This is a genomic window from Flagellimonas crocea (genome assembly GCF_033441595.1).
In the GTDB taxonomy this organism is placed as follows: domain Bacteria; phylum Bacteroidota; class Bacteroidia; order Flavobacteriales; family Flavobacteriaceae; genus Flagellimonas; species Flagellimonas crocea.
Map to the genome: position 1 here is coordinate 778,685 of NZ_JAUZVX010000002.1, position 57,671 is coordinate 836,355.

General features: G+C 42.5%; 51 protein-coding genes (2 of these 51 running past the window's edge). 27 read left to right on the top strand and 24 right to left on the bottom strand.

Features of this window, described 5'->3' with window-relative positions; genetic code table 11:
• From SD449_RS08775 to SD449_RS08795, 5 genes are all read left to right on the top strand, one after another.
• On the top strand, positions 1–385 hold the 3' end of the coding sequence (locus SD449_RS08775; protein WP_318310027.1) for a SusC/RagA family TonB-linked outer membrane protein. 2,804 nt of this gene lie to the left of the window's left edge; only the last 385 of its 3,189 coding nucleotides appear in the window; its start codon lies off the left edge, out of view; it ends in the stop codon at positions 383–385.
• A 21-nt stretch (positions 386–406) separates the two neighbouring features.
• Positions 407–2,152 (top strand): RagB/SusD family nutrient uptake outer membrane protein, encoded by a 1,746-nt coding sequence (locus SD449_RS08780; protein WP_318310028.1) that lies wholly within the window; start codon positions 407–409, stop codon positions 2,150–2,152.
• 77 nt (positions 2,153–2,229) lie between these two features.
• On the top strand, positions 2,230–3,357 hold the full coding sequence (locus tag SD449_RS08785; protein ID WP_318310029.1) for an alkaline phosphatase: 1,128 nt from the start codon (positions 2,230–2,232) through the stop codon (positions 3,355–3,357).
• Positions 3,354–5,123: an alkaline phosphatase gene (locus tag SD449_RS08790; RefSeq protein WP_318310031.1), complete on the top strand. Its 1,770-nt coding sequence runs from the start codon at positions 3,354–3,356 to the stop codon at positions 5,121–5,123. The genes SD449_RS08785 and SD449_RS08790 overlap by 4 nt, the downstream gene beginning before the upstream one ends.
• Before the next feature lie 89 nt (positions 5,124–5,212).
• Positions 5,213–6,484 (top strand): mechanosensitive ion channel family protein, encoded by a 1,272-nt coding sequence (locus SD449_RS08795; protein WP_318310033.1) that lies wholly within the window; start codon positions 5,213–5,215, stop codon positions 6,482–6,484.
• 2 nt (positions 6,485–6,486) lie between these two features.
• Here SD449_RS08795 and deoD read toward each other — a convergent pair whose 3' ends face one another.
• Positions 6,487–7,191, bottom strand: a complete 705-nt coding sequence (deoD, locus tag SD449_RS08800; RefSeq protein WP_318310034.1) for a purine-nucleoside phosphorylase — start codon at positions 7,189–7,191, stop codon at positions 6,487–6,489.
• A 9-nt stretch (positions 7,192–7,200) separates the two neighbouring features.
• Positions 7,201–7,839 carry a deoxyribose-phosphate aldolase gene (deoC, locus tag SD449_RS08805; RefSeq protein ID WP_318310035.1) on the bottom strand — a complete coding sequence of 213 codons (639 nt, stop codon included), beginning with the start codon at positions 7,837–7,839 and terminating at the stop codon, positions 7,201–7,203.
• Positions 7,840–8,504: 665 nt separating this feature from the next.
• Between deoC and SD449_RS08810 the strand changes: the two genes are divergently transcribed.
• The gene (locus SD449_RS08810; protein ID WP_318310037.1) at positions 8,505–9,749 is read left to right on the top strand and encodes a site-specific integrase; all 1,245 of its coding nucleotides are present in this window, start codon (positions 8,505–8,507) and stop codon (positions 9,747–9,749) included.
• A gap of 96 nt (positions 9,750–9,845) precedes the next feature.
• Here SD449_RS08810 and SD449_RS08815 read toward each other — a convergent pair whose 3' ends face one another.
• From SD449_RS08815 to SD449_RS08825, 3 genes are read right to left on the bottom strand one after another with little or no spacing between them, the layout of a single operon-like run.
• Positions 9,846–10,364, bottom strand: a complete 519-nt coding sequence (locus tag SD449_RS08815; protein WP_318310039.1) for a hypothetical protein — start codon at positions 10,362–10,364, stop codon at positions 9,846–9,848.
• A 42-nt stretch (positions 10,365–10,406) separates the two neighbouring features.
• On the bottom strand, positions 10,407–11,651 hold the full coding sequence (locus SD449_RS08820) for a hypothetical protein (protein ID WP_318310041.1): 1,245 nt from the start codon (positions 11,649–11,651) through the stop codon (positions 10,407–10,409).
• Positions 11,652–11,657: 6 nt separating this feature from the next.
• Positions 11,658–11,834: a hypothetical protein gene (locus SD449_RS08825; RefSeq protein ID WP_318310042.1), complete on the bottom strand. Its 177-nt coding sequence runs from the start codon at positions 11,832–11,834 to the stop codon at positions 11,658–11,660.
• Positions 11,835–11,950: 116 nt separating this feature from the next.
• On the opposite strand from SD449_RS08825, the gene SD449_RS08830 reads away from it, so the two are divergent.
• Genes SD449_RS08830 through SD449_RS08840 form a run of 3 tightly spaced genes read left to right on the top strand, consistent with a single transcriptional unit; the run spans position 11,951 to position 13,690 of the window.
• Positions 11,951–12,589 (top strand): hypothetical protein, encoded by a 639-nt coding sequence (locus SD449_RS08830; protein WP_318310043.1) that lies wholly within the window; start codon positions 11,951–11,953, stop codon positions 12,587–12,589.
• A 2-nt stretch (positions 12,590–12,591) separates the two neighbouring features.
• Positions 12,592–12,894 carry a hypothetical protein gene (locus SD449_RS08835; protein ID WP_318310045.1) on the top strand — a complete coding sequence of 101 codons (303 nt, stop codon included), beginning with the start codon at positions 12,592–12,594 and terminating at the stop codon, positions 12,892–12,894.
• A complete protein-coding gene (locus SD449_RS08840) occupies positions 12,875–13,690 on the top strand; it encodes an ImmA/IrrE family metallo-endopeptidase (protein WP_318310046.1) in 816 nt (271 codons plus the stop codon). Before SD449_RS08835 ends, SD449_RS08840 begins: the two co-directional genes overlap by 20 nt.
• Before the next feature lie 186 nt (positions 13,691–13,876).
• Here the strand turns inward: SD449_RS08840 and SD449_RS08845 are convergent, their stop codons facing one another.
• The 4 genes from SD449_RS08845 to SD449_RS08860 form a co-directional block, all read right to left on the bottom strand.
• Positions 13,877–15,610 carry an AAA family ATPase gene (locus SD449_RS08845; protein WP_318310047.1) on the bottom strand — a complete coding sequence of 578 codons (1,734 nt, stop codon included), beginning with the start codon at positions 15,608–15,610 and terminating at the stop codon, positions 13,877–13,879.
• Positions 15,610–19,365 (bottom strand): Eco57I restriction-modification methylase domain-containing protein, encoded by a 3,756-nt coding sequence (locus SD449_RS08850; RefSeq protein WP_318310048.1) that lies wholly within the window; start codon positions 19,363–19,365, stop codon positions 15,610–15,612. Before SD449_RS08850 ends, SD449_RS08845 begins: the two co-directional genes overlap by 1 nt.
• A 1-nt stretch (position 19,366) precedes the next feature.
• Positions 19,367–22,756, bottom strand: coding sequence for a helicase-related protein (locus SD449_RS08855; protein WP_318310049.1), 3,390 nt, complete (start codon positions 22,754–22,756; stop codon positions 19,367–19,369).
• A 547-nt stretch (positions 22,757–23,303) separates the two neighbouring features.
• Positions 23,304–23,564 carry a helix-turn-helix domain-containing protein gene (locus SD449_RS08860; protein ID WP_318310050.1) on the bottom strand — a complete coding sequence of 87 codons (261 nt, stop codon included), beginning with the start codon at positions 23,562–23,564 and terminating at the stop codon, positions 23,304–23,306.
• 780 nt (positions 23,565–24,344) lie between these two features.
• On the opposite strand from SD449_RS08860, the gene SD449_RS08865 reads away from it, so the two are divergent.
• From SD449_RS08865 to SD449_RS08875, 3 genes are all read left to right on the top strand, one after another.
• Positions 24,345–27,374: a SusC/RagA family TonB-linked outer membrane protein gene (locus tag SD449_RS08865; protein WP_318310052.1), complete on the top strand. Its 3,030-nt coding sequence runs from the start codon at positions 24,345–24,347 to the stop codon at positions 27,372–27,374.
• Between the two features lie 17 nt (positions 27,375–27,391).
• Positions 27,392–28,822 (top strand): RagB/SusD family nutrient uptake outer membrane protein, encoded by a 1,431-nt coding sequence (locus SD449_RS08870; RefSeq protein ID WP_318310054.1) that lies wholly within the window; start codon positions 27,392–27,394, stop codon positions 28,820–28,822.
• Positions 28,823–28,893: 71 nt separating this feature from the next.
• Positions 28,894–31,194, top strand: coding sequence for a zinc-dependent metalloprotease (locus SD449_RS08875; RefSeq protein ID WP_318310056.1), 2,301 nt, complete (start codon positions 28,894–28,896; stop codon positions 31,192–31,194).
• Between the two features lie 166 nt (positions 31,195–31,360).
• Here the strand turns inward: SD449_RS08875 and SD449_RS08880 are convergent, their stop codons facing one another.
• The 4 genes from SD449_RS08880 to SD449_RS08895 all read right to left on the bottom strand — a co-directional run bounded on the left by SD449_RS08880 (position 31,361) and on the right by SD449_RS08895 (position 33,584).
• Positions 31,361–31,603 carry a DUF6520 family protein gene (locus SD449_RS08880; RefSeq protein ID WP_318310058.1) on the bottom strand — a complete coding sequence of 81 codons (243 nt, stop codon included), beginning with the start codon at positions 31,601–31,603 and terminating at the stop codon, positions 31,361–31,363.
• A 58-nt stretch (positions 31,604–31,661) separates the two neighbouring features.
• Complete coding sequence (locus SD449_RS08885) at positions 31,662–32,120, bottom strand: DoxX family protein (protein ID WP_318310059.1); 459 nt, start codon at positions 32,118–32,120, stop codon at positions 31,662–31,664.
• Positions 32,121–32,197: 77 nt separating this feature from the next.
• Positions 32,198–33,160, bottom strand: coding sequence for an AraC family transcriptional regulator (locus tag SD449_RS08890; RefSeq protein ID WP_318310060.1), 963 nt, complete (start codon positions 33,158–33,160; stop codon positions 32,198–32,200).
• Between the two features lie 52 nt (positions 33,161–33,212).
• Entirely contained in the window at positions 33,213–33,584 is a 372-nt protein-coding gene (locus SD449_RS08895; protein ID WP_318310061.1) for a DUF7793 family protein, read from the bottom strand.
• Positions 33,585–33,958: 374 nt separating this feature from the next.
• Here SD449_RS08895 and SD449_RS08900 point away from each other — a divergent pair, with 374 nt between their 5' ends.
• The 5 genes from SD449_RS08900 (at position 33,959) to SD449_RS08920 (ending at position 37,824) form a co-directional block, all read left to right on the top strand.
• On the top strand, positions 33,959–34,798 hold the full coding sequence (locus SD449_RS08900; RefSeq protein ID WP_318310062.1) for an RteC domain-containing protein: 840 nt from the start codon (positions 33,959–33,961) through the stop codon (positions 34,796–34,798).
• A gap of 269 nt (positions 34,799–35,067) precedes the next feature.
• The gene (locus SD449_RS08905; protein ID WP_318310063.1) at positions 35,068–35,355 is read left to right on the top strand and encodes a DNA-binding protein; all 288 of its coding nucleotides are present in this window, start codon (positions 35,068–35,070) and stop codon (positions 35,353–35,355) included.
• The gene (locus SD449_RS08910) at positions 35,352–36,026 is read left to right on the top strand and encodes a hypothetical protein (protein WP_318310064.1); all 675 of its coding nucleotides are present in this window, start codon (positions 35,352–35,354) and stop codon (positions 36,024–36,026) included. The genes SD449_RS08905 and SD449_RS08910 overlap by 4 nt, the downstream gene beginning before the upstream one ends.
• Positions 36,010–36,687 carry a P-loop NTPase family protein gene (locus SD449_RS08915; RefSeq protein ID WP_318310065.1) on the top strand — a complete coding sequence of 226 codons (678 nt, stop codon included), beginning with the start codon at positions 36,010–36,012 and terminating at the stop codon, positions 36,685–36,687. The genes SD449_RS08910 and SD449_RS08915 overlap by 17 nt, the downstream gene beginning before the upstream one ends.
• An 18-nt stretch (positions 36,688–36,705) precedes the next feature.
• Complete coding sequence (locus SD449_RS08920) at positions 36,706–37,824, top strand: hypothetical protein (protein WP_318310066.1); 1,119 nt, start codon at positions 36,706–36,708, stop codon at positions 37,822–37,824.
• Positions 37,825–38,510: 686 nt separating this feature from the next.
• Here the strand turns inward: SD449_RS08920 and SD449_RS08925 are convergent.
• Positions 38,511–39,041: a hypothetical protein gene (locus tag SD449_RS08925; protein ID WP_318310068.1), complete on the bottom strand. Its 531-nt coding sequence runs from the start codon at positions 39,039–39,041 to the stop codon at positions 38,511–38,513.
• A gap of 194 nt (positions 39,042–39,235) precedes the next feature.
• Between SD449_RS08925 and SD449_RS08930 the strand changes: the two genes are divergently transcribed.
• Together SD449_RS08930 and SD449_RS08935 are read left to right on the top strand one after the other, a co-directional pair.
• The gene (locus SD449_RS08930; RefSeq protein ID WP_318310070.1) at positions 39,236–40,366 is read left to right on the top strand and encodes an AbiH family protein; all 1,131 of its coding nucleotides are present in this window, start codon (positions 39,236–39,238) and stop codon (positions 40,364–40,366) included.
• Positions 40,367–40,389: 23 nt separating this feature from the next.
• Positions 40,390–41,013: a hypothetical protein gene (locus SD449_RS08935; protein ID WP_318310072.1), complete on the top strand. Its 624-nt coding sequence runs from the start codon at positions 40,390–40,392 to the stop codon at positions 41,011–41,013.
• Here the strand turns inward: SD449_RS08935 and SD449_RS08940 are convergent.
• The 4 genes from SD449_RS08940 to SD449_RS08955 form a co-directional block, all read right to left on the bottom strand.
• On the bottom strand, positions 40,983–41,486 hold the full coding sequence (locus tag SD449_RS08940) for a hypothetical protein (protein ID WP_318310074.1): 504 nt from the start codon (positions 41,484–41,486) through the stop codon (positions 40,983–40,985). The genes SD449_RS08935 and SD449_RS08940 overlap by 31 nt on opposite strands.
• Before the next feature lie 105 nt (positions 41,487–41,591).
• Positions 41,592–41,855: a hypothetical protein gene (locus tag SD449_RS08945; protein WP_318310075.1), complete on the bottom strand. Its 264-nt coding sequence runs from the start codon at positions 41,853–41,855 to the stop codon at positions 41,592–41,594.
• A 57-nt stretch (positions 41,856–41,912) separates the two neighbouring features.
• Entirely contained in the window at positions 41,913–42,635 is a 723-nt protein-coding gene (locus SD449_RS08950) for an SOS response-associated peptidase (protein ID WP_318310077.1), read from the bottom strand.
• Between the two features lie 215 nt (positions 42,636–42,850).
• Positions 42,851–43,471, bottom strand: a complete 621-nt coding sequence (locus SD449_RS08955; protein ID WP_318310078.1) for an N-acetylmuramoyl-L-alanine amidase family protein — start codon at positions 43,469–43,471, stop codon at positions 42,851–42,853.
• 244 nt (positions 43,472–43,715) lie between these two features.
• Here SD449_RS08955 and SD449_RS08960 point away from each other — a divergent pair, with 244 nt between their 5' ends.
• From SD449_RS08960 to SD449_RS08995, 8 genes are read left to right on the top strand one after another with little or no spacing between them, the layout of a single operon-like run.
• Positions 43,716–44,009 carry a hypothetical protein gene (locus SD449_RS08960; RefSeq protein WP_318310079.1) on the top strand — a complete coding sequence of 98 codons (294 nt, stop codon included), beginning with the start codon at positions 43,716–43,718 and terminating at the stop codon, positions 44,007–44,009.
• 35 nt (positions 44,010–44,044) lie between these two features.
• Positions 44,045–44,314, top strand: a complete 270-nt coding sequence (locus SD449_RS08965) for a hypothetical protein (protein ID WP_318310081.1) — start codon at positions 44,045–44,047, stop codon at positions 44,312–44,314.
• Entirely contained in the window at positions 44,311–46,737 is a 2,427-nt protein-coding gene (locus SD449_RS08970) for a TraG family conjugative transposon ATPase (protein WP_318310082.1), read from the top strand. Before SD449_RS08965 ends, SD449_RS08970 begins: the two co-directional genes overlap by 4 nt.
• Positions 46,724–47,329, top strand: a complete 606-nt coding sequence (locus tag SD449_RS08975; RefSeq protein ID WP_318310083.1) for a coiled-coil domain-containing protein — start codon at positions 46,724–46,726, stop codon at positions 47,327–47,329. The genes SD449_RS08970 and SD449_RS08975 overlap by 14 nt, the downstream gene beginning before the upstream one ends.
• Positions 47,330–47,341: 12 nt before the next feature.
• Positions 47,342–48,166, top strand: coding sequence for a hypothetical protein (locus SD449_RS08980; protein WP_318310084.1), 825 nt, complete (start codon positions 47,342–47,344; stop codon positions 48,164–48,166).
• A 29-nt stretch (positions 48,167–48,195) separates the two neighbouring features.
• On the top strand, positions 48,196–48,813 hold the full coding sequence (locus SD449_RS08985) for a conjugal transfer protein TraK (RefSeq protein ID WP_318310086.1): 618 nt from the start codon (positions 48,196–48,198) through the stop codon (positions 48,811–48,813).
• A 4-nt stretch (positions 48,814–48,817) separates the two neighbouring features.
• Complete coding sequence (traM, locus tag SD449_RS08990) at positions 48,818–49,735, top strand: conjugative transposon protein TraM (protein ID WP_318310087.1); 918 nt, start codon at positions 48,818–48,820, stop codon at positions 49,733–49,735.
• A complete protein-coding gene (locus SD449_RS08995) occupies positions 49,732–50,538 on the top strand; it encodes a DUF4138 domain-containing protein (RefSeq protein ID WP_318310088.1) in 807 nt (268 codons plus the stop codon). The genes traM and SD449_RS08995 overlap by 4 nt, the downstream gene beginning before the upstream one ends.
• Before the next feature lie 91 nt (positions 50,539–50,629).
• Here the strand turns inward: SD449_RS08995 and SD449_RS09000 are convergent, their stop codons facing one another.
• The 6 genes from SD449_RS09000 to SD449_RS09025 all read right to left on the bottom strand — a co-directional run.
• The gene (locus tag SD449_RS09000; protein WP_318310089.1) at positions 50,630–52,336 is read right to left on the bottom strand and encodes a zinc-dependent metalloprotease; all 1,707 of its coding nucleotides are present in this window, start codon (positions 52,334–52,336) and stop codon (positions 50,630–50,632) included.
• Positions 52,337–52,768: 432 nt separating this feature from the next.
• The gene (locus SD449_RS09005) at positions 52,769–53,107 is read right to left on the bottom strand and encodes a hypothetical protein (protein WP_318310090.1); all 339 of its coding nucleotides are present in this window, start codon (positions 53,105–53,107) and stop codon (positions 52,769–52,771) included.
• Positions 53,108–53,786: 679 nt separating this feature from the next.
• A complete protein-coding gene (locus tag SD449_RS09010; protein ID WP_318310091.1) occupies positions 53,787–55,409 on the bottom strand; it encodes a type IV secretory system conjugative DNA transfer family protein in 1,623 nt (540 codons plus the stop codon).
• 5 nt (positions 55,410–55,414) lie between these two features.
• A complete protein-coding gene (mobB, locus tag SD449_RS09015) occupies positions 55,415–56,440 on the bottom strand; it encodes a MobB family relaxase (protein ID WP_318310092.1) in 1,026 nt (341 codons plus the stop codon).
• Positions 56,441–56,442: 2 nt separating this feature from the next.
• Positions 56,443–57,030, bottom strand: a complete 588-nt coding sequence (locus SD449_RS09020; protein ID WP_318310093.1) for a BfmA/BtgA family mobilization protein — start codon at positions 57,028–57,030, stop codon at positions 56,443–56,445.
• Positions 57,031–57,565: 535 nt separating this feature from the next.
• Positions 57,566–57,671: the end of a JAB domain-containing protein gene (locus SD449_RS09025; RefSeq protein WP_318310094.1), read on the bottom strand. It continues 344 nt past the right edge of the window; 106 of the gene's 450 nt are visible here — the last part of the coding sequence; its start codon lies off the right edge, out of view; it ends in the stop codon at positions 57,566–57,568.

Sequence of the window (57,671 nt, forward strand, 5' to 3'; positions counted from 1 at the left end):
CCACACCGCCATGTCGTTGTTCAGTAAGGGATTGTTGAGTTCCAATTTTAACACCACATCCATTGCCACACAATTTCCCAACGAGGACATTACCAACTCCAATGCCGTGTCCACCAGATATTTGGAAGATGGCGATTTCCTAAGGTTGAACAATGCCACTCTGGGATATAACCTAAACCCCGCGTTGGTAGGACTTGATGGATTGGTCAACACGATTCGATTTTCCGTAACCGGTCAAAACTTGTTTGTGATTACGGATTACAGTGGTTTTGATCCCGAGATTAATTCAAATCTGACTATTGATGGTATTCAGACTTTTGGTATCGACTACTTCAATTATCCCAAATCAAGAACAGTTGTATTTGGCTTAAACGTATCATTCTAATCAAAAAAAATCACTTCAAAGATGAAGCATAAAATAATTATAGCACTATTTGGAATTAGCTTGCTTTCCAACGTAAGCTGTACCGATCTGGAAGAAGAAGTTATTGATGAGTCCTTGGAAGGCAGCGGACAGGCAGAGGCCATTAGCGGAGCCATTGCTCCTGCCTACGGACAAATTTCTTGGACTTGGAGACACACCAATTATTATGGATTGCAATTGATTCCCGCCGATGAGGCCATATTGCCGTATCGTGGGGGGGTCGATTGGTACGACAACGGAAAGTTTATTGAAGTGCACCAGCACGAAATTGCACCTAGCAACGACTTGGTAGGTAGCTCTTGGAACGAGGTGACCCGAAATATCTCAAGGACGCTTACCGCGATAGAAGTATTAAAGCCTCTTGCCGATGCAGGCGATGCCGAGGCCGAAGGCGCCCTGTACGAAATGATCGCGTTAAGGGCCTACCTGAACATGTTGACGCTGGATAGTTGGGGACTGGCTTTCAGAAAAGAAGCTTCTGGTGAACTTTCGGAAATTTTGAGAGGTCAGGAAGCAATCGATTATATCGAAAGCGAACTTCTGTCCGTAGTTGATGTGATCAATACAAATCGTGGACCTGGTAGAATTACCCAAGCAGCCGTTTGGGGCTTTTTGGCCAGATTGAACCTGAACGCTGCGGTATATCGGGATCCATACGGCACGCCAGATTTTACTACAGCAGATATGGAGAAAGTAATCGAATACACCGATAACATCATCGATTCGGGCATGTTCTCCCTGTCCCCAGAGTATTTTGAGCTATTTAATGATGAAAACCATGATAACCCTGAATTGATCTTTGCTCTGGACCAGCGTGGCGTAATGAACCGTGAACACAGTCGCTGGGCCTATTGGTCTTTGGCAGGTTCTTGGTATCCTAGACCGGAGCACCCTAGCGCCGATGGTACGGATGGCCCTTCCATTACCTCGGATTTTTACCAAACTTGGGTAGATGCTTATGGCGATGTCGATCCTGCCGAGGCCGATGCCAGGTTCTATCAAGAAAATCAAATGATTCCTGAGGAGCTTCAAGACCTAACCGGTGTTTCTCCTGAAAATGATGAAGATCATTATTATTGTATGTCGGCAGAAGATTTTGAAATAAATAGAGGGATCATTAGGGGTGTGATCTGGGGACCGCGTAAAGATGAAAATGGATCTTTCTACACGTGTGATGAAGGGTACCGTATCTATCCTGTTATCCAAAGAAAAGGAAATGGTCCAGATAGGGATGTTGATTATGTGAACCATACCTTAGAAGTTGACTTTACCAATGAGGGAAGATTGCACAAAAACGGTTATCGTGTATCCAAATATCAGTTCAGTCGTACGTCACCAAACGGAAACAATTATAGTAGTGTTGACTTGGTGTTAATGCGCTTGGCAGAAATCTATTTGATGCGCGCAGAAGCCAAATTGCGAACTGGTGACAATGTAGGAGCCTTGGCCGATGTAAATACCGTTAGAACCTCCAGAACGGCACGTCCGGAACAAACGCCAGAAGCATTGTCGGCCATCGATTTGGACATTTTGTTCCGAGAAAGAGGTTTTGAGCTGTACTGGGAAGGGTTCCGTAGGGGAGATCAAATACGATTCGGTCATTACGAGGACACTTGGACCGAAAAAACTGATGACAACGTATACCACAGATTGTTCCCTATTCCACAAAATGCCATAGATGGTGCATCCAATGTAGCAGGATATTTGGAACAGAACGAAGGATATTGATCCAGTGTATTATTTAGCATGGCGGCAAGTTGGTTTTTCCACTTGCCGCTTATTTTATAAAAATTAAATTAAGAAGTATGAAGATTTTGATAAGGATGGCCACATGTATGGCCACTTTGGGTTTTCTGGGATGTTCCACATCAAACAAAGAGGAAAAATCCAATACCGTTGAATCGGGGGAACCTTTGAGCATCATTTTTATGATAGGGGACGGTATGGGAGTCCCACAGGTATCCACGGCATATTACTTTGGGGACAGTGTGCCCAATTTTTCAAGGTTCAATCACCTTGGATTGCACAAAACATCCGACAAAGTTTATAGAATCACGGATTCGGCCGCAGGGGCCACAGCTTTTTCCACTGGGCAAAAAACCTATAAAAGAGCCATCGGGGTTTCGGTAGATTCCCTACCACAAGAAACTATATTGGAGCGTTTGCAAGGTCAGGGTTATCAAACTGGGCTCGTAAGTCTAACTACCATAACCCATGCAACACCGGCAAGCTTTTATGGCCATGTGACCGATCGGGACATGCATGAGGAAATTGCATCGCAGTTGATCGAAGCGGATATTGATTTTTTTGCGGGTGGCGGAAAAAAGTTTTTCAATCAGCGGGAAGACGGAAGAAATCTTTTTGAAGAATTACAGAACAAAAATTACCATCTGGATACTTTGGAGCTATCGGCACCCGAAAGGGAAAAACGCAATGCCTATATATTGGCGGATGATGGGATTCCATCAAAAATTGATGGAAGGGGAGACTATTTATCGGAAGCCACCTCCATGGCCTTGGATTATTTCGACCAGAAAAACCAACCCTTCTTTATTATGGTGGAAGGCTCCTATATTGATTGGGGCGGACATGCAGAGAATGCGGAAATGATGATTACCGAAGTTTTGGATTTTGATAAAACCTTGGGGGTTGCCCTCGATTATGTGGAGGAGCATCCGAACACATTGCTGGTGGTCACTGCCGATCACGAAACTGGAGGGGTCAGTATTGGAAAACACTATGTGGTCGATGAAGCTACAGGAGAAAAAAAGGAAATTCCCGAAAAAGTGACGGTCTATTTCAATACCGATCAGCACAGCGGCGAATTGATTCCCGTGTTTGCAGCTGGAAAAGGAGCAGAAAATTTTCAGGGTATTTATGAGAACAATGAAATCTATCACCGAATGATCAAAGCCATAAATTCAGAAAAATGAAAAAAAGAGCTATCATCTTACTTGTGCTGGGTTTCATTTTCTTTGCTGTGGGAAGAATGTTTTCCCAAACCAAATACAAGGTCCATTCCCATAACGATTATGCCCAAGATTTGCCATTTTGGTATGCATACAGCAATGGCGCTTCTTCCATAGAGGTAGATGTGTTTTTAAAGAACGGTCTACTATACGTAACCCATGCTGAAGATGAAATCAAGGAGGGACGCACGTTGGGGAACATCTATTTGGATAAGTTCCAAATGTTGGAAAAATCTGGTCAACTCAGGGAAATCCAGTTGCTGATCGATATTAAATCAGAGGCATATGCCACGCTTGAAAAGTTGAAAGAAATACTTCAGAATTATCCAGGGCTCATTGATGGTGACAAAATCAAATTTGTAATTTCTGGGAATCGTCCCAAACCCGAAGAATATCAAAATTACCCTGACTTTATTTGGTTCGACCATCAAAATTTGGACGACCTTGGCCGTATTGATCTAAGCAAAGTGGCATTGGTCAGTTCAAGCTATAAAAACTATTCTATTTGGAATGGCTACGGAAGAATGACGGCCCCAGATTTGGATAATGTAAAAGGAGCCATAAGCAAAGCCAAGGCATCTGGAAAACCATTTCGCTTTTGGGCCACACCGGATACCAAGACAGCTTGGGCACGATTGTCCCAATTAGGGGTCGACTACATCAATACAGACAAACCCGCATTAGCCAAACAGTATCTGGACAAACTTGATGGGAACATCTTTACTTTGGAAAAGCCCGTTGAGGTGTATCAACCCAAATATGAATATGATCCCGTTGCCCAACCGACCAATATTATTTTAATGATAGGGGACGGGAACGGCTTGGCACAGATTACTTCGGCCATGATTGCCAATCGCGGTCATTTGACCGTAACACAATTAAAAAATATCGGACTGGTAAAAACAGCTTCGTACGATGATCTGATTACCGATTCAGCCGCAGGAGCCACGGCCATGGCCACAGGAAACAAAACAAATAATCGGGCCATTGGTACAGGTCCAAATGGGGAGCCGCTGCCCAATTTGATGGACGCCCTTAGCAAAAGGAACTTCAATACGGCCATTGTTTCCACCGATGCCATTTATGGGGCCACACCATCATCTTTCTATGCGCATCGCGTGGAGCGCGACGATACCCCTGGATTGGTGAAAGATTTAAAGGAAAGCCCCTTGGATTTTTTTATGGCCGGTGGTGAAATGGAAAAAATGTCGATTGAGACGGTATTTAATGAAGAACAAATAGAGACCTTCTCGCATTTTGAAAAGCCAACCGCAGTTTATCTTGGTGACAATAAGGCACCATCAATGGCGATGGAAAGGGGGAGTACGTTGCCCAAAAGCGTCGCCAAGGCCCTTCAAGTTCTAGGAGACAAGGACGAACCGTTTTTTTTAATGGTCGAGGGAGCTCAAATTGATAATGGCGGACATTCCAACAGCACAAGCGATATAGTCAAGGAAATGCTGGACTTTGACCAAGCGATTGCGGAAGCCTTAAAATTTGCAGACGCCTACAAAAACACCTTGGTGATCATTACGGCCGATCATGAAACTTCAGGGTTTGGAATTGTCGGTGGTAGTTTACAGGATGGAACTGTACATGGGGATTTTTTGACCGTTGACCATTCGGGTATCATGGTTCCTTTGTTTGCCTACGGTCCAAGCGCCCAAAACTTTAATGGGGTCTATGAAAACACGGCAATTTTCCATAAAATCTTGAATGCATTGGACTAACTGTCAGGGCTTATGAAATTGATGATTCAGATATGCTGAAAGGTAGATGAAATCCTGTAATTTTGAATAAGATTTCTGAATCACAAACTATGGATACGGACCTTGGACGTTTACTTTACGACTACCTGATCAAGGTTGGGATGAACGAGTCCTTGGCAACCTATATCAATCTTTTTGTGCTGGTTGTTGTGGTCCTTTTGCTTGTTCTCTTGTTGGACATCCTTATTTGGAAGGTCTTGAGGGCCGTGTCCATACGATTGGCCAGAAAGACCAAGAACAATTTTGACAATTTTTTGGTGGCCCATCGAGTTCCCCGCTATGTGGCCCATATAGTGCCCTTGACCATTTTGTTGGAATTTGTGCCCGTTGCCTTCGAGGATTTTGATTATGCAGGAGGAATTGCTTTGAAAACCATTAAAATACTCTTCGTCCTTTTGGTGTTGATCATCTTCCGAAAGTTTTTTCAAAGTGTAAATGGATACCTGAAAACCCGCCCAAAATTCAAGGACAAACCCATAGATAGCTATGTCCAGGTATTTATGATTATTGCCTGGATAATTGGTCTGCTTACCATTTTTGCCATTGTTACCAACACCACCGTTTGGAAGTTTTTTACGGCACTTGGTGCCGCATCCGCGGTGATACTGCTCATTTTCAGGGATTCCATTTTGGGACTTGTGGCAAGTATTCAGGTCACTATCAACGATATGGTGCGTATAGGGGATTGGATAACTTTTGAAAAGTACGGGGCCGATGGGGATGTTGTCGAAATTAGCTTGGCCACGGTAAAAGTCCAGAATTTTGATATGACTATCACCACGATTCCTACCTACGCATTGATTTCGGATTCATTCAAAAACTGGCGGGGCATGCAGGTTTCTGGTGGACGAAGAATCAAAAGGTCATTGATCATAAGACAAAAGAGTATCCGATTTTTAACGGAAGCGGAAGTGGAGAAGCTCAAGAACATTCAACTTATTGAATCTTATATCGGACTACGAAGTGAGCAGATCAAATCGTACAACCAAGAGAACAAGATCAATAAAGATATATTGGTCAACGGTAGAAACCTGACCAATTTCGGGGTCTTCCGTAAATATGTGACCAATTATTTGGAAAATCATTCCGCGGTAAACAAAAAAATGACCTTGATGGTCAGGCAATTGCAACCCACCCCACAGGGTATTCCTTTGGAAATTTATGCGTTTAGTTCAGATAAAAGGTGGGAAAACTATGAATATGTAATTGCAGATATCTTTGATCATTTGCTTGCGGCACTCCCATATTTCTCGTTGGAATTATTTGAACTGCCTGTTTCCAAGGATTACGTTACCACAGAGAATCCGGAAAACAAGGCGTAGCGTTATGGCAATGCTGCCGCCAAGGCAATTTTCACCATTTCCTTGAACGTTGTCTCGCGCGCATGCGCAGAAAGTGTTTCTTGGGTCACCAAAGAGTCTGAAATGGTAAGTATGGAAAGTGCTTTTATATTATACTTTGCGGCAATGGTGTACAGGCCCGCGGTTTCCATTTCCACACAGAGCACACCGTATTGTGCCCAAAGCTTATATTCTTCCGGGTCATCCTCATAAAATTCATCGGAAGAAAGCACGTTCCCGGCCTTAATGGGTATTTTATTATCCTGCGCATAGTTGACAGCTTTGAGAAAAAGTTCAAAATTGGCGGTAGGGGAGTAATCGGAGTTGATAAATCTGGAATTATTGATGCCGGAAGTAGTGGAAGCGGCCATGGCCAGGACCACATCGTTCAACTTTACATCTTCTTGATACGAACCTGCGGAGCCTACCCGAATGATGTTTTTTACCCCATAATCCTGAATTAGTTCGTGAAAATAGATCATAGCGGAAGGCATGCCCATGCCACTGCCCTGGACGGATATTCGCTGACCTTTGTAAGTGCCCGTATAACCAAGCATTCCACGTATTTTATTGTAACAAAAGGGGTTCTCCAAAAACGTTTCAGCGATCCATTTGGCACGTAAAGGGTCTCCGGGCATTAGCACCGTTTCGGCGATTTCTCCTTGTTTGGCTTCTATGTGAGTGCTCATTTCTTGATTTTATTGGATTAATGATGGACCCGATGAGGTTCCGATGCGCGATACTCCCAGCTCTATATATTTTAGGGCATCCTCTTTGGTTTTGATGCCACCTGATGCTTTGATCTTTGCTTTGTCGCCCACCACTTTTTTCATGAGCATTACATCTGCCAAGGTAGCACCTCCTGTTCCAAATCCTGTTGATGTTTTTACAAAATCGGCCTTGGCATCAACGGCCAATCTACAAGCGTTCTCTTTTTCTTCATCGGTGAGGTAACACGTTTCAATGATCACTTTTAGCACATGGTCGCCAATGGCTTGCTTTATGGTTTGGATTTCTTCATGGACTTCTTTAAGCTCCCCAGATTTCAACCAACCGATATTAATGACCATATCAATTTCATCCGCGCCGTTCTTTATGCAATCCTGTGCTTCGGCTACCTTGGCCGCGGTGGACATGGCCCCTAGTGGAAATCCCACTACCGCTGCCGTTTTTACCCTGCTTCCCTTTAATATTTCCTGCGCTGTGGACACGTAACATCCATTTACGCAGACGGCAAAAAAATCGTGTTCAATGGCTTCCTTGCACAAAGTTGTTATGTCTTTTGCCGTTGCGGTAGGTTTTAAATTGGTATGATCTATATATTGGTTCAGGTGCATGTTAGTGTAAAAAAGTATTGGAATCTAAAGGTACCTATCCTCACGCATATATCCGGGATAAGGAAATAATATTTATGCTGGACTTTTTGGCTTCGTTCGAATCCAAGTTTTTTGGTAATTCGAGATTGAATAACGAATAAAAACAAAAAAACCCTGACTATGAATGTCAAGGTTTTGTGTTTTTTGTGACCTGACTGGGGCTTAAACCCAAATATTAATCATTTGATATTCAAAAAGTTAAAATCATTTTTCTTGACCTGTGCACCGAATCGTTCACCAGTACACAAATGCGATATAAAATGAACCTAAACGCTGTTAATTGGCACCTAACCTTATTTAAGTTTTAAAGATACAGATTCTATGGTTTTAGTTGAACTAGAATTGTTAAAAATACTCTTTCAAGCCAAGACGTTAGGGGGCATTGGGATTAGTAGGGCAGTCATCCCGACCAACCGCCATTTAGGTTAAAATAAAGCACTGTTAATTGTATGATTATCAGTGCTTTTTGTTTTTTATGTATCCATTTGATATCATCTGAATCCAAATTTTCGGTGTGCAATAAGGTGAGCACACCAATGCACAGATTGTTGTAGTTTTAAGTATGGGCAATTGAGGTTTAAGGGCAGTCCGACCACTAACATTTGTTCAACTTAAACTATTACAACATGCGGACAGACAGTACTTTAGGAATCAATTTCTTCGTAAGAAAAAAACGCAATGACCCGAACATCTATGATATTTACCTTCGCGTTACGGTAAAAAAAGCGCGTGCAGAGGTCAGTTTAAAAAGGTGCATAAAGGTGTGTAATTGGGACAAAAAGCGCGGAAAAGCCTTTCCGAGGAACAAAACCATGGAAGACTTGAACGCCTACCTTTACACCGTATATGGTGAAATCCTAAATGTTCATAGGGACTTGCACATGGAAAGGAAATTGATAACGGCTAAATCTATCAAGGCAAGGTACGTCGGGGAGGATGAAATGAACCATACCCTTTTGGAACTTTTTGAGTACCACAACAAGAATATGGTCAATGCTCTAAAACCCGGTACCATGAAGAATTATTATTCCACTGAGAAATACTTAAAGAGCTACATCACCACAAAACTCAAAACCAATGATGTGTTGCTCGGTGAATTGAAACACAAGTTCATTTTGGACTTTGAGAACTACATCAGGACCTTCAAGCCCAAGAAGAATAGAAAGACCTGTTCCAACAATGGCACGATGAAACATCTGGAGCGTTTGATGAAGGTCACGAAACTTGGTGTTCGCTTGGAATGGATGGAAAAGGACCCCTTTCGAAACTTCAAATTGCGCTTCGATAAATTCGACAGAAAATATCTGACCCAAAGGGAAATCGATTTGATTGAGGGTACAACATTCACAAGTCTGGGCAAGGAAAGGGTAAAGGATGTATTTCTTTTCAGTTGTTACACCAGGCTAACCTTTATGGACATCAAGCTACTGACCAAGGACAATGTAAGTAGGGGGATTGATGGTAATTATTGGATATATACTAAAAGGATAAAGACCGATGAGCCCTTGAAGATTCCTATGTTGCCAAGAGCTGTGGAAATCATGAGGAAATATCAAGAAAGCCCAAAGAACGGTATTGGCTTGTTGCCTGTTTATAGCAACCAAAAGACCAATGCATATTTAAAGGAAATTATCAAGGCTTGTGGCATACACAAGAATATTTCCTTCCATACGGCCAGACATACTTTTGCAACTACGGTGACCTTATCCAATGGTGTTCCGATAGAGACAGTTTCCAAGATGCTGGGCCATACAAAGCTTTCCACTACGCAAATTTATGCAAGGGTATTGGAAAACAAAATAGGGCAGGACATGCAACATCTAATGAATAAAATGGGACACCTGAACACACAACAAGCAGCTGCAGAATGATAGATGTGTTATTAGGCAATAATTCGGTAAAAGAGAATAAACCAGAAACATATGGATATTCCCTTAATACTACAAAACTGCCGAGCTCAGTTTAAATTAAAGTTGTCTAGAAGCCAAGAAATCCTCCGCAAATTGCTGGAACTTTTCACTGTCCATGAACGCTTCCAACCATTTGGCAAAATCCGCCAGTTCCTTATCGCTCTTGGAGTAGGGCATATCGGCCTTCAGTTCCTTGGATGCCCAATTGGACCATTCACGAATGCTCCGTCCATGGGGAGGTCTTTGGAGGAAGACATCGAATAGATAGGTGTTGCCCCGGAAGGTGTCTAGTGCCTTTTGTTCCGCTAGTGACTTTTTCTTGGTCTTAAACAGCGTTATGGTCCATTCAAAGAGGAAAATGGGATAGCCGATGTCATCCGGGAAGTTCTTGGCGAACCAATTGAAATACCGATTGGCCCCTGAGTAATCCCCCAGTTTAATATAAAGGGTAGGGGGAAGGTAGCGGAGGCCCCTGCTGTCGTCATAAAAACCACCCCAGCATCTTTTGTCGGCGGCCAGCTCCTTTTTGACTTGGGTGATTTTGGCCTGTATGCGTTCGGCTTGTTTGGGGGTCATGGGTTTGTCATTTTCATATTGAAATTATCAAATGTTTTTTTATTAATCCCTAGCTCTACCATATAAAATAATATCTGAAATGATGTATCGAAGCTTTTCTTTCAAATCATATTCCATATTGAGTTCTTCAGCTTTATTGCACATTTCAAGGAGTTTTGAAAAGTTGCTAATTTCATTATCAATCCTACGTCTAAAAATATCGGATAGTGTTTTGATGTCTTTAAAAGAACTTCGGCTGTTGTTCAATTTAAAAAGAATTTTTATCCTCAGCTCATCAGGATTTTTAATTGTTTTAATGCTTTTAAGCTCTTGGACAAAGTCCTTTGAAGTATTCAAAATGAATCCCATGTCGTTGAGCATAGGGAAAACATTTTCAGGTTTTTTACTATGTGGGATTATTAATGGGTCATTCTCGAAAATGGTATCACGCCTTGGTATGAGATAAACACCCCTCTGGTTTTTTTGTAAAACCCGTACAACATTGGTGAAATTCAAAGATCCATTACCGAGATCATTAGTGGAGACTTTAATTGCAGTAGACACATGTCCAAAAGAGCCGGCATCATGGGTATGTTTTTCTACAATAATCATATCCAATTTGGATTCATTCAGCGCTGCACTTCTAATCTCATACTCAACTCCTTTATTTTGTTTCATGTTTTCATGCAATACTAACATTGCCACTACGAATGCAAAATCAACACCGTATTCATGATAACGTTGAGTTGAAACTATTCCACGGACAAAGACATTTTCACCATCTGAAAGTAACCTGTAATTTCTCTCTTTATTATATTCATCGGAAACGGAAGCCAAGCTTTTGAAATATTGTACATTATAATGAGCTAATTCCGACTGTCCAATTTTATAAAGGTTATTTGCATATTTGGTCATCGCATACTCATCAAGGAAAGAGTTTTTGGCACCGTAGATTGAAATGGCTTCGAGTTTGTTGCCAACTACTCCGTCTTCGGCATATTCTTCAAAAAAGAAGACTATGTCATCATCGCCATCTATGCTTTTTTCAAAAACATCAATGTGTTTTGTTTGTGCAAGAATGTTAAACCTTCTATATTTAGTAAGTATTTTCTTGACCTTGCTGTAAATGGTATCAACATAATCAATGGTAATGTAATCATCCATGATAGGCTCAACATTCAAACTCTTCATTAAGTCGTCCTTGTATGGGTGTTCATACAATAGTCCTAAAAGCTTTTCAACCTTGATTCTTCCCGAAGAGTTTTCTGGATCAAGAAAGGTGGTTTCCTGTATAAAGTTTTTTTTCATAGCTATTTATTTTTCTTTTCGTACTCCTTTAAAAGGTTTGTTGCTGGATGTTTTACCATCCAAGAATCTCCCTGTTTCTGAATCTCGTTTTACCCAAATACCTGTTTTTGGGTTTTGCACTTGGGAACGCTTTTTAACCGCCCCGTGCCTTCTGCCGTCTCCGGACTTTCCATTTGTTGCCATAGCATCAATTTTTATGTTAAACAATAATTGCCGTGGATATTTTGAGTCCACACTGTTATATGATTGAAGCGTGACAATGTTTTTTTATAACACTTTTGACATATACTAATAGTAGGATGGATATAGAATACTTGCTTCTTCAGATAGCTGAAAAGGAAACAGACATGAACCAAGCCCTTAAGGCATTGGATACAATTAGTAAAAAGTTCAGGGGGTTCATTTACAACGCCGTTTTTAAGAACATCAGCTTTATTCTTCATAGAGAGGAATTAGCATGTAATATTTTAACAGGTGTATTAAATGTGGTTTGGGAAAAACCTTTAGAATGGACTTTCGATTCTTCATTACATGAAACTCAGGTTGATGGTTTCAAAGCGTATATGGCAACGATTATAAAACTTAAGTTATATGAGGAATTCAGAGCGATTAAAGACACTCTTGATAATGAAGTACAGCTTATAGATGAGGAAGGGATAGATTGGGTTTGGCCTATTGTAGAGGAGGAATACGAAATTTTGGAAAAAAAACTCCCTGAAAAGGACAACCCAATTGAAAAGTGCCTTTTATCGTTTAGTCAACGAGATCGCGATATTTTAAGAATGTATTTCTTATTTTACGAGGAAGGAAAGAAAATGCCCAGTGATATTGTCAAAATGATGGAATCTCAATTTGACACGACTTGGCTCAATATTAGACAGATAATCAGTAGGTCTAAAAAGAAAATCAAAAAGTTAATAGAAGAAAATAAATTGTGATTATGCCGTCAAAAAAGAAGGATATAGGAAAATTATTGAATAAATACGGTTATTCCATACCCCAGACTTCTGATGAAATAAAGGCATTTGAGGAGAAGTTTGAAAAGGAATACGAGTCGCCAACAAAATGGCCAGATATAAAGGATATTATTGATGGTAAATCTATCAAGGTATTTGAACTAAAACAAGATTCACCTATTGATGCATCTGGTAATCTTGCTATGGCTGCAAGGGATGGTAAGAAAATTACAAAGGAAGTCCGGGAAAGGATGAATAAAGACCGTAATGCAGCAGAAAACGAATGAATTTTTAACAAGAGATGACGTAATAAATCTCAATGAGCTGGCAAGTAGTATATCTGATTATTATTTCCCTGAGAGCCAAATTGACCCTAGTTTAATCGCCACAAAAAATCAAATAACTTATAGTTATGGCAATTATGCCGACTCCTATCACGGCTTACTAGAACATCTTAATGGGAAATTTCACATTTACATTAACCTTGATAAACTGGGCCACGCCTATTCGGAAAGATCAAGATTTACTTTTGGGCATGAGCTTGGACATTACTTTATAGATAGCCATAGAGTAGCACTTTCAAAAGGCAAGTCCCCAAGCCATGGTTCATTTACAGGTTTCGTAAGTAAGAATAGGGCAGAAAGGCAAGCTGATTACTTTGCTTCTTGTTTATTGATGCCTGAAAATCGATTTAGGGCCTATTGCCACAGGAAAAAGTTTCAGTTCAGAATCATAGAAGAACTTGCAGGTAAATTTGGAACAAGTTTATCCGCAGCCGCATTGAGGTTCTGTGCAATTGGAAACCATCCAATTTTAGTGGCTTGCGGTTTCAAAGGAAAAATTAAGTGGTACTGGAGTTCTGATGACTTTAGGTACAAACGGTTGAAACATGGTAAAGATAGAATCCCAGAAGATACTGTGGCAGGAGAATACTTTGATTTAGGCAAGTCGCCGAAAACAACAGAGGAGGTTTTTGCTATGGATTGGTTTAATATCAGGTATGAAGAGCAAGCTAGAGAAAAGTTTTATGAACATACTCGATGCTATGGAGATTTCTCACTCAGTATTATTTGGGAAAGTTAAGATGTACAAGCGACTACTCAACCTTACAGTTGTTGTTAATTGACATTTGAAAAAAAACTCGCATGGACATGCCCCCGCTAATTTTCTATTTACACACTTTATGAGATAGTCCTTTCTGGGGTGAATTTACCTACTTTTTAGCCCAACTAAACGGTTGAGTTGAGTATAGTTTCCTTTTCTTAAGGACTATTTATCAAACTCATTTTTTAAGTCCTTCATCTTTTCAATTGCTTCTTTTAGCTCTGCCCTGTATAATGGGTTCTCCCCATGATGAGAGGCTGAATTCATAACCCTATTCAAGATTTCTTTCACATCTTTAACAAGAAGTTCCTTTTGATTTTTCTTTTCATTAAGCTCAATGAGAAAATCAAATAGTCTTGTTTTTAAACCTTCCAATTGGGCCTTATCCTCTTCTGACAGTGTTCCATCAGCTTGAAAGTCGGTTTTTATTTTCTTTAGTTTCTCAAGTTCAATTTCAGGGTTGAAGGATTTCTTGAACTTCTGAAGCCTCTCATTTGTCAAAGTATTGAAAGCTTTATCAAGCTTTGAATTCAGTCCTTCAAATTCCCTGTTTAGCTTCTTCATTTCTGGGTCGAGATACGATGTAAGAATTGCCTCTGCTTCTTTTCGAAGTTCATTCCCGCAGTTTTCAAATTCATCCTCTTCAAAGTATCGTACCGCTTTTTGTAATGATGTATAGTCAGGTTTGATTTTAGGTGGTGAATTATCGCTTTCGTCTTTATTGAAATTGTAATAAACCCATTTTTCTTCATCTGTATTTCTACGTATGAGATTGAAAAAGCCCTTGTCATGAGTCAGGATGAACTTTTGAAAACCATCAAAGAATTTAAGACTTGCCTTTCCTTCCTTATTTAGAATGATTCGAACCACATCCATTCTGTTGGATAGATCAAGGCTAATAAGCATATCATCCAAAACCAGGACTTTGAATTTGGCTGCTTCTAACGGTCTAGTCCTTAAGGCTCCGATTCTAATACCAATTGCTATTCTAGTTAGCTGAGCTTCATTTAAGAATGATTGAACTCGTTCGATGGATTTCCAACGTGGTTCTGGTTTTTCCTCATATATCTCTACCGAGAGTTTAATTCGCAACTGATCGTGCCTGTGACCATCACGATCCTTTTCCCAAATTTTGTGTCGAACATTCTCAAACTTGAATTTCTGAGTGAAGGTCAACGCTATTCTAATAACGTCTTCACCATTGAAGAACTCCTCCTTGATAAATTCATTCGCATTGTTTTGTATTTCAGTGAGCAGGTCTTGAATCTTTTGATTTAATGCTTCAAGTTCATCAACGTACCGCTGTTTTCTTTTTTGACTGACAACAGCACCTTTTGGTGTTCTGGGAACATCCTTGGTTTTATCTTTTATGATGTCTTCTAACCAGTTCTGTGTCCCTTCAGTTAGGAAGGGGAAGATATCCCGTTCAAAAACAGGCCAAAGGTTTACTTCCTGCTTATGAGAGCCACGATAAAAGTTATGAAGCAGCTTATAATTGATGAAGTCACTGGCTAAATTCAATTCTTGAATAATAGTGTCTTCATCTTTGTTTGTGTTGATGACAGCATGAGAAATGGTATAGGTCTCCTCTTTGCCAATTTCAGTGTCTATTGAAGTGAGCTTTATGAATGATTCTTCCTCTTCATCCATGAACACGTTTTTCAGAGTTTGATGTGTATCGGTATTTGATGCAACATACTTTTCAAAATACTTTTTTATACCAGTATCTTCTTTGGTGCTGCTTTGAAGCAATGTGTAAAGTGCCCAGAAAAAACTTGATTTCCCTGAGCCATTATTTCCGTACACCAATACATTTTTACCTTTTTTTCCAAAGTCAAAAACTTCTTCTTTTTGGAAAGCTTTGAAGTTCTGTATGCGCAGTTCCTTAATCCTCTTCATCAGCTTTCTAGGATTGGTTTCAAAATCTCAGGACTTCTCACCACAAAAAGTTTCATGCGGTTGCGTACCGCATTATCCGGATTGCTCCAGGTGGCGTGGAGTTGCTCAATGACTTTTTCTTTTTCTCTATCGCTTAATCTATTAAAATCTCGATCATGAATGGCTTGGTTGATATCCCGTACAACGAACTCTAAAATGTCAATTTCTAGTTCTTTCATATGATTCGCAAAGTATAGGTTGAAAACAAGTGAATTAGCTATATCTTCGAATAAACTAAATTGGCTATCCGATTTCAATTTTAAAAAATTGATTACACCATACATTACGTTTAAAGGTTCTAATGATTCATCCAATTGTTTTGGGATTGGAAACTGGGCGATTTCATAGCCCATAACATGATTGTTTGTTGATGTTTTCCTAAATAACCAGTCTAAAAACTTTGAATTTAAGATGACTGCTAAAGGCTTCAACATTTCAGGCTTCTTCACTGTCAGCTTATTAGCAGTATGTCCAAAAAGAAATCTTACTCCTAATGGTGTTAAACAAAAATGTAATCGGTATCTATCAGTTGTCCCGGTGATTTCCTGGCAAACAAGATATTGGTTATTGGAATTCTGAGTTGCCTGATTAGACTTGAAACTATCTAGGACATACTCTTCAACATCGTTAATCAGATAATAACGTTGAACATTCTTTCCTCTATATAGCTTTACACCAGTATCATGTGATGTGAAGTAGTTTTTAGAGCTGGTTAGGTTTAAATCACCTTGCGAAATACCCACTAAGTAAGTAGCAAGTGGAAGTGTATGATCTTTTACCAGATTTATTGGTTTGAAGTCACCATTATTGACAAGAGGTATATAGTAGGTGTCAGGATATAAATCAAAAAGAGAATTTTGAACGATGTATTCGAACTCTAAGCTTGGAAGCGTAGTAACATCATTGTTAACTGAAATTCTGAATTCATACCCTTTTTTAGGTTTAGAATTTATAATCCTATAAATACATGTTCCTTGTAGAACATTTTCAAATACTTGCCCTTCTCTAGTTGGAGCAATTTTTGGAAATTCAAGGATTTCTTCAATAGTTGTGAATTTCAACAAAAGCTCTCTTGTATATGTGGACGACAGGTCACAAAGGAGACTACTTTGTACTATCATTGTGGCTATGCCAGATTCTTTACACACAAGATTTTTAGATGCTTCAACAAACACTTTGTAGAGATTCTGTTTTCCTTTGTCTTTTCCTTCAGAGAAAGGAAAATACTTAGTGGAGAAAACACCTTTTGGTACTTGTTTGTATGGAGGATTGCCAATCACGATATCAAATCCTTCCGAAACATCGAACATCCATTCGGGGTCAAAGAATGGAGAGGAGGCATTCTGGTCATATGGGTCCCAGTCGGATAGTTTTTCAGCCTCTTTCAGTGGAAGACCTTGATTTTTTAATACTTCTGCCATATTTCTCCGTAACAATTCATCTTTTTTACGCCACTTCATTTTGGCATCCTTGCTCTTCAAATTAAAAATTTTGTGACGAACTTTCTTCAGTTCCGCTTCAAGTGCTTTTATTTCTTCTGTGTAGAATAATGAATCTTCTTTTTCAATCCCTATCAAAGTATTAGCCGCAACAAACTTGGTTTCCAAGTTAGGCAGCGGTCGGATATTGAAATTGTCATTGGGTTCGTCTGTCGCTTTTTGGTCAACCACCAATGAGATAAAGAAACGAAGCTTAGCGATTTGGGTAGCGATTGGCTGAATGTCCACCCCATAAATACAGTTTTCAATCAGATACAGCTTACGGGCATAATCAGGGTCGTTTATGTTTTCATCAAAGGCATTATTGATTTCGATCAGCTTTTCTTCCCGTTCTTTTCCGTCTTCAATGCCATAGACTTCTTCAGTAGCTGAAATGGCCTTATTGAGTTGTAATTCTTTCCAGTATTCGTTTTGCGGGTCAAGCTTTTGTAGCATGTGTACCATCTTCTGTAGAATACCCATCGGGAAAGCACCCGAACCACAAGCTGGGTCAAGAATGGTACATTTATCCAAAGCTTTAACAATCCGTTTGCTCAAATCGACATTGTTGTTAAATGGATTGACAGGGTCAAACGAAGTGAGTTGATGTAGCTTTTCATCCAGTTCCTTTTCATCCATACCCCAATCAGAAACTATATTTTTTAGAAAGGCAATCAAGCTTTCATCCACCATGTAGTTCACAATCTCTCGCGGTGTATAAAAGGAACCTGTTTGTTTACGTGCTGTGGTTTTAGTTTCAGGATTGTAACTAGCGAGCAGGTTCTCAAATACTTTACCTAAAAGCTCTGGGTCAAGCGCCACATCTTCTTCAATTGGCGTATTCTCAGTAATCGTGAATTTATACGATTTTAAAATGTTGATGAGTCCTTTTACAGCTGCTTGTTTGGTGCCTTTATTTTTTACCCCATATTCAGTACTCAAATCCACTTCTTCCGCTGTGCCAAAAAAGAGATAGTCAGGAACAACCAGTTGCTCTCCTTTGGTCATTTGGTCTGAGAAGCCATCGATGTACAAGTTTTGGTATTTATCATCCAAACATTCAAACAACCCTCCGTTCATGAATGGAACGGTTTGGTTCATCATCTTCAAAAATGCATCCGGGTCTTTGAAGTACTTTTTATACCGCATTAGATAATCGATACCTCTATGCGTGCCGTACCCATCTCCTCTAAATCCTCTAGTTCGATTATCTACTCCATCTGCTTCAATAGGGCAGTTTAGTGAAGCAAAAAACAAGTTTTGAAGGATCGCTTTGTAGTAGATGCTGTCCTTGTTCGATTGAACAAACATTGTTCCTTCTTCGTGGTATGGTGAAATTTCATTCAGAATGTCTTTTTGTAGGGCATCCAAATCGAACAAGGCTTCTGGGATGAGTTTCTTCTCTTTAATGAACCATGTAAAAAGAAGTCGCGTCAATAAACGAATTACGTTGGTCGCATTGTGCTCTTGAATAAGCTCATCTAGCTTCTGCTGCTCGAACTTTCCGAATTTTTCAACGACAGTTTCGGTGGTTGGCCTGTTTGGGAAAGTAACGTGTTTAACAGCCCAGAAATACCAGTGAGAAAGCTCCTGATAGAACTTCTTATTGAGAACACTTACGCTAAAAACTTCTTGCCAATAGATATAGAGTTTAGCGAAAGAACCTACGGCTTTTGTTCCTGAGGTAGGAATGCGCAATTGGTTGATGATGTCCTCATGTCCACGGTGAGGCTTTTCAATATTGATGTCACGTAAGAGGGATACTTTGCCCGCCTTTTCACCTTCACGCCAAGCTTGTTTGTATTTAAGACGCTCAGTGTTTGCAAAAGCAATGAAATTGGCCTCATCATTTTGATACTTAAAAACCAAGACCACAGGTGTGTAATAGAATTCGCGGTTAAAGGCCCGTGAGATTTCTGCAAGCTGCGATCGGGTAGGTAAGAGATTTTTATCTCGTTGATTTAAGGTTATACCGAACACGAGAATCCCGTCGTAGTCTGATTTGATTTGCTGGGTATCTAAACTTTGATTGCCTTCAAATGCGGCATCATCAATCATCCCCACGAAATAGACATCATTCACCAATTGAAATGTCTCATTCTTCTTGTACGTATCTTTTAGAATTTCTTCGGCCGTAGTGGGTTCGTCTGCCACATAATTCATGGGCACTTTCAACTCATTAAAAAGTGCTTTAATGGCAGGTAGAAATTGTATGTCTTTAAAGTGATTCAGTTTCATGTTATTCAGCTGTTACTAAAAACCACGTGATGAGATCGAAATTTTCAAGTCGATACTTTTCGTCCACCTTCACATTTTGTTTTACTCGATTTAAAGCTCCTTTGTCACCTCTCCTTAATTTGGATAGCACGTCCTTTGCTTCTTTCCCCATAGTTTTTTTAGCACTCCCATCTTCTTGTTCTTTAATTTCGGCTGCTTGACTGTCTAAAAAGGACTTCAAAGAGTTAACCAATCCTTTGATGGAAGCTTCGTCTCCTTTATCAATGGCATCAGGGACAAAACGTTCTAGGTCTTTGTGGAAGGTAATAGCATCTAATACTTCTTTTTGGTTGAGTAGCACTGGCTTGCCATCATTATTAATGTAAATCAGGTCGAAGACTTTGTATTCGTGAGTCTTTGCTTTTTCAGGACGATTGGGATAGCCAAGCAAAGCGATAATTCCATCTTCTGCACATATAGCTTTGTCACCTTTAAAGCCCGAATACACACCTTTCGGCATTCGTTGGTACTTGGCTTTGTTCTTATTAAATTCTTCTAGCAAATCCTGTCGGTAAAGTTCTAAGGATAAATCATCAAAACCAAATGACTCTTCTGCGTCAAGGTCGTCAAAACTCACTTCCATTTGACGGAGCATTCTTTCCTTCATGCGTTGCTCCAGGTTTGCATCCTCAGCCATTTCTTTGAAAGAGTCTGAGAATTCAAGATTGACTTCCGAACCAGCTAATTTCATAGCTGCCATTCGTTGTTCAATTCTGCCTTGTAAATCGAGGTAACTGTTGATATTATTAGAAGGCCAGAAGTTGATACCAAATACAGTTGAATTCGGTGAACCCAATCGGTCAATACGTCCCATTCGCTGAATGATACGCACGGGGTTCCAATGGATATCATAATTGATCACCATGTCCGCATCTTGCAGGTTCTGTCCCTCACTCAATGCATCGGTGGCAATTAGGATATCAATTGGTTTTTGAAGTTTTTCGTAGGTCTTTGGGTGATTTTGAGCCGTCCATTCAATCCATGATTTGAATTCTTTTTGGTCAGCTGATTTGATGTCAAAACTCCATTCTTTCTCTTTGAATAGTTTGGTGTACGGTGCAAATCGTTCTAGAATTGGTTCGAATAATTTGCTTTCTTCATCAGTGTCTGAAACCAAAGAACCGGAACCAGACACCATTGCTAGTTTATCATATCCACGTGACTTTAATTGTTCAAAAAGGTACTGGGCCGTATCTCGATAAACTGTGAAAATCACTAGCTTCTGATTGTTTAAGTTATGTCCAGATTTTCTTTTCACTTCTATTTGCTTGATTAGCTCTTCAAGCTTGCTATCATTAGATTTGTGATTATTGGGCTGAACTATCTCTCGGTCAATTCTCGCTTGGAACTTTTGTAGATTGGAATATAGATTATCCAATGCTTCTAAGTCCTTTTTAAGGTCTTTCTTAAACAAGTTTAGATTTCCTGCTTCATCAATATCTGATAATTTGACCTTTCTCTTTTTTCCTAGGGTGAATTCCTCGTATTCAGCTTCAAGGTCGTCATCTTCGAACAACTCATCTTCCGTTTCATCGGTCTTTGAATTCTTTTTATCCTCTTGGTAAGCCTTTATTCTGTCAAGGGCATTTTGGTGATGATTTTTAATTTTGCCTACTGTTGAGAAAAATGAGAACCAAGATGATTCTAAACGCTTAACCATTAAGATGTAAAGCATCTTAACCAAGAATCGATCCCGTTGTCTTTCATCATGTAAAACGTCTCTATCCTCTTTGTCAGTCTCCTCAAGGTAAAAGGATGGCTGATAACCTGAAAGCATAGGCGGGAAGTGATCAAATAATTCCTCAAAGGATTCAAAGTTTCCAAGTTCATGCGGGGTGACAAACAAGTTCAACGGTTTGGCTTTCTTTGGAAATGTCAACTTAGTTTCATGACCAGCAATCATGCTTCTTGTTCTTGCCACCGTCAATGTATCGGTTAACGTGAAGAAACTTGAAGGAAGCTTTTTAATGAATTCAGAAATCTTTGGGTCGGGTTCTTGTCGCCACTCATTAAATGATTTTTGAGCGGCACGAAATGAATAGTCCAAATTCCTCACTCCTAAACTTTCCTCATAACCGTGCACATTTCCCTGAACCATTAATTTGAATTGGTTTCGGATGTCGTTTAAAGAATTGTTTATTGGAGTAGCTGATAGTAGCAGAACCTTGATGTCTTCATTCGGTTTAAGTACATGTTCAAGAAGGAATTTGTAACGGTTCGATTTGTTGTTTCGAAGGTTATGGCTTTCATCAATTACGATGAGTTTTGGCTTGTCATTCGTAAAGAATATATCAGCACGGTCGTCATACTTCTCGAGTCTTTCTTCACCCATGTCGGTGTGAAATCGAACAAAGAAGTCGAGTTGGTCTTTCTCGAATTTGGATTCCTGATGCTTTCTGTATCGCTTCCAGTTATGCTCCAGTTTTTTCGGGCAAAGGAGCAGAACCTCTCTGCCTTGTAGTTGGAAGAATTTCATTACTGCAAGAGCGCTCCAGGTTTTACCCAATCCTACAGCATCTGCGAGAATTGCCCCATTGTACTTATTGAGCATTTTAATCAAGCTTAATACGCCTTTCTTCTGAAAGTCGTACAGTGTATTGTAGATAATAGAGTTTTCTAACCGACCAACTTGCCTGTTGAAGTCAGGGTCATTTTCTTCTTCTAGAAGCTGACTTCCAAAAAGCTCAAAGAGAATCTTATAATAGATTTCCCTTGGTGTGTATTTGATGAAAATGCGTTCAATTTCACTTATCAGATATTCTTTAAAATCAACCTTTGACTTTGTTCCATCCTTGTGAATGATAGTTTTCTCTTTATGGGCTTGTGGTCTTTTCCAAAGTGACTCAAACCAATCACAGAGTTCCTTGTATTGATTATTATTACCGGTTTCTGCAAGATTGAGTTCAACGTTATTCGTCACTTTCAGTCCGATTCCGGCTTCTGTTAAATTGGAGCTACCAGAAATGAAGTATTTGTTTCTGTCGTCTTTTTCAAAGGGGTTGAAAAGATAGATCTTGGCATGACAAAAGTTAGGTTCAAGCGTTTTTGCCACAACTTTGTCTTGTTTCAAGAATCGCACGCATTCCTGAGAGACACTATTAAGTTTTAATGCTGCTTCTATTGTGATATTCTCATTCAACAAATCGAGAGGCCTGTTTTCCTCAACATCAACATTGACAATGTCCCCTAAGACTAACCTGAACTTATCAATCTTATCATTTACTGATTTAGACAGGTCGGCAAGCGCGCCAATAGTGAAATAGCCAGTTACTATGTCAAGCTTACCTTCCTCAGTATATTTTGAAATCCACTCGTGAACTTTCAGGTTTTCATTTTCGTTATCTATTATCATTCTCTCTTTTTCTCCGATTGTTAAGATGTGACATTAAAGCCCTAACACCTTAAAAAAGGCATCAATTAGATTTAAGATTATAAATATCAATAAATGATGTGACTTTTTTAAGCGAAAATTTATATTATGTAAGTTTTATTTGTACACATTTTGATGAAATGATAATCTGTTATTAGATATAGGTACAATATCAAAGTATGGGATGTTAGATTTTTAAACCTCATTATAATATTGACCAGAATGTTAAGGTTCCAGAGGGATTCTCCTATATCCTGAGAACTTATTTTAGTAGTTTTTAAGATAGACCTTGTTGTAAAAAATTATGTCTGAGATGTAAGCTACCCCTGAAACTAAACTGTTTAACTTGTGTGAGATTGTATTTATTAAAGCAATATGGAAAATAAAATTAAGTACAAAGTACGAACTCTTCAATTCCATTCCTGCAGTTAAAAAGTATACTGCCCACATTTATCCGGCGGGGGTAGCTCAGTTTACCCGGCTCATCCGATAAAATCTAAGAATTTCTAGAAAGGATATGGAATAAAGGTTATTTGCGAATATCATCTTTATTTAATTCAATATGAAAATCAAAGAGTTCTCTTGGCTGTACATTAAGGCCATAAAGCAAATTTAAGACCGTTTCTAGGGTTACGTTTTCCGTACCTTTTTCAATTTTACTTATAAAACTAGAGTCAAGATCACAATTTTTGGCGATATTTCTAAAGCTAAGTTTTTTATCCTTTTTTATTTTACCAAGCTGGTTTCCAAATTTAACTTTGAATTCACTTTTCTTTTTTTCATCAAGCATGATACTTTATTTGTTGTGGAAAATGCTTAATTCGATAATTAAAAACGTGGAAATATATTACCACATCAATCTTTTTTATTATATTGGTCTCGAATTACATATTTTAGCGATTCTTCGTTTAGAACATATTTGAAGCTTTCGCTTGGAGTCTCGACTTGAAAACTGGTAATTTTTGCTACGAGACAATAAGCAGATTGCTCACGACCCGGGCGTGGGCTCTCTTATCGTAGCAAGGTATACCAGTACCTCAAGTCGGTAAGTTGAGTTTTCACGCCCAACTTTTTCCTAGCGTTTGATTTACTTTATTTCTTTTTCGATGTCTCGCTAACCTTTTTAGGTTATGGGAAACATTTGGCAACTTTTTTCTGTAGGGTTCACACCGTGTTTTTGTTCCATTTACGGAGCCTGTCACTCGGTATTCGATATCCTTTTCAAGAAAAAGCCAAAGAATCCCGTATAACCAAGGACTATAGTTATGGGTATTAAGCTACTTAATTTTCGGTTTACATTACTACTTCAGACCCATAACTGACACATACATTTTTCGGGCAACCGGCCCTATCACGAAATCATAGTCTTGTTCCATTAGGAATCCCATTTCCAAGAGCACTTGTTTCTTGGACAGGATGGCCTATGCCCGACCCTAAATGCCCTAAGGTAAGTTACGACATTGTCGGGACTTCGGGGGCAGTACAAACAAAAAACCTCCGGACAGGGTAGCAATTGTCCAGAGGCACGATTCAATTAACACTAACGGTTAAAATCAAACGACTCAAAATTATGAAGATAATATGGATAAATGCGAACAGATTTTCCCTGTTCCTGATCATTAACATGCTGGTGGCCCTGTGGCCATCACATACCTTGGAGGCAGCAATGGCACTTCCTACCCAGGCTACTGTCACTGGTACCGTCACCGACACTAGCGGAAACCCTCTCGTTGGGGTAAGCATCCAAGTGGAGGGCACCCAAAGGGGCACCATCACCGATCTCGATGGTTCCTTTACCATACAAGCCAATCCTGACGATACCTTGTACTTTTCAATCATTGGTTTTGAGCCCATCTTTGTTGGGATTAAGGGGAGGCGTGAGGTCAACGTCCAAATGGAGGAAGATGTCACCCAATTGGGGGAAGTAGTGCTGAATGCAGGCTATTACACCGTATCCGAAAAGGAACGCACGGGAAATATAGCCATTATCAAGGCCGAGACTATGGAGAAACAGCCCGTAGGCAACCCTTTGGCCGCTATGCAGGGCCAACTGTCAGGGGTCAATATCGTCCAAAACACTGGGGTTCCCGGAGGGGGATTCGAGGTCGAGGTCCGTGGTAGGACCTTTATCAATGGGGTCAGCGACCCGCTTTACATTATCGATGGGGTACCCTTTGGCTCTCAGTCCCTGGGTTCCGGCAGTGTCTCGGGTGGTATTCTAGGTGGCAATATCAGCCCGCTCAATGCCATCGACCCTACAACCATTGAGAGTATCGAGGTATTGAAGGATGCCGATGCCACGGCTATTTATGGCTCCAGGGGCGCCAATGGAGTTGTGCTGATCACCACCAAGCGTGGAAAAGAAGGCAGGACAACCTTCAGTGCCAACCTCAGTACCACCTTGGGCGAGGTTTCCAATTTTCTGGAACTGATGAACACCCAACAATATTTGGAAATCCGAAGGGAAGGGATTGTCAATGATGGTTTCGGGGACTTTTTGAACGACCCCAATTTTGATCTGTTCTTTCCGGACCTCAAAAGCTGGGACAATTCCCGCTATACGGATTGGCAAAAGGTACTCATTGGCGGTACTTCTTATCGCAACAATGCCCAGCTTTCGATATCAGGGGGCAATGAACGGACCAATTTTTTGCTCAGTGGTAGCTACTTAAAGGAAACCACGGTATTCCCTGGTGACAGCAACTATAAAAAGGCAACGGTACAAAGCAAGGTGAACCACCGCTCGGAGAACGACCGTTTCCAGATCGACCTGTCCACCATCTATTCCAATGAACGAAACCAATTGCCACAGCGCGATTTCACAGGATTGGCCTACACCTTGGAGCCCAATGCCCCCGAAATTTATGATGAAGAGGGACGGTTGAATTGGGAAAACAATACATGGAACAACCCCTTTGCCGCCCTGGAGGAAGACTATGTGTCCAAGGTGAACACCCTTATCGCCAATGCCTTGGTCTCCTATAAGCTATTGCCCAATCTCGAACTAAGGACCAGTCTGGGGTACAACACCTATCGCTTGGATTCCTACAGGACCCTTCCCAGCAGTGCCCGTAACCCAAGCCTGGGACTGACCCCCGAAAACTATTCCTCGATCACTACCAACGTTTCCCAACGCGACTCTTGGATCGTGGAGCCCCAATTGCAGTGGCAACAGAACTGGGGTAGTGCAGCCTTGGATGTATTGGTAGGGACCACCTTCCAACAACAGACCACCGAAGGTTTTGTGCAACGGGGCAGAGGTTTTCCCAATGAGGATTTGATCTTTAACCTATCCGCTGCCGAGACCTTGGAAGTGCTGACGGATACGGAAAGCGAGTACAACTACAATGCGGTCTTCGGTCGGGTGAACCTCAATGTGAAGGGCCGTTATATTCTCAATCTGACCGGCCGTAGGGACGGTTCCTCCCGTTTTGGTCCCGGCCGGCAGTTTGGGAACTTTGGTGCTGTGGGCCTGGCCTGGCTCTTTAGTGAGGAATCCCTTTTTGGGGACAATTCGATATTGAGCTTTGGAAAATTAAGGGGCAGCTATGGAACCACGGGCAGTGACAATATCGGTGATTACCGGTTCTTGGATACCTACAGCGTAACAGGATTTGATTATGATGGGATTTCCATATTGGAGCCTACGGGCATCTTCAATCCACTTTTTGGATGGGAATCCAACCGTAAGCTGGAAGCAGCCTTGGAGCTGGGCTTTTTCAATGACCGCATATTGCTCAACACCTCATGGTACCGAAATCGCAGTTCCGATCAATTGGTGGGTATCCCCTTGGCGGCCACCACGGGCTTTTCCGAATTGACCGGCAACTTTGATGCCACTGTGGAGAATTCTGGGGTAGAGGTGGATCTTCGTACCATTAATCTGAGAAATGGCAAATTAAAGTGGGCCACGAGGGTCAATCTTACGGTGCCAAAGAACAAATTGTTACGCTTCGACGGTCTGGAATCCTCTCCCTTTGCCAATCGCTATGAGGTCGGCAAGCCGCTGACCATTGTCAAGCTCTACAACGCCCTTGGCGTAGACCCAGATACGGGCCTCTACACCTTTGAGGACTATAATGGGGATGGGAACATCAGCAGTCTGGAGGACCGACAGTTCATAGAGGATAGGGCCCCGCGCTTTTTTGGCGGGTTGGGCAATACCCTTACCTATGGCAAACTATCCTTGGATGTATTCTTTCAGTTCAAAAAGCAGAAGGCTTTTGACCAATTGGCCTTTGGGGCCACCCCGGGCTTTCGGGGGAACGCCCCGGTAGAACTCTTGGACCGTTGGCAAGAAGTGGGCGATATGGCCCCAATTCAAAGGGCCTCTGGAGGACTCGCCCCGGATGTGGATCGTGGAACCTTCCAGCAATTGAGCAATGCCGCCTTTTCCGATGCCTCCTTTGTCCGATTACGGAACATTTCCCTGAACTATGGGCTCGGCCGGTTGGATAATGGTATGCAGGTGAATGTTTACCTACAAGGACAGAACCTATGGACTTGGACAAAATATCGGGGACCTGACCCTGAGCAACCATCGAATAGTAGATTGCCTCAATTGCGACAGATCACCCTTGGACTACAAGTAGACTTTTAACCTAAAAAAAAATAGATATGATAAAAGCATTAAACAAAATCAGGAGCGTAAGAGACCATGGTCTTCCAGCACTCGTAAAGCATCTCAACCTTCAAATCTTGTCATCGCTCATGTGTCTGGGCATGGTAGGCTGTACGGACTTTGTGGAAGTGGAGCCGCCCAAGGACACCTTGGTCGCGGAGACCGTATTCGATGAAGCCTCCACGGTACGCTCGGCCATGGCGAACCTATTTTTCGGGATGCGGGAACAAGGTATGGTATCGGGCAGTTTTGGCTTGACTACGGCCATGGGCATCTATACGGACGAACTGGATTATTATGGATTCGAAGTGCAGAACACGGAGTTCTACCAACACAATCTCTTGGCCAGCAATGAATTGGTACGGCAATGGTGGGCCAATGGCTATGAGCTGATCTATGGCGCCAACGATATCATTCGAGGTGTCGAAGAATCACAGTTCCTGAGCGAAGAAGAAAAAGCCGTGTTTACCGGCCAGGCCCTATTCGTCCGTTCCTATATCCATAGTCTTTTGGCCCAATTGTTCGGGGATGTGCCCTATATCACCACGGTGGACTATCAGGTGAACAATACCGTATCACGCACCCCGGAGGCCGAAGTTTTTGAAGCTATCATTACCGATCTGGAACGGTCCGTGGCCCTTTTGGAAGGTATGGAAAACCCATCGTCGGAACGCACCATCCCCGACCAGTATGCAGCCAAGGCCTTATTGGCCCGGATGTACCTATATGTGCAGGATTGGGCGAATGCTGACGCTATGGCTTCAGAACTGATAGGAGCCTTTGATCTGGAAGGCGATTTGGAAAGGGTCTTTCTAAAGGATTCGGGTGAGACCATCTGGCAATTGAAACCGGGCGAGGCCCCTAGGAATACCCAAGAGGCAAACCGATTGATCATACAGGCGGTTCCCGGTCAGACCTATGCGCTGACCGAATCATTCATAGACAGTTTTGAGGAGGACGATTTACGGGAAGCTTCTTGGACGGAAAGCATATCCAATGCCGACAATACACTGACCCTGTTCTACGCGCATAAATACAAGGCTGATTTTTCCCAGACGGAGTCTGTGGAATATTCGATCGTACTGCGTTTGGCGGAACAGTACCTCATTCGGGCTGAGGCGAGGGCACAATTGGGCAATCTGTCCGGTGCAGCAAGTGATTTGAATACGCTCCGCAATCGGGCAGGCCTACCGGATATCCCCATAGGAACACAAGGGGAACTATTGGAGGCGGTATTGCAGGAACGGCGGACGGAACTGTTCACAGAGCGGGGGCATCGTTGGTTCGACCTGAAACGCTTTGGAGAGGCCAGAGCCGTATTGGAAGGTATCAAGCCAGGTTGGCAGGATACCGACCTATTGTTGCCCATTCCGGAGACCGAGATCGAGATCAATCCCAATCTATCGCCGCAGAACGCGGGCTACTGATAATTATGAACTACAATGGATGCCAGGGCATTTCAGTAGAAGCCTTGGTATCCTCAATAAAAATAACATCAATGAAAAAAATCGTAACAATACTATGGCTATTTATGGCGATTGGAGGGTTTTCCCAAACTCCAAAAACCAAAACTGCAAAAGAGGCTGAATCAGTAAATCACCCAGCGGGGTCAACATTTCTGACCTCCTTTATGCAGGAGGGGGAGCTATATCTCAATATTCCGAGAGATGTGCTGGAGACCCCTATGCTCTTTATCCGCTATGACTACAGAAAGGCATGTAGATATATGCAGGTGCTTTGGTCACTGGAGGGGGACAAGGTGCTTTTAAAACACCCTAGGGTAAGGTCCACTGCAGGAACTATTTTACCTGTAAAGCATCACAAAGCATTAAAGGATAATGTCTTGGCCATGTTTCCCTTGGAAAAAGATATGGGCAAACAAGGGGAACTGTGCATCAATGTCACTTCCTTGGTAATGGACAATGTCATTGAATGGACCAAGGGCTTTACGGAAACCTTGGTGCCACAGTTGAGTTTGTTACAGGGATCGAAGGATTTTCACAACGAGGTGGTCATCAAGACCCGACGTGGCTTGATGTTCGAAGGCTCGAAAGTTTCTTTTCCTGTATTCTTTGGATTGGCGGCACTTCCCGAGAAACTGATGAAAGGCCGGGACTATGACTACCGCATGGGATTCTTCAACGAGGACCGATATGGTATCGATCACGGTGAACCCAAGAACAGTGTGGCCAATATTGCCCGATGGCGATTGGAGAAAAAGCACAAGGACCGAAAACTGAGCGTGCCCGTTAAACCGATCACTTTTGTCATACCGCCAGAAGTTCCCGAACAGTGGAGACCTTATGTGAGGGCAGGTATCGAAGAATGGCTGCCTGCCTTTGAGGCGGCAGGTTTCAAGGATGCCATAGTGGTCAAGGAAACGGATAGCCTGTCGGAATGGGAGGCCCATAGTATACATACCTCCTATGTGGACTGGGGCGATTCCAAATATCTGCGCGGTTTCGATGAGTCCGGTGGGACTGTATCACTCATAATCGATGAAAGGACCGGAGAAATCCTCAAATGCGACATTTATCTCGGAGCGTCGGTCGAAAATGTTACGGACCGTTATTTTATCCGTTGCGCGCCCTTGGATAAACGGGCCCGGTCGTTGCCTTTTCCCCAAGAACTCACGGGAAGGCTTTTCCAAGGGGTTGCCGCCCATGAAGCGGGTCACGCCTTTGGTCTTTTTGACAGTAACTATGGCGAGTTCGCCTATCCCGTCGAAAAGATGTCCGATATCCAATGGCTGAAGACCATGGGCCACACCCCAAGTATGATGAGCTATTCCCGGGAAAACAATATTGCCCAGCCAGAAGACAGTGTGCCCCCTGAACTGTTAATGCAGAAAGTGGGCCCGATGGACCGTCACCAGATCGAGTGGGGCTACACCGAATTTCCAGAGGAAATGTCCCAGCAGCAGGAGGAGGAAGCCCTAGAGCGTATTATAGGGGTGCAGGATTCCGTTCCTTGGTTTAGGTTCAACCAAAGCCAAGTGGAGGTTTTCGGGCCCGCAACGGCAGATGAAGTGGTGGATACCAATGATCCGGTCGAGAGCACCAAGTTGGCACTGAAGAACTTGGAACGTGTCATCCAACTCATGCCGGCCGCCGTTAAGGATCAAAAGGATATTAGAAGGTTGGAAAACCTATATGGAAGATTGCTGGAACAGTGGAAAGATCATATGCTCCATGTGATCTCTTTGCTGGGCGGGTACGATATTCGGTACAAGCCGATCAACACCCCTGGCAAGATGTTCACGCCAATTCCATTGGCCATGCAGGAGGAGGCCATGGACTTTTTGCATGCCAATGCCCTGAATCCACCAGGGTGGTTGGTTGCCCCCGAGTTCCTTCCCAAACTGGAATACTCCACCTTTCCCGATAAAATGGTCGAATTCCAACAGCGGTCGTTGGACGAACTATTGCGGACGCGACGCTTTAAGCGCTTTGAATATATGGAAACGCTGGAAGGTTTTGAAGGTACGTTTGAATGGTATCTATCGGAATTGCAAGAGGGATTGTTCAGGGAACTGTATGAAGGTTCTCCCATAGTAGGACGGATACGGCAAGAAATCCAATCCTATTATATCGACAGGGCCATTATGGTGGTACACCAAAAAGCCCAATATACCTATGCAGAAATGAAAGCTTATGATTATACCGCTTATTCCAAAGGGTTATTGATGGCGCATTTAGTGAAATTAAGGGAGGATATCAGGAGCAAGTTAAAAAAGGAAAGGAACAGTGATGCCAGAGGGCATTGGGAGCACTGCTTGGCCCGATTGGATTCGTTGTAAACATATCAATGGGTCAACAAACCAAATAGCAGAATGGAAATGTAATCCCTAATAAGTGATGGTAGTTTTCAACAACTAAAGAGTAATTTTTTGTTTTCATGTATTTTTTGAATTAGTCAAAAAGGTGCCCTGTGAGGGGCACCTTTTCTACTACAAGTGACAAGTACTATGGGTTCCTGCCCAATGGTGTGGACAGGGAAGGTTCGGCATATAATTGATTGCCGAAGTACGTACAACTGATGTCGCCGTTAGGTTCACAGTCGTCCCCTATGGTCACCTCCATGACCCCGCTTGACGTTTGATAGTACGCCACTTGACTGACCGTATTGCTCTCGGTGGCAAAAGCCAGACCGACCGCCAAGAGGATGGCAAAGGCCGGTAAAACAAGTTTTAAAAATCTAGTTTTCATAGTATTAAGAATTATATGTTAATGCCTACTCTTTTCTTCAGGTTTTCGGCTTCCCCTATCACTGCACAGTGTTTTTCGACGTTGATTTTTTCTGATTTTCCATAAGCAGGATACCGATTAGGGCCAGTGCCATCCAACAGGCATTGAACACGAGGTGGGTTTCCCAGCCCATAGAGGATATGACCCCACCGCAGGAGCAGGGCATATGGTCACTGAAACGCAGCATCCAAACGATATAGCCCGTGAAAAGGGACATTAGTATAAGAGCCCCGTAGAGTGCAACCAGCCGATATACTTTGGTCAGTAGCAGGATGGCGAGAACAATCTCAAGCAGGGGCACGATCCAGGCAACCCACTCGGCGAAGGGGCCCAAGAGCTGCGAGCGGCCCAATTGGAGCTTAAAGTCGGATAGTCCCATGAGTTTACTGCTCGCAGTATACAGGAAAAGTATGCTGTAGAGATAGCAGATGGTTTCCACTATGGCTTGACGCTTTTTTATGAGTATGCCAGTATTCATTGTAAGAGATTGATTTACAATGATAAAAGTAAAAGGGTCCAAAGATCTCTAAGGGATTATTTAGGCTCTGAGAAGGATTATTTTGAAAGTTTCCGAAGTTGGGACGGCGTGTAACCATACATTTTTTTGAATTCCCGTGTAAAGTGGTTCCCCTTTTTGAAACCTACGGTCTTGGCAACGGCCAGAATGGTCTTGTTGGAGTGCTCTATCAGGATATGGGCCTTTCTGAGCCGTTCATATTTTTGATACTGAAAGGCCGTCATGCCGAAAAGCTCCTTGAATCCCTTTTTGAACTTGTACTCGTTGGTGTTGCAAATATGGGCCAGCTCTTTGATTGATGGCAGCGGCATATCCAGGTTATCCATAATATATCGTTCGGCCTTCCTTAGGTTATCCATATCCATGGCGTGGAGGATGTGGGTCTCCGTTTTTTCTGGTTGGGGCAAAAGGCCATGGGCCTGTAATTGTTTTTTCAATTTCTTTTGAAGTAACCCCTGATCCGTTTCATCGTTCTTGATCAGTTCAAAACAGGCCACCATAAAAGTTCCCTCATGGTTCCAATGCTCTGGGAAATAGATCACATGACAATGGGCGGGGAGCTGGAGTCCCGATTGCTCTAAAAATGATACCCGAAGGGTCAGTTCCCAAACCCGATCTTTAGGGGATGCCTTCAACAGTTTTTTCCATCCCTTTTTTGAGCTTTTGTCCAGCAGTTGAGCAAATGGGCGACCGTTCAAGGTCCCTTCTTTGTAGCTTAATAGTGTTTCGACCCTTGGATTGGTCCTAGTGACCTGGCCTATTTCATCCAGTTCAAAGAACAATTGAACGACCATTTCATAGGAGTTGTGGAGTTTGATAAAGCCTTGGTGCAGAAAGGCGTCCCTGAGTTCTTCGGTGGTGGTGTTCACCAAAAACGTCAGGGCCTCCAGTGCATCGTTTTTGTCCGTTCGTTGGATTTGGTAGGAGAAGTTTCCATTGGCGATATGTACCAATTGGTTGTAGATATCCTCTAATCTTTTTTTGTTTTCCGGGCTGTCCATATTCGTTTCCTTTTTTTTGGATTCATAAACCATCGGAAACGGTATACGCTACCTATCGACGGTACAATAGGTACTTACGGGCCGTTTCCATGTCGGGGAACACTTTGATGGGCGCCAAACGCATTCGGATTGAAATGTATTTGGAGAAGACCTGTTCCAGGGGCGTTGCCGCTACCAGAATCAGTTCCTCGACCAGTTCGGCACCTTCTCCGGATAGATAGTGCCAGGCATCCTTTTCGATATGCCTGACCCCATTGATATTGCAAAGGATGCGGTAGGGTTTCCCCCGTTGCAGTGACATACGGCGGGCCACCGTTTTTTTGGCTCCAGAAAGGTCAATGGAAATACCCTCTTTCCAAACAAAAAAGAGGATATCATCATCCAACCACATGGTGGCCAATTCGGTTTCCACAATTCTTTTCATCCGTTGCGACTTTAAAATGGGCGTTTAAAATAAAAAATTTCTGAAAATATTTTTAACAAGAAAAATCTGCTTTTTTAACAAAATAGGCTCCAAAACGTAAAAAAACTTATCTGTAAGGGATTTTTTTGACCCCATCATGTCCTTGATGCCGAAAACATTATGGATTTTATTTAGTTTGAAACCGTGCGATTTGATACCAATTCGTTCAGCAATTCAAATTTGTACAACTGATTTGGTACAAAAAGGACGGATTCGAAGGATATCCAGCAGAAAAGTTCCCTGAATACGAATTTGATGTAAAGTGCCTCTCCTTTATGATATGGTAGAGGAAGGGTGCAGAATACGTTTTTGGAGACCAGTAAAGATTACCTATAATGAAATATCAAAAACTGCTATCGGAATTTGAGGGCCAATTGGAAGCCTTGGAAAGTGGGGACGGTGATATCCTTTACAAAGCGGAGAGGGGCATAGCCCTGGTGGAGAAGTGCATCCGAAAACTGCAAAAGCAGATCGTAGGCCAGGATTTTGAGACGCAGGCCGACGAAATCTATTTTTTTAAGCACGTAAAGCCCCAAATTTTCAGCAAGCTCATCTATTACATCAGGCTTTTTAGCATTGAGAGCAAACGGCCACGGGGTAAGGATGTATCCCAGATTAAATACTTACAGCAGCAAATCGATAAACTGCAGACCTTCTTTAACGAAAACCTTGAATTTTATAATTATTACCGACGTGGGGCGATGTCCATGGACGAGCAGTATTTTGTCCGGGGTAACCGGGATCTGCGCATGCCTTTGGAATCCTTCCACTTTTTGATCGATGATGAGTTTTCCACCTGTCAGGATGGCACGGTGGCCACCATTATGGCCTATGACATGCTCATCGTGTACTTGAGAAAGGAAGTTGATGATTTGAATAACAATATGGAACCTACAAAGAACACACCAATGGAAAAACCATCAAAACTTTTTTGGACGGGCAGCAAGACCGATCTCATCGAGCTGCTCTATGCCCTGCATACCAGCAAGTGCATCAATGGGGGTACTGTTGATATCAAGGAAATGGCCTCCCATTTCGAATACTTCTACAATGTTGACTTGGGCAATTACTACCACACTTTTATCGATATCCGCTCCCGTAAGAGCAGCCGGACCCGGTTCTTGGACCGGCTCATCGAGATGCTCAACCAGCGGATGGAATCCCTTGAAGAATAGACTCCGAATTTTTCCCAAGTTGGTACCAACTTGGGAATTCTGGTTTTCGGGGGTTTTGGCGCCCCTTTTTTGCGATTTTGAAGCTTTTTTGGACTTCCCAAAAATCCAAATGGCCCTAAATCGACACAAATTGTATGTCAAAAAAATCGTTCCCAAGTTGGTACCAACTTGGGAATTTTTTCCAAAAAGGTTTTTCAGTTTTGTGGTCGAACCGGGATAGGGAATCCGGGACGTAATAGCTCCTATACCTATCCAAAAACCACAAGCATATGGCAGCAACAATCATTACCACGGAAGACCTCATGGAATTCAAGGTCGAACTCTTGGAGGAGTTCAAGAACTTGATGGTGGAGCACACCCATCCCCAGCCCAAGAACTGGCTGCGTTCCAGTGATGTACTGGAGCGATTGGAGATAAGTCACGGCACCCTTCAGAGCTTGCGCAACAAGAACATCATCCCCAGCTACAAAGTTGAAGGCATCCTTTTTTATGATGCCGAGGAAATCGACCAGATTATTCTGGAGAACAAGGTGGAATCCGTGGACGGTAGGGTATGAATTACATCAAGCACCTTAATGCCGCTTTGGTGGAAATCTATGGGGACGAGCGTTTGTGCCCCGGCCACATCAGTTTGTACCTGACCCTGTTCTTCTATTGGAATTTATACCGGTTTCCAGAGGAATTTCCGGTCAATCGCAGGGAACTGATGAAGATGGCCAAGATCGGTTCCAAGTCCACTTACCACCGTTTGTTGAAACAATTGGATACGATGGGCTACATCAGCTATTCCCCTTCTAACAGCCCGGCCCGTTCCAGTAGGGTCGGACTGTCCCAAAATTGGGACAAGAGCGGTACGGTCATGGAACGGAGCCGTACCATTTTTAGGACCTACTGTCCCACCAGTGTACCCGACACCTTATATAAGAAAACAAAACAAACGAACAAACGCTCTTCGGGAGCACAGCCCAGAAGCCAATTGGAAGTTCTCAATTTTTTTAGGGAGAACGGATATGGAAAGGAAGAGGCCCAACGGTTCTTCAACCATTATCAGGCCATTGGCTGGAAGATAGGGGGCAAGATTTCCATTGTGGATTGGAAGCCGGCCGCGCACAATTGGATGCTCAAGGCCGATGAAATAAAAAAAGCAAGTTACTCATCAATGGCACAGTCAAGAAACCGGGACCATTTGATGGTCGAAACACAAAAGGACTATGGGCAACCCCTCTAAGATAACGGAAGGCGGCGTGGTCTATTCCCTAGGTGAGTTTGATGGGAAGCAAGTGGCCTATGATTTTTCCAAGGTGTTGAACTATATGGATGCGAAAGGCAAACTCTTGTTCGGAAGAAATTTTAGGCTCTATCCCGAGGACCATGAAGTCTTGTTAAAGCTTTGCAATTATATGGTCCGTGATCATACCAGTTGTCAAGCACTTGGCATTGATCCCGATAAGGGCATCTTGCTTTCGGGTCCAGTGGGCTGTGGCAAGACCACCCTAATGAAATTGATCAGGCATATCACCCCGCACTATCGCCCCTATGAGGTCATACCGGCAAGGAACATTGTCTTTGGGTTCAACCATGTCGGTCATCGCATCATCGAAGACTATGGCAACGGCCGGTATTTCTGTTTTGATGACATCGGGGTGGAACAGATGGGGCGACATTTCGGGAAGGATTGCAATGTCATCGGGGAAATCTTGCTGTCCCGCCATGAGCTATTCCTTGAATCAGGCCTTCGAACTCACGCCACCACAAATCTTAACGCCGAGGAGCTGGAGGAACGCTATGGCAAGCGGGTACGGAGTCGTATGCGGGAGCTTTTCAACTTGGTGGCATTTGACCAAAATGCCCAGGACAAACGGGGAACAAAAAACACTGACAAAAAATAAAATCAAAAATCGACAATCATGAGAATAGCAACGATGAATATTCAAAACCTTTTTCACAGGGACCTCTCCTTTTTACGGCAAAATGCTTCCAAGAACCTTCAGGATTGGATGGAGGAATTTCAATCCTTGTTGAAAAGCCCCAACAAACAGCACCAAGAATTGGGGCGGATGCGGGAATTGGCCTTTTTGATGGGTTTTAGCCCACAGGCCACCGAACCCTTTTTAACCCTGCGAAGAAAGGGTGGTCACCTTTACGTAAAGCCTTTGGGCGGGGAACGTCAGACCAGGGCCACGGAACGGGTCGGTTGGAATGGCTGGGTAGAACTCAGAAGTTATCCGTTGGATGAAAAACATCGAAATGCCAAAGTGGAGTGTATTGCAAAGGCCAATCCGGATATTTTGGTATTGCAGGAAGTGGAGGATAGGGCCTCCCTATCAGATTTCAACAGGGATTATTTGGGGCCAAAATTGGGCGGAGCCTTTGAGCAGTGGCTGTTCACGGAAGGCAACGACAATCGGGGATTGGGCCATGCCATCCTGACCAGGAACGGTTACCGAATCGTCGGGTTCCAACCCCATGCCCATGAACGTGACCAAGAAGGTAATGACCTTTTTGAAATGGACTGCCCAGAATATACCGTAGTGACCCCGACCGCGGATGAGCTGACCATCATTAGTACACGATTCTCGGAGGATAGCAGAGATATGGATTACAGTGCGAAGCGGAAGGAACAGGCCAAACGGCTAGATTCTTACTGCAATCGTTTATTCGCTCAGGGCAAGGATAGGATTGTTATATGCGGAACCTTAGGTGAGGTTTCGTATGGAAATAGCCTAAGGCCATTGTTGTCAGACAGAAAGGTCAGTGACATTACGGAACATTCAGCCTTTGAAGTAACCGGTAATAAGGACTCAAATAGAATTTCCAACAATGAACCACACTCGCGCTGGTTGGCCAAACATGACTATCTACTGAGCTCTTCATTGTTGTATGACCGCATGAACAGCTGTGGAGTTCACTTTCCTAGGGTAGAACAGAAAGCCCGTATTTCAAAGTTGGCCCCTTTCAAAATCAATGTTATAGATAAGCCCATATCAGCACCTCCGCTATTATGGGGTGACTATGGAGTGGAATGAACTAAACAGAAATATTTGAAGAGTCAACTTTTTCGCTATGTTTACGACCTTTCTTTAGAATTTAAGCGGGCCACCTAGATATTATAATTTATACATGTGTACACGTCATCCCTGATCTGTGAAAGGGTCCCATGGCACTATTTTCCATACAAAGGCGAACAATTGATAAATTTGAACGAGGTTTATATGTCCAGTTTTTTAACTAAAAAACTGGACAAAGACTATCGAAACTTATATTGCTTTAGATAGTCATAATAGGCACCATTTTTTTTCCTGCATAGGCAATTAAAAGGGTCAAATATCTATCTCCAAAAATAATATCCACAAATACCCTAACACGTTAAAGGAGATCTTAATGATCAAAATGATTAGCATAAGGTGGATATCCTTTTGCATTTTTGAATGACTTGTGGCCTGTTATTGATGAAGATATAGGCTGTCCTTTGCCAATTGTACCATTGTTGAATCCTTATACTGTTCGTCGAACAACTTCCTTCTTTTGACCTCCGATAGGAAATTTTCTGTTTTACTCATTTAACCTCCAGTATTTTCACTCGATTTTGAAATGTAATCATATCCTGCTGTAAAGTTTGGATGTTTTCAGAGTTAGATTCAGGGTATTTTGAAAGGATTTCGATTTGTTCAAGGACATATTTGAGTTCTGACAATATCGATTGGATTTAGTTCTATTGGCCTTTAGATTCCTTTTTCTCCAAGGGCTGAAGCTTTAATTCTTTTAATTGAGCTATAAGCCCCTCAACCTTTTTGGTTTTGGCCGATACGATGTCTTTGTAAATCGAATATGGCTCTATTCCCAAAGTTCCAAGGACATCAGATAATTTATTTTCATCCGGTGTTTTTTTGATTTCTTTGAATGCGGTATCAATCTTCTCAATAAGAAATTTGTATTTAGATGTGTAATTTTCGGAGCCAATGTCTTTGTTTAACTCCCTATAAAGTTTTAATCCCCTTCTGTCCGTCATATCAGCACATAATTGGTTGATAAGCACATCGGAACTTTCCTTTATGCTGAAATACCATTTTTTCGCATCATCTCCCTTTTCCAGTAACATGATTTCCGAAACTGTTTTCACATGACTTAAGTAGGCGACCAGCCCCAATTCCTTGGATTCTGGTAATGTAATCTTGGGCTTGTAATCTTGGGCCATTAATATAATAGTGGCCAATAAAAAAATCGGCAGGATTAGATTTTTCATTTTGGATGTTTTTGATTTGACAAAGGGGGAGTTTTTAAATATACCCAATACCCCTTTAATTCCTTTGCACGAAAACCTTAAAAATTCTGGGGTTTTTCCCCAAATGTTGATAATTCCGTTGAGAACCCCCGCCCAGTTGGTCAAATGGGAGCCTTAATAGGCCTTACCTTGCTGGTCTTAAATGGTTTATATTTATGGAGCAGGAAAAAGAAGAGTATAGTTACAACAGAATTGTTATAGTTGGGAATGGACTTGATTTAGCAATGGGCTTGAAAACCTCCTATAATGATTTCTTACTCGATTATTTTAAAGAGTCCGCAGAGCACGCTAGGAATTCAACTTACTCGGATTCAATGTTTTCAATTTCAAATACAAATAATTGGAAATTTGCTGATCCTTTACAATGCATGACAGTTAAAGATTTTATTGATTTAACTATGAAAAATGGAAGTTGGCATGTAACATATCATGGGATTCTAATTGAAATAATCAAAAATTTTTCATTTCAAAATTGGGTTGATATTGAATCACTGTATTTTGATGTTTTGATTCCTATAATTGAGCATGAAAAAACGAAGGCATTAACTGAAAGAGATTATAAAAGGGTAAAGGAATTAAACATTACATTTAAAGAATTGACTGTTCATCTAGATTCATACATTGAAAAGTTGAATAAGAGTCGGCATGTTGATTGTGTTATTGACAAGTATTATGGATTTATGTCGGATATTATTGAAAGGCAGACCAATAAAAACACTTGCTTGAATCATGAATTGGACTATGAGAACCTGCCAGACCCAAATAAAATCCTTTTTCTAAATTTTAATTATACGAATTCAATTAGAAGATTGATTAATCGTAGTATTCCAGGTTTTAATTATTCAGTAATAGATATACACGGCCAATCAGGAAGTAAATCAAACCCAATTATTTTTGGTTATGGGGATGATACCCACCCGTTTTATGCAAAGATTGAAGAAGAACGTTCAGATGTTCCTTTGGAATTCATTAAATCATTCTATTACAATCGAACAACAGATTACCATCAAATGCTGGGGTTTGTCGAATCTGGCCCATTTGAAGTTTATATAGTTGGACATTCATGCGGGTTGTCTGATAGAACTTTGTTAAAATCGATTTTTGAACATAGGGATTGTATTTCCATAAAGATTTTTCATAAAGGTGCCAAGGATAAAAGTGTCAATCTTAATGAACATATAAGGAAAAATATGGCTATTTCCCGCCACTTTGACAATAAGGAAAAATTGAGAAAGAGGGTTCTTCCGTTTGATGAGCATGCAGCAATTCCACAAGTAAAAGAGTGAAACCAAACAGATACATAAAGGCAATGGAGATTGGGCTGGCCCACGAAAATGAAGGTATAACTTACCCTGACCTAATAGATAAAATCCAGCAACATACTGGCAAGATGACCCTTTATGCGGAATCGACATTTTATTATTGGTTTATAGATAATTTTTCGGCCACTAATATCGAAACGAAAAATTTCTCAGGTTGGAAACCGCAGTTCCAATATTATTATTATTTTAAACATGGTATTGATAAACCTAAAAGTAATTTAACTGAAAGTGGGGAATCACTTTTTAGGCAGCTAGAAAAAATAAAATGGTTTCTCAATGGGGAAGCGGCGAAACAATACTTGGACTATAAGGAACTTGTTGAATCCCAACAGACCGCCCAGGATGCACGTGAAGCTTCAAAAGAAGCCAATGAAAAGGCAACTAAATCTATTAGGCTGGCAATAGCTTCAATTGTAATCAGCGGTATTGTTGGGGTTGCAAGCATAATTATTGATTTAGCAGCACCAAACCCTCCTTATGATGTCAATGTGATCGAGGACAAAACCAAAGCGGAGCAGTTGGAAAATGAAAACCAACGGTTAAAGGAGGAACTTTACAAGGTTGAAATGATGCTAGAGGCCTATGAATCTGATTCGCTTTCAGATTCTTGATTTTTTCGCTGCTGTTCATCTTTAGGCTTTAATTCCTTTTCTCTTAAAAGTTCAACAAAGATTTCCCCTTTCCATTTCATTTCTGCATCGATAAATTTTTGATATTTAAATTGCCAATTGTGAAAGCCATAGAACATCAAAATCAGACCTGTAATAATTATTAAAATTGCCAAGAACCTTAACATCTTTGATTTATATTTTATGGCTTTAAGATTATTGTTATGCTCTACCAAGTTCAATCTTGATGATTCTACATCCACAAACAAATTCTTATGTTCTTCTATTTTTTTTCCTATGAGGTCACGTAATTCATTAATGTTTTCTTCATTCCCAGTTTCAACCGCACTTTTCAGTTCCCCTAAATAGAAATCATAATCACTATGGTTTTTTGCATCAACCACAGAATCTTGAAAGAACTTAAAATCGGCTTTTGCCAATTGTTTTTGTGATTCAATAATCTCCGTTAAGTCCATGTATTGAAGGTAAGTTCCAAATACAAACAAAATCAAACCAAATATTGTATAGAACTTGTAGAGGTTATCTGTTGGAAGTGATGGAATATTCATACAATAAAACTACTAATTCTTGATGAGTTCCCACCCTATACGGGGCAACATCTCGAACTGTTCCACCTTCATAAGCTTTAGGACGTATCCAGAAGGGTAGCGGTGGCACAAAAATATACAGTCGTCGTTGGCTTCAAGGTAGAAGCCTTCCATACTAATGGGCCGTTGCTCCACCTTCATTTGTTCCAAGGCGATTTCATACCGGTACGCCCCGATTTCGCGCATCAATATTTTGATGGCTTTTTTGTCCGAATTTCTGTATTTGATATGCTTCATTGGAAATTATCCCAAAATTAGGATTTATTCCAATACACCGTTAGGTGTGTTGATAAATTAAAACAGACTGCTCTGTTCATTGAGTTCCGGATAATCTTTCCTTTCAATAGCCAGCTTTTTGTTGGTGTCGATTCCTCTTTTGTACAGATTGCGTGATACGGGATAGGCTTCGATTTCTTTGGTGGAAAATGCGGATTTCATGAGTTCTTTGATACCTGGTTCATACAGATCGGGGAGGAGCCAATCCTCTTCCCAGTGTTCGTCCAAAATCAATGGCTGCCTTTTCTTCTGGTTGTGTATCTGCTCAAACTGTTTATTGGCCGGCATGGTAATAATGGTACAGCTATAGAGGTCGTCATCCAGCTCGGAGTAGAGACCGGCAAAGGCGAAAAGTGAATCATCCTTGTAGTGGCAGAAGTAGGGATAGGACACTTTGTTTACATGATGCGGTTCATGGAAACCATCGGCTACGATGAGACATCGCTTGTCATGGATGGAGTGCTTAAAGGTGTTGCTGGAAAAAACCGTTTCACTTTTGGCGTTGAGGGTATTGTACCTTTTGTGGAATGCGTCCGGGTCATCCATTCCAAAGGGAGGAATATAGCCCCACATGGCCGGAAGCAGTTCATCGGGATATTCCATGGGTACAATATACAGGTTGCCATGGGTAAAGCCGTTCATATGATAGTAAGGGGTATACTCTAGTTCTATTTGCAGTCTTGCCCTGAACCTTTCTTCGACTTCTTCCTTGGTCTTCCGCAATGTGGTGGAGTAGCACATGACATAAAGATAAATTATTTGGGGTCATTTTGATTTTTAAGGTCGGAGAAATTTCACCTCGAATAAACACCACAAGATATACCGGTTTTATCCCGAAGCATATAGTGTTCTTAGGATTTTATCCTTTGTTCCGCAATTGGTCCACGTCGTTCTTAATGAAGTTTATCCATGCGGACAGTAGTTGTCCCAATAATTGTATCATGGTCAAGAAGAGTTCAGTCATGTTGGAAAGTTTTGATTAGTGAATGTAAAAGGGCCAGGGCAATGGCGGATTGACTTTCTGTTCTTTCAGCAAAATCCGCTTCCACGGCATTGGAGATAAATCCCGTTTCCAAAAGGAGGGAGGGGCAATGCCCATGGTTATCCCGTAACACTTGGAAGTCGGCATACTTCAAACCACGGTCATTTATGCCCAACTTGTTCTCTAAATAATGCGCCACGTTAGTGGCAATAGCATTGGATTTTTTATCGACTTGCCCATGGAACAAAAAGATTTCAAATCCCTGTGCTTTCTTATTTGGGGCTTGGTTGCAATGGAGGGACACAAAGGCATCCGCTCCAAGCGCCTTGGCCAACCGTGCCCGGTCACTCAAGGAAATCAAGGTATCTGTATAACGGGTGAGGTAGATTTGCAAACTGTCCCCGAACAACCTACGGTTCAACTGCAGACATTGGTTGGCTATTTCCAAGACCACATCCTTTTCCAGAATCCCATTGGTGCCAATGGCTCCCGAATCAGGTCCTCCATGACCCGGGTCGATGACCACAATGGGCTTTTGGGCCATTGCTATTGAACAGTAAAAAAACATCAGTAGGGAGCATAAGTACATTTTCATAGTGGAAGACTTTTGTTGGATAATTTCCAGCGAACTGCTCATTTTGATGCCAATACTTCAATAATTAACACCTTCAAGTGTTAAAAAATGTGATTTTTAAAGTCTTTTCTCCGTATCACTGGAAATTCCACATCAGAAATCCCATTGGGCAATACAACCAGCTCTAGGGTCATTTCAATCAATCATCACAAACAGGTCTCCATTACCGAAGTATGGGGTGGGGCCCACCAAAAAACGAACGGTCATGAAAAACTTTAAAAAATCAGCAACACTGTTTATTGGACTTCTCGTCTCCCAGGCCAGCTATCCCCAAATCGGGGGCATCGAAGATTCCGTTGCGGACATCTCGGATACCATCCGGGCCATTTTCCCTATCATCCTAGGCGTCATCTTCTTAATCGGCTTTCTTTTCAATGCGGGCCATTTCTTTGGGGAGAACGCCGACCTCAAAAAAGGGATCACCCGTGTTCTCGTCTTTGTGCTCATCGCTGGGGCGGTCGTTGGGATCTTTACCTATCTCATCGGTATTGTCGTCTAAGGCGCACGCAACATTTTAGTAAACAACAAGATGATATGAAACAGTATAACGTGTACCGAAACATCCGTGTCCGTGCCTTGATCTTTGGATTGCCCGTGGCTTTTTTTGCCCTCCAGATGATGGCCGTTGTGGGCTCTCTCATGGCGGTCATCTTCTCTTTTAATTTGATGCTCCTCATTGGCGTAGGCCTTTTCAATGCAGTGCTTTATGGTGTATTGCTCAAACTGGCCCAAGAACCCGGAATGCTCCAAATAGGGGTATGGTTTCCGCATAGTATCTCGAACAAAAAAATAACTACCCTATGAACATTGCGATAAACTTTCATGAAAGCTATCCCATTGTGGACATCGAACAGAATAGGGTATTGGCTAACAACGGGAACATCGCTTACGCCTATCGAGTGGAGCTGCCCGAGATTTACTCCTTGTCGGAGTCGGATTTCGAGGAGCTGCACGGGCAATGGGTCCAAGCATTAAAATCCTTACCTATTGGTACCATGGTCCACAAGCAGGATATATATCAAAAAAAACCTTTTGATGCTAGTCTACTGTCAGAAGGTTCATTTCTGGCCAAGGCGACTAAGGATCATTTTAAGGGCAGGGAACACCTTTGTCATGAGTCCCTGATCTTTTTTATCTGGCCCAAGAACAGGGCCATCAACAGCTCCGCGCTGATCAATCCTTTTGCCAAGGTGCCCAAAAAGTTACCGCAGGCCCTTGGGGAACAAGCGGAGGAGTTCGCTAAAGCAGTCAGGGATACCGTTGGATTTCTCAACAATTCCCCAAAACTAAAACTATTGCCGTTCAACCAGGCCGCTATGATCCAATACACGGATGCCTATTTCAATGGATTCAATGAAGGATTCGATACTGACATGGTATTGGACAAGAATAAAGTACAAGTTGGTAATCATTGGTTTGGGGCCATGGCCGTGAACAATGAAGCCTGTTTTGGGGATACCGTGCAGACCAGCCGGCCCAACGCACAATATACCGCAGATGGGTTTTTGTTCCACCAAGGTTTTATCGATGGGTTCGGGCTTACCCTTACTGGAAATCATATCGTCAACCAGATCATCCATTTGGATGATCGGCACAAATGGCGCAAATTGGTTGAAAAGCGGTTGGAGGAACTCTCCAAGAGCAGCAATTTCGGTTCCCGGAACAAGCTGCTATTCGATAGGGTATCGGATACCCTTTCCGAACTTAACCAAGATGATTCAGCATCTATCATCAGGGGCCAATTGAACGTGATTTGTTGGGCAAAGAGTGGACAGGGCTTGGATCGATTATTATCAGAACTCACCGCCCGTTTCAAGGAATTGGATATGAAACCCTACTGTCCGGTGGGCAAGTCACGCATCCATTATGTGCTCAACAGCTACCCCTTGTTTTCCAGTAATTTTGGCGATACCGACCTTTATGTCACCGACCTAAAACATGCACTCTGTTTATGGATCAATTCCACAAATTATCGCTCGGATAAAAAGGGAATCATTTTCAATGACCGTCTGGAAAACATACCTGTGGTCAAGGATGTATGGGACGAGGAAAAGCATCGTATCAAGGCCCGGAACTTTGCCATATTCGCTCCTACGGGAGAGGGGAAATCCTTTTTGGCCAACAACATCTTACGACAGTATTTTGAGCAGGACGTACGCTTAGTGATCATTGATCTGGGCGGTAGTTACGCCAAGTTTGCCCAGTTGTATCCAGATGAGCATATCATCCTGAAATACCAACCCGGTAAAAACCTCGGTATCAATCCCTTTTGTAAAACCTCTGGCGATAATGTCGCCGCGGAGTGGTTGGAGGACCTGACCAACTTCTTGATGGAACTATATGCTACTGACGATACTATGGGCAAGGCACACCAGGTCGCCCTGAAGAAAATCCTTTGTTCCTATTATGAAACAATCAAGGAAGGGCATTCGCTCGAAGGGCTGTATACCTACATTCAAGAACATCAAAATACCTTATTGGAGTCCTTGGGCATTGCCCCCGGTTATTTCAACCTTACCAATTTTTTGCACATTCTCTCCGAGTATGTGGGCGACGGTATTTACAGTTTTCTTTTTAAGGTAGGAGAGGACCAATCCCATCGGTTGGAAGACAAAAGGTTGATCATATTCGAGTTGGACGAGGTCAGGGACAACCGTGAGGTCTTGTCCGTAATGCTCAAGTTGATCAAGTCTGCCATCCAACGGACCATTTGGCAAAACCGTAGCGAGCGGGGCATCATTCTATTCGATGAGTTTGCCAAACAGCTCAAGTTCGACAATGTATTGGAGAGCGTAGAATTCTACTATCAGGCCATCAGAAAGCAGAACGGGGCCATTGGCATTGTATTGCAGTCCATCAACCAATTGCCAGAGAACCATACCGCTGCCACCATTTTGGAGAATACCCAGGTCATCTACAGCCTACGTAATGAAAAGGGGTATGACGCGATCCGGCAACGCCTCAATTTAAGCGTTCATGACCTGAACCAGCTCCGGTCCATCAGGAACGACTTGAAGGGCGAACGCAAGTACACGGAGATCTTTATCAAGATAGGGTCCGAAAGTAATATCTACCGTCTGGAAGTACCTCCAGAGGCCTATGCCGCCTACCTCACCGACGGCACCGAAAATCAGGCTATCATGGAGTTTTACGAAAAGACCCAAGATATGGAACTGGCCATCCAAGCATTCATTAATCAGAAAAAACTGCAACATGAAAACACATAAAAATCAATCCATGAAGAAGGTGCCCTTTCCGATTATGGTGGCCCTGACCCTCCTGCTTTTATCGCCCGGCCGTGCTACGGCCCAGGGGATGCCGGTGTACGATAATACCAACTTTATATCCTTGGCGAAACAGCTGGTCGAATCCGCCAAGCAGACCGCGGAATTGTTAAAGATGGTGGAGCAGCTCAATGCGGTGCGGGAAAAGATAGAAAAGGTCAACAATGCGGTGAGGCAGTACCAAGCGGTTCGAGATATCACCAGACACAACGAACAACTCTTTGAGATGGTCCGGGACGATTTGAGGGAAGTCTTGAACTCCCCTTATATCCATGGTGACGAAGTCGAGATCATATCCAATGCCTTTAACGGTATCATGGAACACTCCCTGGACCAATTGGATTTTATGGGTCAGGTACTCAGCAATGACTTTTTGAACATGACAGACGCAGAACGGCTGGACATATTGGAGGCTCAGCGCGAGGAATCCCAAAAAATGTTGGCCGATATCAAGCATCGTAAAAAGCGGTACGACATGATCATCTCCTTTCGGAAGATGCAGGCATTGATAAAGGACAGGAAACCCAACTATTAAAACTAGAACGATATGGGACTTGAATATGTGGATGCGGTCTTTCAGACCATCAAGGACAGTAGTTTTGCCACCTACACCATTGGTGGGATGAAGGCCTTGGCCATACTGTTCTTTTTGGTCAATATCATCAAAAAGTATTATGAAGGAGGAGCAACACAAACAGGACTCACTTGGGGACTTACGCCGAGCGATCTGATTCGGAATTTTGCAGTGGTATTGGTCGTATTGTTTTCCACGGAGGTGTTGGGCGCCTTTGACGGCATCTTGGTGGCCATTGAGACCCAATACCGCGATACGGCGCCAGAACTGATGCCCTTGGCTCTGCAGGAAGTGGAGATCGAGGAGGAGACCGGACTGTTTGACGCGGCCACCAAGGCCATGGGACTGCTATATGAATGGCTGGCTACCCCGTTTATTGGGCTAAGGACCCTGGCCTGGGCCGGGAGTTTGTTGCTTTGGGTGTTGGATTTCTGCATCTATCCGCTCTTTTTGGCCGAACGTTATTTTATCCTTGGGGTAATGCAGGCTTTTTTTCCTTTGGTCATTAGCATGGCGGTCTTTGAAAAGTTCAGGGAAATAGGCTATCGCTTCTTCCGCTTGTATGCAGCGGTATATATGATTGTCCCGGCCTTCTTTTTGGTCAATGTCTTTGTCAATGCACTGTATCAGGAAATCACGGATAATTTTTGGCCCAATCTGTTTGGGACGGACTTTGGCAGCGAACTGTTCGCTCCCTTGATCGACTTGGCGGGGATAGGGTTTATCGTACTGCTGAAATTCAAACTCTATAAACGGGCGACCACTTTCACCTTCCGACTTTTTGCGGGGGGCGTCTAATCCATAGTCATTCTTGAAAACAAACCGTTATGAAAAAAGTATATAAAAACATCACTGATGTCCTTCGTTTGAACCGTTTTATTGTTCTGGCGGTGGTCGTTCTCTGTCTCTTGACAAGCGGACTTTCGATGGGACTGCTGTACCACTATCAAGAGAAATTATTGAACGCTGCCTTTGCGATAGATTCGGAAGGCACGATACTGCCATTGCAGCTGGTCGGCCAAGAAGAGAAACGGGAGGTCGAGGCTTTGGCCCATATTGATCTGTTCCACCGCCTTTTTTATGGTATTGATGATACCAATTACCGCGATCATCTGGATAAGGCCTTGTGGCTAGGGGACGCTTCAGTGGATGCTATTTACCGACAAAAAAAGTCGGATGGGGTCTATAACCGTCTGTTGCAGTTTTCCTTGCGGCAACAGGTTGCACAGGTGGACATTGAACTGGACTTGGACAAGGAGCCTTATCGTTTTAGGGCGAGGACCGTATTTGAGGTCCATCGGGGAACGGTCATGGACCGCTACCAATTGGTTACCTCAGGCGAACTCATTGTAGTGGAACGTAATTTTCCATACAACCCACATGGACTGTTGATTACCGATTTTTTTGAAGATTCCCTCCGTCAACTTGAACCAGAAAACCATTAGTGTCATGATGAAAATGGATAGAAACAAATTGTTGTTTACAGGGCTGCTTATCAGCATTTGTGGGTTTATTATTCTCTATGCGCTGCAGATGGGGGAACCTTCAAAAGATGAGGAGATAAGGCAACCAAGGGTGCCGGAACTGGTAGAGGAACCAGAAGAGTTCAGCTCAAAGTTGGAGGCCGTGGACGCCATCCAGGAAGAACGGGAACGAACAAAGCCCAGTTTGTACGGGGAAGAGTATATCGATTCAACCGGGACATATGACCCGGAATTACAGGAGAACGAACGACAGCGAATCGTGGACAGCATCTATAGGGAGGGGCGTATTGATTATGGGGCGGGCACGTACCGAAAGCCAAAATCAAAAACCCAACCAATAAGGGATACCCAAAAGGAAAACTCCGACCCAAAGCCAGCACCAAGACCCATTGATTTTTCAAAGGCCCATACCGCTTTTTTTGGCTTTGAAATACTTCAGCGTGATAGTGTTCATCCACCCGTTGCCATTATGGCCATGGTCAATGGTGAGCAACGGGTACGGGCCAAAAACCGCCTTGAGCTTCGGTTAATGGAAGATGTTGTATTCAACAGTAGGTTTTTTAAGCGGAACACCTTGCTCTATGGCTTTGTCTCCTTTCGGGCCAATCGGGTGTTTGTCGCCATTGACCATATCGGCCAGCACTCGGTCCGTTTGAAGGCCTACGATATAATGGACGGGGAAGAGGGCATCTATGTGGAGAACAGTTATCGAGAAGAAGCAAAACGTGAGGTGCTGGACGATGCCGTTCAGGATATCAGTGTTCCGGGCATGCCCCAATTGGGAGGCATTAAGCAGGTATTCCGACGATCCAATCGTACCGTGCGCGTGACCGTTCATGATGGTTATCAACTCATACTCAAATCAGAAAATCAAAACCTATGAAATTAGTTCAATATCTACCGGTACTTTTTTTGTCCACTATTGCGGCCTATGGGCAATCAGACACGCTATATGTTAACGATACCCATATGTTGTCCCTTATATTCCCAAAGCCGATATCAAGGGCTGTCACTGGGCATTCCAATTATACGCTGGGATATAATCAAGTAACTCCAGAAAGGGTAGGGCTTTTGCAAGGAAACCAAGGTTCTGACAGTAATCTGCTGGTGGTGACAGAGGATGGTCTGGCCTATTCCTATTATCTGGTCTATCGTAAACAATTCAAGGAAAGTCATAGGTTTGTAAATACAAGTCAGGCTATTGGTAATGTCCTCCCTAAAAATCCCTTGGATGGGATGGCCCAAAAGAAAATAAGAAGATTCCAAATTTTTACACCATCAGACAGTCTTCAGTATCGCAGGGCCAGCCAATACTTTTCGGAACGAAATAACACCGTACTCAAGGCCCAACGTAAAGATGGGATGATCCTTCGACTTCGTGATGTGTCCTATTTTGGCAAGGAAACCTATATCGTTCTTGAAATCGAAAATAGGTCTGATATCGATTTTGAGGTGGATTTTGTCCAGCTGTTCCGGGCACATGGGAACCCCAGAAAGAAGTCCTCCTATCAGAAACTTTCTTTGGAACCAATTTACAGATATAAAAAGCCTTCCATGGTTAAGGTGGGTAAAGTGGAGCGTTTTGTATATGTCGTACCCAAGTTTACCTTGACTGGCAAGGAACAGCTAATGGTAGCGCTGCAGGAGAAAAGCGGCAGTCGAAAACTTATTGTATATAATAAATGAGATTTTACAACCCATTTCAGTTGGCCTGTAGCTTGATAATTTCCTTCATTTGAAATCTACCAAAGTGTAAATAAAACAACCTGATTCCCTTTTATTCGATGAGCACCTGATATGTTTCCTCTAGGTCTTTACTGGTAATTCTTAAAAAGTAGTTACCGCTTTTTAACTCGGAAACATCCATTTTCATGGTATTTTTTGAATCATTCCATTCATTGGTTTGAACTAAGGTACCACCAATATCGTAAAGATGGAGCATATAGGTTTTTGAATATTTTTCGGTTCCCAAATCATTAACTATCTGACTATTTGCAAAATCAATATACAGGGTCTGGCTTGCCGGGTTGGGAAAAACCGTAAGAAGTGTACTTTGGCTTTGAGAACAATTAAATGATAGTACAAGCTTGCTAACACTGACGGGTGGACATCCACCAGGATAACTCACATCGGCAATGATCATATTAGTTGAGCCGCCGCCATCTTTTCTTACGGTGACTACATTATTATTTTGACTTAGTATAGTCATGTAACTCGGAACGCTCCATGTTGTTACCCCTTGATTGATAAGATTTTGTATGCTGTAAGTCTTTGTTTCGCCGATGCATATTTGATCGGGTCCTTGCAAGTATATATCGTCAATATTATTGTTGATACAATTTTGTGTATCTATAAAATTATTGATTCTATTTTGACTTGCATTGCTCCAATAAACAGGATCTCTTTTTTGACCTTGGCACATTACCGAAGCATTTGTGGTATTACAGGATACCGCATCACCATGAAGACCGCCAAGGTTATGTCCAATTTCGTGGGCCGTAGTCAAAAATTCGTCCGTACGGTCTTTGGTATATGAACATGAACGTATATCACATATGTCACCAATGCCTGATGCTCTACCCAAATTGCCTCCTAAGTTCTTAGCTGTAAAATGGTGCACGAGGTCCCTTCCGATTGAAATCCTGGTGCCAGTGGTCCATACGGATTGAATCTCTGAAATAATGGTGGCTGAGTTTGTCGAACTGTAAGCTCCTGTTAGGTTGATCTGCTGTGCTACAAGAACTATTTGAATATTGAATGTATTTGCATACTCATCTTGAAAGTTATTGAAAATACCTTGAATTCTTGGGTATGTGTTAAGTCCGTATTTGTTAAAATAAGTAGCATCCGCATCGACGGCAACTTCCAAAACATCACAGGGGGGAACATACGAATTTTGTGATAAATCCATTTCGGAATCCAGATTCTTAACAGCCAAAGTCTCATCCGTCGTACAAATACCATCCAAGTCCTTTAAGTTATCAAGCTCATAGAGTACAATTTTATCAGGTGAAATAGACTTGTCTTCCAAAAGATATTTCAATTGTTCTATAACCGTCACACTGTTCTCATTCTTTATAATTCCATAGATAAAATCCTCATCTACGGTAAGTCTGACATAATTATTGTCATCAAGATAACCGCTATAAGTTTTTATCTTGCTTTGCTTGTACGGGGTAAAACCATCTTTGGTAACAATTCCCATTTCTACCTTGTTTGAAAGTATAGCTTTGGGATGTATTTTCATATTATATTGTTTTCCCTCTTCAACCGCCCAGCTAACTTCTGTTTCAATAAGGGATGAAGAAATCTTGCGGTCAAAACTTACCAAATCAAGGTCTAACACCTCATAATTGGTGAATAAACCATTCAGCTTTTCAATGTTTTTGTCATCGAGCGGAATCTTTTTCAATTGAAAATTGTTCTGGGCATGAGCTATGCTTAAAATCATGAATAAAGAAAAGGCCAGTGTAATTTTTTTCATAACATATCAGATTGTGGTCAATAATATTAACAATAAAAATACTATTTAAATATAAAGAATAATCCTATAGATTGAATAATATATGTGATTTAGTAGTATAATATCATCTACTATTGCCGATTATTAAGCAGAATGTAATTAAAAGGAGTACTTTAAAATACCAATATGGGGTGTGATAAGGTTGGAAATTTAAGTTGCCGTGATTCTAATTTTAAAGTCCGTCTATTACAAGATATGGAACGATGGACACTCTTTTTGACCGCTCTTCGAACCAAAGTTTGATTATTTGCTCATGGTGATTTTAGCTGGAATTTTTTTCAGTGCAGGATGAAGCGGACTTGATATTTGCACAGGTCAAGATTCATTATTCAAATAAGTCACCATAAAAAGGGAGAATTAAGTGTTGCAGCATTAAAAGAGCATACCAGCATTTCAATCGATTAGGCTTATTCCGGTTAGCTCAAAAGGGTTCGCACAGAGGTCCTCGGTCTCAAAGGTTTCATACATAGCTCCACTAAAGGTTACCCTGGCACCATCAATGCGAAAATCCTCTTCCAAATTACAGGGGCTCAATAGATTTGTTGCTTGTCCTTCCAAGATTTCATCGGGTTCAATTGTATAACCCTGTTCACAAGAACCCGTGCTTGGTTCCCTTAAAGTTCCACTGATTGACTGCACATTTCTTACAACACTCCGGTTTTCGCCTTGGTAACAATTTAGAATGATGTCGTCATCAGAACAGCTGTTGTATGTGACCAAAACAAGTGACATTGTTAAGAATAATTTTATCATCTTTTCTTTTGTCATTAGAATTGTTTAATTGTTATACGTAGGGTTATACCTACATCTAAAGTTATTGTTTTTTTCTTAAAAGAGTGGTCAATACCTTATAAGTTGCTCTGTTTTGCATAAATTTTAACAAAACTTATAAGAGGGTACCATCTTTCTTAAATAGTGTAAATCATCAACTGAAACTGGACTCGCTTTGTTCCAAGGTTAGGCATGGTTTCGTTGATTTCTCATTTTAATATTTATAATCAATTAAACTACAATTACTTACATAAAGTGGCGGGGATGGCTTTAGTATTTATTAAGGTTTTAGTGTGGCAATAACCCTGGTATATACCCAGTAAACATCCAGATTTTCATAATTACCCGAATTCTTATTTCTGTTAATGGAGAGATATTTTTCCTTTTGGAGTTATGCTTGAAGAAGTTTTGCAATTGTCAGTGTTTATTTTTTCACCAAATTAATTCCATAAAAACAAGTGTCATCTTTTTATTCCAAACTGATTTGAATATCAGTATCTCCAAAAACCATTTTCCCTTTTAGCATCAAAAAATAAATATGACTCATCTTCAGCTGGAAAAGGGAACATAAAATGATTCACGAATAATTGAAAATCACAATAGGGTTGTATTGACAAACCGTAAAAGTCTCAAAAAAGGTTCATTGTTTTTGAAACAATCCCTTCACCTCCAGATGTATCCTCTGAAAATTGGCGGCTATTTCAGGGCTGTTGGAAAGGTAGGTAGGTTTGGGTAAATCCCGCTCAGCCTTAGGCACAGGAAACCGCACCTTTCTGTCCTTCCCATCCGAAAAGGCAATGAACTCCCCTTGTCGTAACCGAAAGAACTCCTCGGATCGTACCTTGCCCACTTCCCGTTCGATGTTGGTGATCCGGGTATCGGATTCCATAAAATCCGCTTTCTTGCTCACGCTCCGTATGGGTTTTTTGACCAATTCGAAAAAACGTTCGTAGTAATAGGCCGTATCCGGGTCATTGGCCTTCCCAAAAAACTGATAGGAGAGGTTAGAGAGGATGGCCCTACTGGCCTTATCGCCGTACATCATATCGTTTTGGGCCTTGTCTTGCATCACATAGACAGTGGTGATATCATAGCTGCGGAGGGTGGCCGGAATGCGGTGCATATTGAGCAGTCGAATCGTCGGGGCCTCTTCCATTAATACAAAGGACGCTCGTTGTCCTCGCAGGCTCATTTGTTTGATGACGGTATGGAGGATAGTGGCGATGATCGGGGAGTAAGCGGTTTCAAATTTGGGATGGTTGACAATGGATAGGATAGCAGGGTGCTCTGGGTTGTTGATATCCAGGTCCACTTCATCGGCGGAAAGCGCCATAAAGATTCGTTGGGTCGATATTTTTTTGAGGGCATTGGCCAGCGTGGAAAGTACCCCTGCGGTTTGGCGTTCGGAGTCCTTGCCTGCGATAAAGGCATCGGCCATCGCCTTGGCCACGAGATCTTGGCTCAGCCATTGAATAAGGTGTTCTGGTTCTAGCAATTGGTATACCGCAATCAGGTGGGGGAGGGTGCAGTATTTGGGGTGATGGGTGCGAAGCATCCAGATGAGCCCGCCCAACAATCCCTCAACGGCATCATTGAAGAACTTGGAGGAACCCTGGGCCACAGACTCCCGTTGTTCGAGAAGGTTTTCCAGCAGGACCCGGGAGACCTCGTTCACGCTTTCTTCATCGGGCAGGTAACGAGGCGCAATGGGATTCACCCGTTTGTGGATGGTATCGAAAGACACGATATGAAATGGAATGCCTTGGTCATGGAAGATGGGATAGGCCAGCTCGGTAATCTCAAAGTGCTTGTAATCGTGGATGACCCCACAAAAGCCATGTTTCTGAAAATGCCGCAACAAGGCATAGACCACAGATTCTGTTTTCCCGCTTCCCGCAGAACCGATAATGGAAATCCCACGCCGAATGTTTTTGAGTTTCAGGGCACCACTGCGGAGGGGTAGCCGAGCTTGGTATTTCTGGGGTATGTTGTCTTCGTCCTCACGTATATGAAACAACAATCCAACTAGCATATTCAGGAAGAGGGAAGGCAGCAGGGCATACAATAATAATGGCCCTATAAAGTCCCAACCCAAAAAGTAAACAAATAGGCCACCATCTAAAACAAACAGTCCGAAAATTATCAGTGCACCCCATCGTTGAACATGTTGGAACAATAGCATGCCCAATCCCAAAGGAAGGTATAGTAACCACCAGTGGTCGGTGAAAAAAGCATCAACAGTATCCAAGTATTCCACTGACATAATTATCAGATTTCAATGGAGCTGGCCTTTCGGGCGAGGGCGGCGGCCTTTTGCAAACGGGCGAGGGTCTTTCGGGCGATGGCCACCTTACTGGTCGGGATGTTGGGCAGCGGTACGTTGGCTCCTGTCTTGGACAGCAATTTGAGGGCCACGGCCCTTTTGGAGGCGGGCAGTCCCATGATTTTGGAGAAATAGGCCTTGGGGTCCTTGTCCAGGGTCTTTCGGGCATTGTAGGATTCCACATAGATCCGGTTGTATCGGAACATCCGGTCAAAGGTCTTTTCTGCTTTGTCAAAGAATTCGTCCCGGCGAAAGCCCCGTTTCACGGTTTGTCCATGGAGTTGGGCCTCTGATTCCCGATAACTGCTCCCAGGGGATAGACTGTAGGTGTTGGTGACATCCTTCCGGCTCATCACGATATGCACATGGGTTTGGGAACCCGGTTTTTGCATTCCCTCTTCAATGGGTTTTCCATTCAGTTTATGGGGCATCTGTTTGTAAAGTCGGTCGATATCCAGCTGGATGTGTTTGGGATTCCCTTGAAGCGCCCCACGGTTGACCTTGGCCAGGTCGTTCTGGAGTTTGGCGATTTGTGCATGATAGGGGCGGTTTTCCCGGATTTCCCGGTCCCGTCCGGAATAGGTCCGTTCCTTTTCAATCTTGGCAAAATACTTGAGTTGCTCCACTTGGACGGGTTCCTTACGGTAGAAGGAAGCTGCATAATCCTTCATCACCTCCCGGACATAGGCTTTTAGCTTTTCGGGGTCATTTTGAATAGCGGCCAGTTCCCGCTGACTAGGATTGATGGTCAGGGAATAGAACTTGGGCTCGCTTTGTTTGAGCCGGTCGGTATTGGCATCGATTTCCTGAACCACAGTCTTGGGTTCGATATGGTCTTGTTGTTGGTTAAAAAAGGGTTCCTGTTGTTCGGGAGCGAGTGCCTTGTTTTCCTTTTCCAGATAGTCCACGAAATCTGCAGCACTTTGGGAAAAGGTCTCCCCGAGATGTTGTCGTGTGATGGTGATGTACATAGCTATGGTGTTTTAAATTGTCGTTGAACGGCTTTCCATTCGGATAGGGTCATCTCCAATTGAAGTCGGGGAGTACCGAGTGCCGGTCGAATGACATTGACCCGATTAATAAGTTGCTTGTTGATTATCGTTTTAAGCTGGGCCAGTTCCTGTTCCAGAAGTTGGCGCTGTTTGCGTTCTTCGAGAAGTGCAAATTCGGTATCGAGGTCCATCCCTTGGATCTCGGGAATGATTAATTCAGCCTCGGGGATATCGCCAGGCTTTTGAGACGAGGAGGTAGGTCCTCCTTCAAAGAGCAATTCCATCATCGCCTTGGTGGGCATGATACCATGCTTTTCGAGGTCCTTGATGATGGCAATGGTGGCGTTGTTGCGTTTGGCGGTAAAGTCGCGGAACTTTTGGAGGAAGTCCATGATCAGTCCCATACGCTTGCCGAGGTTTTCGTGAGGAGAGATTTCGTTGTACTTAAAAAAATCCAGCATCCCGGATAGGGCAAGAGTATGGGTCTTGTAGTACATACACGAGAAGGACTGGAACCGTCTGGCGGTGTCTTTCTTGAAGCGTATGTTGCTAAAACTTTCAGTTCCCATGGTAGTTTTTGATTTGGATTTGCCGCAAATCCCTGCCTGTTTATAGGGGTTTCAGGGGCATTTGCCGCAAATCAGGGCCTTCGAAGGCCTTCTTTTAATAACCTTTTCAACAATAAACCGCTGTAAAACAGCAGTTTATTACAAAATGAATTTATGCAACACCGGCTGGCCGTGTTGCCCTCTTGCTATTCATATTTGTGCGCAGCACAAAATTCATCGCCTAGTTCAAGGTATTGCGCTCGGTCTGTTGAAAGAAAAGCATAGAAAATTTTAAGAAGGTGCAGCAGGTGGAATTATGGAGTTTGCAGCAAATAGTAAAAAGCGGTGGATTTCTTTTAAAGGGAAAAGGGATGATTTAGGAAGGTCTACCGTCTCTCCGTATTATCAACACCATTGATAAAACAGAGGGAAAAGGAGGTGAAAAACGAGTTGCATTTTAACGCGGAGACGGTAATTTATGGAACCAAAAAAGCCACCCCAATTGGATGGCTCACAATTGATAAAGTGTATCAAATGGAGTTGTGTTATGGACAACTCACAGCATGCCATTATCCGCAAAACTGAAGTAGTCTCCGTTGGGCACGATGATCAAATGATCAAGCACTTTGATATCGAAGAGTGCTGCTGCCCGTTTGATTTTT

What these genes read in the sequence shown, in the direction of transcription:
- SD449_RS08985 (WP_318310086.1), top strand. Translation starts at nt 48,196, where the DNA reads ATGAAAAAAGTATATAAAAACATCACTGATGTCCTTCGTTTGAACCGT.
- SD449_RS08900 (WP_318310062.1), top strand. Translation starts at nt 33,959, where the DNA reads ATGAAATATCAAAAACTGCTATCGGAATTTGAGGGCCAATTGGAAGCC.
- SD449_RS08955 (WP_318310078.1), bottom strand. Translation starts at nt 43,471, where the DNA reads ATGAAAATGTACTTATGCTCCCTACTGATGTTTTTTTACTGTTCAATA.
- SD449_RS08890 (WP_318310060.1), bottom strand. Translation starts at nt 33,160, where the DNA reads ATGGACAGCCCGGAAAACAAAAAAAGATTAGAGGATATCTACAACCAA.
- SD449_RS08975 (WP_318310083.1), top strand. Translation starts at nt 46,724, where the DNA reads ATGAAAACACATAAAAATCAATCCATGAAGAAGGTGCCCTTTCCGATT.
- SD449_RS08875 (WP_318310056.1), top strand. Translation starts at nt 28,894, where the DNA reads ATGAAAAAAATCGTAACAATACTATGGCTATTTATGGCGATTGGAGGG.
- SD449_RS08970 (WP_318310082.1), top strand. Translation starts at nt 44,311, where the DNA reads ATGAACATTGCGATAAACTTTCATGAAAGCTATCCCATTGTGGACATC.
- SD449_RS08865 (WP_318310052.1), top strand. Translation starts at nt 24,345, where the DNA reads ATGAAGATAATATGGATAAATGCGAACAGATTTTCCCTGTTCCTGATC.
- SD449_RS08910 (WP_318310064.1), top strand. Translation starts at nt 35,352, where the DNA reads ATGAATTACATCAAGCACCTTAATGCCGCTTTGGTGGAAATCTATGGG.
- SD449_RS08860 (WP_318310050.1), bottom strand. Translation starts at nt 23,564, where the DNA reads ATGCTTGATGAAAAAAAGAAAAGTGAATTCAAAGTTAAATTTGGAAAC.
- SD449_RS09020 (WP_318310093.1), bottom strand. Translation starts at nt 57,030, where the DNA reads ATGGGAACTGAAAGTTTTAGCAACATACGCTTCAAGAAAGACACCGCC.
- SD449_RS08940 (WP_318310074.1), bottom strand. Translation starts at nt 41,486, where the DNA reads ATGGACTTAACGGAGATTATTGAATCACAAAAACAATTGGCAAAAGCC.
- SD449_RS08905 (WP_318310063.1), top strand. Translation starts at nt 35,068, where the DNA reads ATGGCAGCAACAATCATTACCACGGAAGACCTCATGGAATTCAAGGTC.
- deoD (WP_318310034.1), bottom strand. Translation starts at nt 7,191, where the DNA reads ATGAGCACTCACATAGAAGCCAAACAAGGAGAAATCGCCGAAACGGTG.
- SD449_RS09005 (WP_318310090.1), bottom strand. Translation starts at nt 53,107, where the DNA reads ATGTCACTTGTTTTGGTCACATACAACAGCTGTTCTGATGACGACATC.
- SD449_RS08960 (WP_318310079.1), top strand. Translation starts at nt 43,716, where the DNA reads ATGAAAAACTTTAAAAAATCAGCAACACTGTTTATTGGACTTCTCGTC.
- SD449_RS08815 (WP_318310039.1), bottom strand. Translation starts at nt 10,364, where the DNA reads ATGACCCCCAAACAAGCCGAACGCATACAGGCCAAAATCACCCAAGTC.
- SD449_RS08920 (WP_318310066.1), top strand. Translation starts at nt 36,706, where the DNA reads ATGAGAATAGCAACGATGAATATTCAAAACCTTTTTCACAGGGACCTC.
- traM (WP_318310087.1), top strand. Translation starts at nt 48,818, where the DNA reads ATGATGAAAATGGATAGAAACAAATTGTTGTTTACAGGGCTGCTTATC.
- SD449_RS09000 (WP_318310089.1), bottom strand. Translation starts at nt 52,336, where the DNA reads ATGAAAAAAATTACACTGGCCTTTTCTTTATTCATGATTTTAAGCATA.
- SD449_RS08835 (WP_318310045.1), top strand. Translation starts at nt 12,592, where the DNA reads ATGCCGTCAAAAAAGAAGGATATAGGAAAATTATTGAATAAATACGGT.
- SD449_RS08810 (WP_318310037.1), top strand. Translation starts at nt 8,505, where the DNA reads ATGCGGACAGACAGTACTTTAGGAATCAATTTCTTCGTAAGAAAAAAA.
- SD449_RS08965 (WP_318310081.1), top strand. Translation starts at nt 44,045, where the DNA reads ATGAAACAGTATAACGTGTACCGAAACATCCGTGTCCGTGCCTTGATC.
- SD449_RS08840 (WP_318310046.1), top strand. Translation starts at nt 12,875, where the DNA reads ATGCAGCAGAAAACGAATGAATTTTTAACAAGAGATGACGTAATAAAT.
- SD449_RS08825 (WP_318310042.1), bottom strand. Translation starts at nt 11,834, where the DNA reads ATGGCAACAAATGGAAAGTCCGGAGACGGCAGAAGGCACGGGGCGGTT.
- SD449_RS08915 (WP_318310065.1), top strand. Translation starts at nt 36,010, where the DNA reads ATGGGCAACCCCTCTAAGATAACGGAAGGCGGCGTGGTCTATTCCCTA.
- SD449_RS08945 (WP_318310075.1), bottom strand. Translation starts at nt 41,855, where the DNA reads ATGAAGCATATCAAATACAGAAATTCGGACAAAAAAGCCATCAAAATA.
- SD449_RS08790 (WP_318310031.1), top strand. Translation starts at nt 3,354, where the DNA reads ATGAAAAAAAGAGCTATCATCTTACTTGTGCTGGGTTTCATTTTCTTT.
- SD449_RS08995 (WP_318310088.1), top strand. Translation starts at nt 49,732, where the DNA reads ATGAAATTAGTTCAATATCTACCGGTACTTTTTTTGTCCACTATTGCG.
- SD449_RS08855 (WP_318310049.1), bottom strand. Translation starts at nt 22,756, where the DNA reads ATGATAATAGATAACGAAAATGAAAACCTGAAAGTTCACGAGTGGATT.
- SD449_RS08935 (WP_318310072.1), top strand. Translation starts at nt 40,390, where the DNA reads ATGGAGATTGGGCTGGCCCACGAAAATGAAGGTATAACTTACCCTGAC.
- SD449_RS08950 (WP_318310077.1), bottom strand. Translation starts at nt 42,635, where the DNA reads ATGTGCTACTCCACCACATTGCGGAAGACCAAGGAAGAAGTCGAAGAA.
- SD449_RS08880 (WP_318310058.1), bottom strand. Translation starts at nt 31,603, where the DNA reads ATGAAAACTAGATTTTTAAAACTTGTTTTACCGGCCTTTGCCATCCTC.
- SD449_RS08885 (WP_318310059.1), bottom strand. Translation starts at nt 32,120, where the DNA reads ATGAATACTGGCATACTCATAAAAAAGCGTCAAGCCATAGTGGAAACC.
- SD449_RS08925 (WP_318310068.1), bottom strand. Translation starts at nt 39,041, where the DNA reads ATGAAAAATCTAATCCTGCCGATTTTTTTATTGGCCACTATTATATTA.
- SD449_RS08980 (WP_318310084.1), top strand. Translation starts at nt 47,342, where the DNA reads ATGGGACTTGAATATGTGGATGCGGTCTTTCAGACCATCAAGGACAGT.
- SD449_RS09010 (WP_318310091.1), bottom strand. Translation starts at nt 55,409, where the DNA reads ATGTCAGTGGAATACTTGGATACTGTTGATGCTTTTTTCACCGACCAC.
- SD449_RS08830 (WP_318310043.1), top strand. Translation starts at nt 11,951, where the DNA reads ATGGATATAGAATACTTGCTTCTTCAGATAGCTGAAAAGGAAACAGAC.
- mobB (WP_318310092.1), bottom strand. Translation starts at nt 56,440, where the DNA reads ATGTACATCACCATCACACGACAACATCTCGGGGAGACCTTTTCCCAA.
- SD449_RS08795 (WP_318310033.1), top strand. Translation starts at nt 5,213, where the DNA reads ATGGATACGGACCTTGGACGTTTACTTTACGACTACCTGATCAAGGTT.
- SD449_RS08870 (WP_318310054.1), top strand. Translation starts at nt 27,392, where the DNA reads ATGATAAAAGCATTAAACAAAATCAGGAGCGTAAGAGACCATGGTCTT.
- SD449_RS08820 (WP_318310041.1), bottom strand. Translation starts at nt 11,651, where the DNA reads ATGAAAAAAAACTTTATACAGGAAACCACCTTTCTTGATCCAGAAAAC.
- SD449_RS08780 (WP_318310028.1), top strand. Translation starts at nt 407, where the DNA reads ATGAAGCATAAAATAATTATAGCACTATTTGGAATTAGCTTGCTTTCC.
- SD449_RS08895 (WP_318310061.1), bottom strand. Translation starts at nt 33,584, where the DNA reads ATGAAAAGAATTGTGGAAACCGAATTGGCCACCATGTGGTTGGATGAT.
- SD449_RS08785 (WP_318310029.1), top strand. Translation starts at nt 2,230, where the DNA reads ATGAAGATTTTGATAAGGATGGCCACATGTATGGCCACTTTGGGTTTT.
- SD449_RS08930 (WP_318310070.1), top strand. Translation starts at nt 39,236, where the DNA reads ATGGAGCAGGAAAAAGAAGAGTATAGTTACAACAGAATTGTTATAGTT.
- deoC (WP_318310035.1), bottom strand. Translation starts at nt 7,839, where the DNA reads ATGCACCTGAACCAATATATAGATCATACCAATTTAAAACCTACCGCA.
- SD449_RS08845 (WP_318310047.1), bottom strand. Translation starts at nt 15,610, where the DNA reads ATGAAGAGGATTAAGGAACTGCGCATACAGAACTTCAAAGCTTTCCAA.
- SD449_RS08850 (WP_318310048.1), bottom strand. Translation starts at nt 19,365, where the DNA reads ATGAAACTGAATCACTTTAAAGACATACAATTTCTACCTGCCATTAAA.